We start from the raw sequence: 56618 nt of genomic DNA, 5'->3' as shown, positions 1-56618 counted from the left end.
ACAGGTGCCGTTGCAAGAAATACAGTTTATTTTGCGAGCAGCCGAGCTAAACAAAGTCTTAGCCACTACCGGTTTAAGCGGCGATTATGGCTTAGGTTTAGGTGCAAGCCTTCAAAAACAGATAGAAACTGGTTTACTCAGCGATGATTTATTAGCACGCTCGATGCGCTTAGGCGCTGCTGCCTCAGACGCACGCATGGGCGGAGCTCAGCAAGCAGCAATGAGCAATTCTGGTAGTGGTAATCAAGGTATATCTGCGACCATGCCGATAGTGGCGTTCGCTGAAATTAAACAATTAGATAACGAGACTTTTGTTAGAGCTTTAATGCTAAGCCATCTGGTGGCTATTTATGTTAAGTCTAAGCAAAATAAACTATCTGCATTGTGCGCGGCCACAACGGCGGCCATGGGGGCAACCGCCGCATTAACTTGGTTAATGGAGGGCGATTTAGCTGCCATCAACCGCGCTATTAATTCAATGATTGGTGATATATCAGGGGTATTTTGTGATGGTGCGAAAGCAGGTTGTGCAATGAAAGTGTCAACCGGTGCCAGTAGTGCTGTTAAATCCGCTATCTTAGCGGTTTCTGGCGGGGCGGTGTCATCACAACAAGGCATCGTGTTCGCGTCGGCTGACGACAGTATCGAGCACCTTGGTGTGATGTCTAAAACGGCAATGCTGTCCACTGATGACGCGATTATAGAGACAATGCGAGAAAAACAGGCATAGCGCCAAATACACAGTTGGATAAGCTAAGCAATGGCTTTAGGCTTTGCTTAGCTCAATGCGGGTTTAATGGGCAAAAACATCACTTAGGGTATCAATCGCCAACTGTACTTTTTCTTTATCATTTGGATTAATTTTGTTTACTAGGCTCAACTCAAAGGGATAACAAAAGGTATCGGGTTTTATACGGCGGATTTGTTGACTGTCTAGGTAGGGCTTCACCTCGCTGAGTGGTAAATAACCAATATACGCACCCGACAAAATTAGTGCTAGACGGCTGTCAAACTGATAGCCTTTGGCACCAAAATTTAGTTGCTGTAGTTGTGCTCTACCTTTTGGGTTTAGCTCAATACCAGGGTGAATAGCTGAGTATTTAATGAGTACTTGTTGATCAATCTGCTCGTCATTCATCGTATACAAACCACACTGGTTGCTGGCACAAAGATAAATTGACTCAGCAAATACCACTTGGCTAATTAAGCCATCAATTTGTCGATAGGCCGGATAAAAGCCAACATGGGCGGTGTTGTTGATTAAGGCAGATTCTATATTAGCGACAGATTCCATGTTTAAGGATATACATAGACTTGGGGCTTGTTGTTTTATCATGCTAATTGCCTCACCCAGACGGGCAATACTAAGCTGATCTAACAGATCAGAATACAATATCACCAATTCTCCACTAAGCGCCTTGCCTAAGTTATCCACCAGCGAGCCAAACTCTTGAATTGACGAAAATAGCTTCAAACAAGCTTGATAAACAATTTGGCCTCGCTCTGTTAAGGCAAAACCGCTACGTCCGCGTACGCAAAGTCGCAAGTTCATTCGACTCTCTAAGCTAGACATATGTACGCTAATGGTTGAACGGGTGATCCCCAATGCGTTTTCAGCCGCGGCGAAACCACCATGCTCAACCACCGCTTTAAATACCCTTAATAATCGAAGGTCATACTCGGTAAGTTGTTTACTATTTGTTGGGTCCAGCATTGTTTTATAAACTTCAAACTTTAGTTTTAATGTTTGATATTTAACCTTGTTTTAACTTGATGTTCAATGGACTTAGTCAGTTAATTGAATAACTCGCGGTTATCGAATTGAACGTATTATTAGTAAGCACAAGACCAACGGTTGATAAGGAAGCGCACCATCATGGAAATCATTAGCGATAAACAGCTACTCAAGACCCGTTCTTATATCAATGGCCAGTGGCTTAGCAGCTCTTCCCGCTTTACGGTGTTAAACCCCGCAAATGGAGAATTGGTTGCTCAGGTAGAAGATGCCGGTACAGATGGCGTAGAAGCGGCTATTGATGCAGCCAGCAAGGCCTTTAAATCGTGGTCAGCCAAATCGGCTAATGAGCGAGGAGGGTTGTTAAGGCGCTGGTATCAATTGATGTTAGAGCATCAGGATGACTTAGCGGCCATTTTAACCCTAGAGCAGGGTAAACCCCTAGCCGAAGCAAAAGGTGAGATTGCTTATGGTGCCGCTTTTTTAGATTGGTTTGCCGAAGAAGGTAAGCGCTGTTATGGCGACGTAATACCCGGACCCGCAGCAGATAAACGTATCATGGTGATTAAACAAGCTGTTGGTGTTGTTGCAGCCGTTACGCCATGGAACTTCCCTAATGCAATGATTGCCAGAAAGGCAGCAGCAGCCCTCGCCGCCGGTTGTACCTTTGTGGTTCGCCCCGCACAGCTCACCCCTTTGTCTGCACTCGCAATGGCAGAGCTCGCCGAGCGAGCCGGTATTCCTGCCGGGGTATTTAACGTTGTGGTTGGCGAAAACGCGCGCGCTATGGGTAAAGTGTTAACTGACAGCCCTAAAGTCGCCAAATTTACCTTTACCGGGTCTACCGCCGTAGGCAAGCAACTCATTGCCCAATGCGCTAGCACGGTAAAAAAAGTGTCTATGGAGCTGGGCGGTAACGCACCATTTATCGTGTTTGACGATGCTGACTTAGATGCTGCCGTACAGGGTGCCTTGGCATCAAAATACCGCAATGCTGGTCAAACCTGCGTGTGCGCAAATCGCTTCTTAGTACAAAAAAATGTTTACCAAGCTTTTAGTGAAAAGTTGGCTACAGCCTTAAGCAAGCTTAAAGTTGGCAATGGAATAGAAGACGGTGTTGTCATTGGCCCAATGATTAGTGAGCAAGCCAAACAAGCTGTAGACGCATTGGTGACGAGCTCGGTGAACGCGGGCGCTAAGGTGTTATGTGGGGGTGAAAACCATCCAGCTGGCAACCACTTTTACACGCCAACTATTTTAACCCATGTGACTAACGACATGCCTATTGCCGCTAATGAAATATTTGGCCCCGTCGCGCCTTTAATCATGTTTGAAACAGAACAGCAGGCCATTGATATTGCCAATGACACCGAATATGGCCTAGCCGCCTATTTCTATACGCGCGACATTGGTCGAGTATGGCGAATAGGCGAAGCATTAGAGTACGGCATGGTGGGAGTCAACGAAGGCATTATTTCAAATGCCGCCGCGCCATTTGGCGGCGTTAAACAATCTGGTAATGGTCGTGAAGGTTCGCACTACGGCTTAGATGATTATATGGAAATTAAATATTTGTGTTTAGGCGGCTTAAACGCTTAGCGGTGAAGGAGTATATGTAATGTCAAACCAAGAGCTACAACAAAGAAAACAAGCAGTGTTTGCCAGAGGTCAAGGAAACGTTTATCCGGTCTTTGTCGAAAAAGCGCTTAACGCCGAATTATGGGATGTAGAAGGCAATCGCTACATTGATTTTGGTACTGGAATAGCAGTATGTAATACCGGGCACAGTAACCCCGCGGTTGTCACTGCGGTTAAAGAACAACTAGATAAGTTTAGTCATACCTGTGTGATGGTTAATCCTTACGAAAGTGCCGTAGAGTTAGCCGAACAGTTAGTTAAATTAAGCCCAGGCGACAGCGCTAAGAAAGCGATGTTTGTGACCACTGGGGCTGAAGCCGTGGAAAACGCGGTAAAAATAGCGCGTGCCGCTACCGGTAGGCGAGGTGTTGTGGCCTTTAACGGTGGTTTTCATGGGCGTACCAACCTAACCATGGCTTTAACGGGTAAAATTACGCCCTATAAACACTTGTTTGGCCCTTTTGCCGGCGACATCTATCACGTGCCATTTCCAATGGAGATGCATGGCGTAACCACTGAACAAAGCCTTAAGGCTTTAAGTAACTTATTTAAAGTCGACATTGGGCCACAAGATGTTGCTGCAATCATTATCGAACCGATTCAGGGAGAAGGGGGCTTTTATCCCGCTCCGAAAGCCCTACTTCAAGCTTTACGGGCGCTCTGTGATGAACACGGTATCGTGCTGATCATTGATGAGATACAGACTGGTTTTGGACGCACCGGTAAAATGTTCAGCTGCGAGGACGCGGGTATTGAACCCGATCTGATAACAATGGCCAAGGGCATGGCCGGCGGTTTCCCTCTATCAGCGGTTGTCGGTAAAGCCGACATCATGGATGCACCATTGCCAGGCGGCTTAGGGGGCACATATGGCGGCTCACCGGTGGCCTGTGCCGCAGCATTAGCGGTTATTGATCAAATTGACAAACAACAGTTGCTGGGTAGAGCTGAACACATTGGCGCTAAATTTAATGATTGTTTAAGCCAATTGCGTAAAGCGTATCCTCAATTAATCGGCGATATTCGTATATCTGGCGCAATGATAGCGATGGAGCTAATTAGTGAAGGTCATTCAGAGAGCGCTAACACAGAATTAACTCAGCAGTTAATCGCTAAGGCGCCAGATTACGGTTTAGTGCTGCTGGCATGTGGTTTCTATGGCAACGTAATACGTTTTTTACCCGCCTTAACCATCGAAGACCCAATTCTTGACGAGGGGATAGAAAAATTTGTGGCCTTGTTTAAGGCCTTAGCCCGCTAAATACCTAGCGTGTTATGCACCCAAAAAATTTGTTTGTCGGTATAGCGAACCGTGTCGGTTCGCTTTTTTGTTTTTGCTTTATAGTAAACAAAGACTTAACCAGATCTATATTCTATGCCATGATTAAATGATAATGATCTTCTTGGCTGCGTATCACTTTCATTTTAGGCAGTTTTGTAGCCATAGTCGCGATTACGATTTGAAGGAACAAACATGGCTAACCCGCTTCCCAATAGCCCTCGCACTCTCTTGGTTTTACTTCGTTGGTTATTGTTACTGATCCCAATGGCCATCGCCGTGGGAACACTCAACGCCATGTTTTTGTGGTTACTGGACTACGCCAGTCATACTCGCGCTGCCAAGCCGTATTTACTCTATTTTCTTCCCTTTGCCGGTATTGCGGTCGTATTTGTTTATCGGCGTTTTGGTAAAAACGCCGAGTTAGGCAATAATTTAATCATTGATGAAATTCATCAGCCAGGCGCAGGGATCCCATTGCGAATGGCACCCTTGGTATTATTTTCCACCGTGGTCACCCATTTGTTTGGCGGTTCCGCCGGCCGAGAAGGCACAGCAGTGCAAATTGGCGGCGCCTGCAGCGCAGCTTACGGCAAATGGTTTAAGCTAAATGGCCGCGATTATCAAATACTACTAAGCGCAGGCGTAGCAGCGGGGTTCTCAGCCTTGTTTAGCACACCATTAGCCGCTACCATTTTTGCTTTAGAAGTATTAGCCCTTGGCCGAATTCGTTTCGACTCGGTCATACCAGCCCTATTTGCGGCAATTCTCGCCGACGTAGTGTGCACCGCTTGGGGGGCACCACATACTCAATACAAAATCGATTTTTTAGAGCATGTGATGCTATTTGAACATGTCATGCATGTAGATTTATGGCTGTTGGGTAAAGTATTACTGGCGTCGATTGCATTTGGCCTCACGGGTTTTCTGTTTGGCGAAGCGGTGTTCATGTTTAAGGACATCTTTAAGCATCTGTTTAAAAATCCCTACCTGATTGTGGTGATTGGCGCACTTATCGTTATCGGATTAGTGCACCTAATAGGACATCAAGATTATATCGGCCTAGGTGTTAACAGCTCTCGCGAGGGCGGAGTAAGTATCATCAGCGCCTTTAATGAAGGGGGGGCAGAATGGTACAGCTGGATGTTAAAGCTACTGCTTACTGCAATTACTTTGGCCGCAGGTTTTAAGGGTGGGGAAGTAACGCCTTTGTTCTTTATTGGCGCTACCTTAGGTAATACGTTAGCTTGGGTCATGGGCGCCCCGGTTGATCTGTTTGCCGCGCTTGGATTTATCGCGGTATTTGCCGCAGCAACCAACACTCCCTTGGCGTGTACCATTATGGGAGTAGAGCTTTTCGGTTCCGACCATTTGCTGTACTTCGCGGTAGCCTGTTTTGTAGCCTATTATTTTAGTGGCCATACGGGTATCTATTCATCACAGAGAATAGCGGTACCCAAGTCGGTTAATTTTGCAGCGCACGAAAAAACGCTCGGTGAGGTTAGGGCAACCCGCAACAAAATAGCGCGTTGGTTTAGAAGTCAGGTCAAATAAATGCAATTATTGACACCAGCTCGTATCTGTAGATTGATATTCGCTATCTGTTTAATCACTGGGTCGACTATTGTGTTGGCTTACCCAGGTACGCTAACAACCCGTTACGAAGATGAAGAACTAAAAGCCACTGTCACCTCGAATTCTGATCGACCTATTCGTTGTCAGCTGTCGGCAGGTCCAGATATTGTGTGGATGGAACTAGACGATAAACAAGAAAACTTTAAGTTTGCCAAGGGCTATAAAACCCATGACTTGAGTTTGTACTGCAAGCTGATAGACCAAAAAACCAAGGCAAAACCGTGGCGGCTCAACCCCTACAATACCCCTTTACCCGCCTGGAATATGGTGATTTTCCCCGACTAAACCATTAATTAATGCTTTACAGCTTAGGCCTTTTGGCGATAACAGCAACGTTTCTCCCTTGGGATAGAAAAATAGAAACTCTGGCATTGTAGGCAGTACAAGCCAGAGTTAATTGTTGATTACACCATTGGCTGTGGCTTATTGCTGTTGTAAATAACGCGTCACTGCATTGCTTCTACTTAAGGCATGGCTATTAAGCTCGTCGACGGCTTGATAGAAGTCGTTAGTACTCTCTAGAAATGAATAGCCTGTGCGCTCTGCGCTTGCATATGGTTCCAACAAGGCTGAATAGAAATCATATCTTGCTTGCATTTTAGTTGTCTCAAAGGCGTCGCTCATCACTTCTGTCAAATACTCGTTATAACGGGCTTTATACACCTCATCGTTATATATCTTGGCGATCAAAGGCCAGTCACTATCATCTAAGTCGAAAAAATCTAAACTCAGTGCGCCGCCCATTTTACCGTCTTGCAGAGCTTCGTTATTGTCCCAAGGTATCCAAGTGAGAGTAGCGCTATCAGGATCGTTATATAAATAAAAGTTATGCGGCATTAAGCCATAAGTATCCCAATTTTGAATAATGCCATTTACCGCCAAGTATTTAAGAAAACCGTCTACGTTAAACAACGTTTCTAAATTTGTCCGCCAAGTGTCTGGATCACTGTTTATGTTGTCATCATGCAACGCTTCAAACAAAGCCAAAATGTCTGACCAATCCTCATCATCTTCGTTAGTCTTTTTCTCAAAATCGTCTTGGTTGAAGGTACCGTATACAAAAGTGGCTCCATCGTCTTCTGGTTTGTATAGGTTGCCGTCATCGCTAGTAAACTGGGTATCGATAACGGTATCGTCAACTTCTTCTACTAGGGTATATAAGCCAAAGTATTCTGGTCCTTCACCATGGTCTATGTAAAGAGCATAAAAGGCAGTATGCGAGACAGCTAAGCCAGCATCGCTAAATACGTCGGCAGCGACCTTTTCTCGCATTAATGATTCATCATCATAGTTGTTTTTCAGACTCAGCTTTTTGAAACCAAAAAAACGTTGGTTATCGATTTGTGGGTATTCATCTTCAAACTCATCAAAATCTAACTTAAATGCTAGCTTCAATATTCCTTGCTCCCAGCTGGACTGTAGAGAAGAGTTACCTTTAAAACGAATTCCCACTCGATACCACTGAGTGTCGTTGTAATAAATATCTGCAGGAACAAAAATTGGGTTTTCATCACTGTCTATTAAGTTAGACTGACCATTGCTTTGGCCAAAACTTCCATAGGTCGCAGTCATATCATCTAACATATTTTGCCAGCGCGCTTCGGTAACCACAAAATCCAGGCGTTTTACTTGGCTATCATCAAACACTTCAGAAAAGTTGGGATCTACGTTTTTACTATGAGAGTCTTCTGTCCAGTCGGTCGCTTCGAAATCCGTATCGCTATATTCTTCAGATTCGCTTAGGTCTTCTGCAACGATACTATCGCCTCCACCACAGGCGCTTAAAAGGGGCACGGTTATAGAAGCCATCAGAATGATTGCAAGCAAGGGCACAACAACTTGCCGAGTAGAGCGCAAACAAAATGGTATGAACATTTAAATCTCCTTTATTGATGTTCGTTGCGTCAAGCATCGCCAACGCTGAACTCAATGGTATGAAATAAATGTGCAGACACGGTGCAGAAAGGGTGCAATGAAAAAGGGGTTAAGCTTACCTAAGTAGCGCTTGTTCAGGTTGGTCACAAGCGCTATGTATCAGTGATTTACTGCATTTACCATTACTGAGCGGGAGAAGCAGATTTATCATCGCGATTAAATAATCTCCATAACGTTATTTGGTCTGGAAACCCCGTTGGATTAAGCCCTACAGACGATTGAAACTTTTTAATCGAATTTTCGGCTTCATTGTTGAATTCACTATTTATATCGCCATGATAAAAACCTATGCTGGCCAATTCACTTAACATCCTTACAATAAGCTCTTCGTAAAGTAACACTTCTCTGTTTTCTGCATTTATCACTACTTTATTTGATGCTGTTTTAATACTCGTGAGTGATAATTGCTTTATTAGAGAATTGACTACCGAAAAAACAATTGCCTCGGGGTGTTTAACACAATGCTCATTGACTATCGAAGCGATAAGTTCGGTGCTCTCAAAGGAAGCTACATCATAAACGTCTAAAGCATATTGGTTACTGGCTGTAATGTACCCGTCCATCCACGCTGCAATAACATGATAAGCCGTCGACTTTGCTTTTCTTTCTGCTTGGTATAAGTTGCAACTAACAAGGCCCGCTCCTCTGACCCCAAAATGACCATTTATATCCGCGGCCTTTGCCATAAAAGCCGTGCCTAAATATAGGTTCATGCAAATCAGATAAAAAACAACGCTACCTTTTAACATATTAACTGCTCTCCAAGACGGCGCACTTTTCTATGCCTCACAAATAGTAAAGGTATCAAGCCACACACAAAAAGTAATATGCTAGTGGGTTCGGGCACACCAATAGTAAACGAAGCCGCTTTAATATCATTAAACCCAGAAAGTACAAACGAATTATCAACAATGGGTAACAGCAGTTTGTCTGTTGAAAACAATTCGTTACCAAAGCCTAAAATCTCGTTTAGGCTTATTGGACCAATTGACAACAGATCAATGCCGGCGACACTAACTCCAGCGCCAAGCTTAAATAAATCCATTGTGCCCGTTAAGCCTAGGTCAAGACCCAAAGAGTTAGTTAACATTGTATCTAACCAAAAAGTAGGGCTAAAGGTGGTACTTTTAAGTAAGGCAAAACTTGGCAGCATATCCCATTGGCCTTGCCAACTGCTGTGTAGCCCCTCTAATCCAGCAATCAGAATGGGATTACTAAACGCTAGATTCACCATTAATGTTGGGCTTAATTCGAAGTCTTGAGTAATCCCTAAATCTGGTCCAGCATCTATATCCAAGGCATCGAAACGAGCACCAATTTTGAATCCCGCTATATCTACTAAAGATAAACCTAAACCAAGCGGTGGAATACCATACATTGACGCTATGCCGTCAAGATCAATTCTCGCTTTAATAATGTCATCTCGCCCACTAGAAGTAATCATATTGCCAACCACTCCTCCACTGGTAGATATGTTAGGCAGTTGCGCTTCAATTGACGCGACTTCGACTTCAAGTTCGGGAGTTCCAGTGGGGGTAGTATCCACTATGGTTCCAAACGCGGTAGAAAGCTTAAAGCCAGGAGCAACAAAAGGCGCCGTTGCTATGGGCGTTAATGTGCCTTCTAGGGTTAGCGCTTGATTAAGTAGGCTAAGCTCAGCCAGCGGATCTGGTAATGGTGCGGGTAAATCAGGAAGAATTTTTAAACTGTTTGGGTCTAATACAATGATTTTTTGGTTTACATCAATGGTAGGTAGTTGTGCAGAGCCAGTCATGCATCCATTTGCAATCAAACAGGCTGTTCCCGTAACTGAGCCAGACAATTCTGCAATAGCACTAATGTAAGCTTCTGCTTCGGGCGATTGAGTACTTATCTCACCTCCTGCCAATTGACTATTTGGGTTTAAATTAAAAAACTCTTGTTCGGCTGGGTTGTTACTAGGCAAAACAGCAGAAGCGAGAAAGTTGGCACTGGCATCAACAGAACCACTATTAATCGTGTATCCAAATTCCAATCCCATCTTACCTGAAGTGGTGAAGTCTACTGTTGCTCCAGTCCGAGTGTCCAAAACGGCTACTATATTGTTTTTTTCCGGTTCGGAGGGACAAAACCACCCGAACGTACTTACACATGCTTTCCATGCCCACCAAGATGGGTTGGTTGCTACTGTGGTTTCTGAAATGCCACCAATTATGGTGCCATAGCCAACAGTACTATTGTTCCAAGTTTGGCCTAAGAAAAAACTATCTTCATAAACGAGAGCGTTTCCATTACCCCACATGCTTTGATCGTGAGTAGTAAAGTTTAATGGGTCTGTTTGATAAATGACGCTTGCATTAGCCCTATAAATAACTAAAAACGTCATTAAAAATATAAAGATTGGCATCTTCAGGTACTTTAAGCCGAAAATTATTAGATAGAGAGGATGAAGCAGTGAGGCATTTCGATGAATGGTCATTTTAAATTCCTTTAAACAGTAAAGGAAAATTACTAATTATTGTTTATATTTAGTAACGTTTAAGTGTTCCAACATTTACGCCATCATTGTTTTAAATTTATTGAGAGCGCTAAATTAACTCAACTGATATACAAGCATACTAGGTGCCAATAAATTAATGTTATAGTTATCAATGATGTTTTGGCGATAAATATAGGCGTTAATTTATTTGTGTAAAATTTTCTGACATAAATATCCACATGGCCTTGTTAAGTATCGATAATGTATATCTATTAAATAGTTATTATCATTCTCCTTAAGCTTTTTATAGCTATTCACCTCTCTCGTTTTTTATCAGCTTGTAAACTCCCTAAAGGCGCTCAGATTTTCTTGAGGATCGCTAATAACTTGCTTACGGCAAAAATAGATTGCATATGCCAATAACCAAGGGTATAAATAGCATATGCCACATATAGACAAGAGACAGTACTATGCCTAGACCTAAAATTAGACGTCATGTGTGTGGCCGAGCGGCCAACCAATGCTTTAAACCCAACGGCCTTCCTCTCAGTCAACTTGAAACAGTCACCTTACAAGAGGACGAATTTGAAGCGCTACGTTTAGTGGATTTACTGGGAATGCAACAACAACAGGCCGCGTTAGAAATGGGGGTTTCACGTCAAACCCTCGCCAACATACTAAAAGGGGCTAGGTACAAAGTCACTGACTGCCTAAGCCACGGAAAAGCACTAATTACCGGCAATGCCGACAAGGAGTAAGCCATGATCACAGCAATACCCGTAAACAACGATAAACTAGCCGGCCATTTTACTAAAGCAATGAGTTTCTCGTTTTATGATGGCGCAGGTGTTTTGTTAGCTAGTAGAGCAAACCCAAGTTTAAATGAAGGCTGCCACGGCAAAAAGCAAATACTAGATTTGTTTGACCGTTATAAAGTAGAACGAGTACTGATAAAAAACATAGGCGACAAAATGCTTAACAAGCTGTTAGCCAAAGACCTTATGGTGTTTCAAACCCAAGGACGATTAGCCAGCGTTGATGATTTATTTCAACCAGAGCAGGTCAGTTTACATCAGTTATGCCTAGCCACCGAGGGCAGACCTTCTGGTAACGCAAGCAAGCAACAAGCTTGTTGCCAAAAAAGTGGACTTCAAGGTAAACACACTGGTTGTTGTAAGCATTAATCAAGGTGCCCATCAACACTCACAGCATTAACCCACTACATACCCAATGCGTAGCATGCGGATCAACAGCTCAACAAGCTTCATCATTAGCCTTACGTTTTAAGCCTGAGGGTGAAGCCAGTGTGGTTGGTCACTTTGAAGTAGGGCTTAATCACCAAGGATATAATGGTTTACTTCATGGTGGCCTTATTTGTACGTTGCTTGACGCCAGTATGACCCATTGTCTTTTTCGCCATAAGGTCACTGCTTTAACCGCTGAACTTTCAACCCGCTTCATCAAACCGATAAAAGTAGGCCAGCAGTTACTGATAACGGCTAGGTTGTTAAGTCACCGTAGAGGCATTTACAAGCTAGAAGCTCATATTACCCATGATTTAGAGGTAGTAGCGCGTGCTGAAGCTAAGTTTGTCGCCAGTGAATTTTAAGCGGCTAGGTCATTTAGCGAGTAGCAATCTGTTACTAAGGCCTCCAATTGTAGAGAAGCTAACAACACTCTTGTTCTACTTTATACAACAGTGCGAGTGCTTTTTCATCGTTACATTGTTCAAAATACTCATACAAACAGTTGGTTTGATTACCAATAAAATGAAGATTGTCTTGAGCCAATTTTACTTGCTGTTGCCGCGCACGGGCAAAGTACTCACGCCATAAGGCTGCACCACCGTTGCTACTAAGCTGTTGTTCTAACATTTCAATCAACTTATCGGCATTACCATCACAGTTAATACCACAGAACGACACATAACGGTCGTTAGCTTGGTTATGGTCACTCATTTTGTCGCTCCTATTTTACATTTAGCTCGTCAAGGCTGATGAGCGTAAGGCGGGTATTGCAAACTTAATACCATGCCGACGGCTTACCATTGCTAGTTAATTGCAGAATGCAAAACAGATTTACTCAAACAACAAATAACGATAGAAACTCAGTGTAAGCTCATGTAAATAAATAGATTATATATAGTGGCTTAATAACTGCTTTCACAGCTTGACCAACATTAAATTGCAAGGAAAGGCGATGAGAAATCTACTCTATGTTTTAACGCTAACAGTAGCACTGTTCTACCCAAGCCTAAGCGCTGCCACACTCATTACCGATGAAGTGTATTTAAACTGTACGCAAAGTTCTGGTTCAGACCACCAATTGTGCGAAGGAAATGGTGCCTTAGCTGCCACCGTAAGTGATGCAGTTGAGTACGCCGACTACTTTAACTTTCAAAATTCTCTTAATATCGATGTGTTAGCAGATGCTATTAGGCTAAATTTTGAAAATGGCCCATATTGCGGCTGGTTTACCTGTAACGGACAAGGCTTTTTGAGTTTTGTACTGTCAGACCTTGATTGGATAGGCCAGCCAAATAACGTACTCACCCACATCGATGTTACCAGCAATATAAGCGGAGTAAAAACCAGTTTCACGCCCGACAGCGTATCTTTTGCCTTGCCAGAAACCGAAGTGACCAGTTCTATGTTCTTACAAATTGATCTTTTCAGCGACAGTATCCCTGCTAATACCAACGCAAGGTCTAGTGTCAATGTAAGCGAACCAGCAAGCGTTGCGGTGTTTTCTTTAGCTTTGCTTGGCTTAGTCACGAGAAGATTAAACAAAACTCATAGCTCAAAGAACAACTAGCCAATAAACAAGAGCGAGTTAACTCAACGATTACTCACGCACATTAATAAGATGATGAGGGTAATCCAACCATTTAAACGCCGAGTATCTAAGCGCTACTCGGCTTTATTTCAAGCTTTAACCGCATTGCTGGTTTGTTGGAACTATTTTTAGAAAATTAGCCCACTAACTCAATGTAAACCTGAAACACATTAAATCCTGTACTTATTGGTCTAAAAGCGCGCATTTCCATTGAGATAACGCGTTAATGTGCGCGGGGCCAATTCCACAACAGCCTCCAATGATGCTTGCCCCTGCGTCATACCAACGTTTGGCATAAACGAGATAATCATCAGGCGAGAGTTCGCGCATTGGCTGTAGTGAACTATTGGCTTCATGGTCGGTTTTAATCGGCATAAAGTTATTGGCATATACGCCAATTTCTACATCGCCATCTTGTGCCTCTATTACTTGTTTGGCGTCTTTAATGGCTTGCTCCATCACCTCTGGAATGGAGCAATTAAAGAGTATCGCCTTAGCGCCGGTTTGGCATACTCGCTTGGCTGCGCTACTGACAGATTCGCCTGAGCGTAGGCAGGCTTGGTTACTGACACGGTCATCTAAATTGAACGAGTAGTAGCAGCTTTTACCTGTGGTGCTCAATGCTGTTTGAATCACCTCAAACTCTTTTATACTAGAGATAGTTTCGGCTAGCCAAAGATCAACATAGGGCTGCTGGGCGGCAACTAAGCTGGCAACAATTAGCTTGGCTTTATCGGCATCGAATAAGTCAGGGCGATAGCTGCCAAATGGCGGGGGGATCGCGCCAGCAACACTTATAGGCCTATTGCTTGACGTAGCCTTCATACAAACATTATGGGCAATACTGGCTGCTAAAGTCGCTAGCCTCGCACCATCACTTTGATAAAGCGCGTCTCCTAAATGAAAAGGCACGCAGGCATAGCTATTTACAATGACTATTTCAGCACCCGCGTCGACAAAGTTTTGATGAGCTTGGCTGACGAACTCGGGCGCCTCTATTAGTGCTTGAGCACTCCACAGTGGCTGCGAAAAAGGAGCGCCAATATCTTGCAACTCGCGGCCCATGCCACCATCGAGTATGGTTAATTTGTGCATTTAATCTGTTCTCGACAACGTAATGAGTAGTAGATGTATGTGTGGCCAGAGTAGCAGAGTGGTATAGCGAACTCCATTTAAGTGATCCACTGCTTAGTACTCATTACTCTTGCTTTAAGCGGCCTACATTGTAGAGCCTACTCAGCAGTAAGCGAAGGATAAATCGCTTGATAAAAGTCACCATGCCATTGCAAAGCCGGATGACCATTTTTGATGTTGCTTTGGGCAAAGTGCAACATCGCTTGGTACAAATCATCTGAGCCAGGTTGCGCTGTGTTGATGTGGTGTTTTAGCTGTTGGTAAGCGCTGTTAGGTGGTATCGTCCACAGCGTTTTATCATGCGACATCTTCTTAAAAGACCAAGCAAAGTAACCGGCCAGATCTTGTTTGGCCCACGCAGTGATCTTTGCGATATTGGCATTATTGCTTTCGCCATACTCGCCAATTATGAGTGGAACATTTAACTTATTGGTAATAGCTTCTCGGCCAATCGTGTCTGCCGCGGGGCCGTAATGATGAAGCTGATACACCAACTTGTTGTCCCACTGTTCGGTGACCCCTGACGCTTGTTGCACCTTTGGGTCGGTCCAATCTAACTTCGTAAGGTCAGACCCCCACCAAGATCCTTGGGCAACAATGATGTGTTGAGTATCCACTTCTCTTATGGCGTTACGCAGAGTAATCAATGAGCTAAGCAACTCGAGTTCTCGACCGTGTTGCGGAACCGGTTCGTTAAGTAAGTCGTAGCCCCAAATTACCGGTTCGTCTTTGTAGCGCAGTGCAATATGTCGCCACACTTTAGCAGCAATTTCTATGTTTTCACTGTTATCCCAAAACCCCACCGAGTCTCGCGGTTGGCTGGCATTAGACTGTAGGTTATCAGCATGGGCGCCGGGGTTTTGGTAGCCGGGAGCAGCATGCATGTCTAACAATACGTAAATCCCATGTTTACCGGCTGATTGAATAAGACGATCGAAGTATTCAAAGCCGCGGTCTGTTAATTGACCATCTTGCCAAAACAGCCGGTAATGAAAGGGGACTCGTACTGAATTAAAGCCTAACTGTCTTAACGCTTTAAGGGCTTGATCGTCCACATAATGTAAACGCCATTGATGTTCAAATTCGCGCGCTTTAGCCTCGCTACCAAACACCGTTGTTAGAGAGTTAAACAGCTGAGTATGAGTGCGATATTGATAGTCGCCCATCATTAGGTAACCTTCCCACAGCAGCCAGTTTCCTAAATTTATGCCTTTCAGAAACAATGTTTGGCCATGTTCATCAACGATAGATGTGCCTTTAGTATCGACAAAGTTGGCCATAGCAGCAGTACTCAATAAACCGAATATAATAGCCATAACACAAGCCCTGAATTGGCGCGTAAATGATCTTGTATTGTGATGTTTATTGATTTGGTTATGCACGGCTGATTACTCTCAAACTAAAACGCGTTGTTTTTAAAAGCTAAGGTATTGTTAATGCGAGCAATAACAACTTAGCTTAATAAAAACAAGGGGAAGCCAACAAAATAGCAACCATGATCATGTTTAGCGGCTGTATGGTGACTTGGTCTGCTTACTGGTAGTAATCTAAAGCAATACAAACCGCCAAGAATAGTTGAGCGCGTTGATTTTAATACGTTTAGTATTGAGCTTAAGCCCCTCAAGCTGCGTATAAATAATCAAGCAATAAACTTACCTCCAATGAGGCCGACATGTATTGGGCTAAACCTAGCGAGTTACAAGTGGTGGTGTTACGACTGTGTTTGCTAATAAGCCTAATGGTGTTAGCAACAAACCACGCACAGGCCAATCAAACAGGCTTCTGGGATGAGCTCAAATCATCAAACCACCTTGTATTGCTGCGACATGCGATTGCCCCTGGTAACGGCGACCCTACACATTTTGATGTAAACGATTGTAGTACCCAACGTAACTTGTCGCCAGAAGGGCAACAGCAAGCCAGCGCTATTGGCGAGCAGTTTCGTCTACACGGCATAGATCGGGTAAGGGTATTTTCAAGCCAGTGGTGCCGCTGCCTAGACACTGCTCGCTTACTTAAATTTGGTGAGGTAAAGGAATTGCTGGCTTTAAACTCCTTTTACCGGCAATTTCAACGCCAAGAACAACAAACCCAAACGCTTAAAGAATGGTTAGCCCAGCAAAACTTAACGCTACCCACGGTGTTGGTAACCCATCAAGTTAATATCACTGCGCTAACCGGTGTGTACCCACAATCTGGGGAGTTAATACTGGTTAAACGACTTGAACATGGTGAGGTGCGAGTCGTAGCAAGAAAGCGGGTTAAACCTCGTTAATTTACTGCGCTCAGCGATTTTCGCTGATGAGCACAACACTAAAACACGGCAAACAAGGTCTTATAGTGGACGCATTTCTTAATTTACTTAACCAATATGGCACTATTGTGTACCTGATAGTGTTTGCCTATTGTGCACTTAAAAGTGGCTGGTTACCGTTGTTTGCTGGTTACGCTGCACATACCGGCGCACTAGAACTTGGAGCGGTGGCTATTGCAAGCTTTGCTGGCGGCTATTTAGGTGACGAGTTGCGTTTTTATCTGGCAAAAACCTATGGCGCAGGTTGGCTAGATAAACCCAATCAATTTGGTCAGCTATTTAAACGCGCGCGCCTACTTGCCGAGCGTTATGGCACCGCTTATATCTTTATTTATCGCTACCCCAAAGGGCTTAGAACTATTGGGGCCTTGCCACTAGGTTTAACCGATATGCCGTGGCGCAAGTTTTCTCTTCTCAATGCCAGCTCAGCCCTAATATGGGTGCTAGTTTTAGTTGGTGGCGGTTACTCGTTTGGTGCCACCTTTGACGCCATGGGCATGCAAAATCTAACGGCCTTGAGCGTGCTAATGCTAGGCGTATTTTTGGTAACACTTTACCAATTGTGGCGAACTGAACCGAAACCCGGCCCGCAAAAACAACCCTGAAGTTAAGTTATTACCAATAAATCACGGTTATAGGTATCGGCGGACAATATAGGCTGATCGCTTACAACTAAGTTGGATAATTATTGCTTGAAAGAGGCTGTTGGGCATTCGTGGTCTATCTTATTCCTGCCTCATTGTTTGTTAAGCAGGTAGTCCAGTCACACCTTCAAACCCGCCTTCATCTTTCGCAACACTCATCATTTCACTCAGTGCTTCTAATATATACATGACGAAAACTGAACGTTTAGGGCTTGCGCACTTTTCCACTGTGACTATATACAGACTCATTGGTTCTCAAGCTGCTTTTGTCAAAACGGTCTACAAAACTTGAACACTGACTATTGATAAAATTAAAAGAAAACCTCAAAGTAGACAATAAGTTAAAGAGAGAGCATGAACCGACTGGCAATTTTGCGCTAAGTCACACTTTCAGTGATAGGAAGCGTGCTCATTGAATGGGATAGGAAGCACGTGCTTCCTACTTAGCGTTATAAGGCAAGTATGAAGCTCACTGAACTTTCAGAGTCTGATTTATTATCATTTACTTTAGATCATCAAAACTTATATATAGAGTTTCTTCTCTTGGTCGGAGACGGACGGAAGTTTAAGGTGTTTGCTAATAATATTGATTCGAACCCAATCACCGTAAGTTTTATTGGCTTAAATATCAGAGCAAATTTAACAACGTCTGATAACGTTCCATACCTTGGTGAAATTGAGTCTATTTATGAATCGGATTCAGGTTTCTGTTTTGAAGGTGATATAGGGATTATCGAAGTTAAAGCAAATAGATACTGTGTTGAAAAAGCCTTATAACAAGGGTTTTCAAGTCGACAAATTACAGTTGGCTGTTGTTCGTGCCTCACACATTTTAGCCAACAGTAATTTTCCGTTTAAAAGGCGTTAACTGTACAAGAGAAGTTATCAAATCATGGAACGAGTAGAACCAACTATCGGTAATTTGGAATCGGTAGCAGACGCTCCGAAAGCAACGGAAGAGCTTAAACCCAAAGTCGTGAAGCCCGCTCTCGCTAGCAGAGGTGCGCGATATATGGCGCATGGCTTCGACCTTCTTTTTGCGGGTGTGCTGGGTGTAATTGTTATTGCCATAGCTCAACATTTGCAACTGGATCAAACGGTTCAAGATGCTTTCGTCGCTGCTGTTGCTTGTGGTTATTACCTGCTGTGCGATGCTCTTCCAAAGGGGCGTAGCCTTGGTAAATCGCTCTACAAAATATCGGTGATTAGCAAAAAAACTGGCGCTTACTGTACCCTTTATCAGTCCTTTTTAAGGAACATAACAATTCCTTTTTTGGCTATGATCGACATGCTTCTAATACTGGGCAAAAGCAAGCGAAGAATAGGTGACTACTTGGCAGGCACAGTGGTAGTCAAAGCAGCTAACAATGCAAGTCACTAACTTGTCGCTACGCTCCTCGGGGGCAAAGGCCACAGCCCGGCAAGCTGCTGGCCATTGCCCGTGCTTGCGGCGTTATAAGCTGGTGAACCTGTGAGTTACTTTTTTATTATTTTGGGCGGTTTGATAGTTGTTTATACTTTACTTGCCTATATTACAGGCCTTCCGCAACTGACAGAACTTATCCCCGTTTGCCTCGGTTCTGATCATCCGAGCAGGCAATTTTATAAAGTCGTTCCCAGCGATAAATCTGATCATGGGCCAAAGTATATCTTGGGTTTAGGCGTCGCTCTTTTGGTGGCGGGTCTTGGTATTAAATATTTACTATCGCACTAGGTGGCGCTTATAGCAAAGCCCCTGTAACGAGTAGAAAACTGATCAAACGTTATTGTCCGCCGGCAAAAGGGCTAATTTCAGGGTTTAGTTAGAGCTTGCCTAGCACAACGCTTATTGCTGGCGCAACGCTTAGAACAGTATTTTACTAATGGCCAATCACGTGCCCACTTTTTACGCCAATTAAACGGCCGCTGGCACACTAAACACAGCTTACTGGGAAGTTGAGACTTTTTCATAATCTACAGACAAACTGTATAAGTGCTGGCCCTAGGCAGAGTGTTACAGCACTCAAAGGGCTTACCAAACTATAAACGCTGACCAATCGCATTAGTCAGCCATGTTGGGCCAATCGGCCGCGTCGACCGAATCTAAAGATTGGCTGGTCACTGCTCCTTGCCATTTGGCAATGAACTCTCCGTGGGGATCATAACAAGCGGTTTGCTTAGTAATGTTAAAATGGCGTCCCCCTCTAGGGTCTACGCCTACACCAGCAATATACTGCCAATTGCCCCAGTTAGACGCTAGATCATGATCGATAAGCTGTTGCTGAAAATAAGCCGCACCATAACGCCAATCAATACCTAAGTCATGTACTAAACAGCTAGCAACAATTTGCCTACCTCTATTAGAGATAAAACCCGTTTGCATAAGTTGCTTGATACACGCATTTACTAAGGGGTAGGGAGTGTTACCGTTACACCACTTAGCAAAGCGCTCTGGGTAGAACGCGCTCAATGGTTTGTGTTGGCTTAAGCCCTTAAATGCATAAAGGCTCGCCCCTTGCCTTACGGCCAAGCAATGAAAATATTCTCGCCACAATAATTCAAATTTTATCCAGTAGGTAGATTCGTTCTTAATATGCTCACGCTCATATTTGTTAACGGCCGCCCAGATCTGTCTAGGTGACAAATTGCCATTGGCTAAATAGGGGCTCAACTTGGTAGAGCTTTGCCAGCCATCTAATTGGTTACGGGTTTGTTTATAAGTGCTAGGAGCCGCGCTACTAAAATAATCGTTTAAGTGGGCTAGCGCGGCTTGTTCTCCGGCTAAAAATACCTCTTGGCTGGCAACTGCCACTTCGCTTTTACTTGGGGTGGCTAAGCCAAGCAGTTCTTGCAGTTGCATTGCGCTGATAAACTCGCCCTGCAAATTAAACGGGGCGGGCAAATCACCTATCCATGTTTGGCAAGGTAAGGTGACCTCAGCGCGGCCTTTTTCCAGAGTATTACGAAACTTAGAAAAGCTTTCAAATTGTAGCGGGTTTTCAAACAGTGGGTATGCTTCAAGCAGGTTTTGACCAAACAAACTGTTATTCCATTCGCTAGCGATAAACTGTTGAGGCAAAAGCCGGTTTAGTGCGTGCAGGGTGTTAGATTCATACCAACCCACATGGTTAGCGCATGCCACTTGGTTGATGCCATGGCGAGTGACCCACTGGGGTATCAATTTAATTGGGTCGCCCTGACAAATATGCAGCGTATGACCTAATCTTGCCAGCTGCTGTTCTAAATCAAGCAGTGAGTGAACGATAAATCTAAGGCGGTGAGCCCCTAACAAACAATGCTGGAAGTTATTAGGTATTAACCAAGCGGGATCAAGCAAATAAATAAAAGCGATGCTTTGGTGGCGACTAATTAAGTCGCTTAGTACTAAATTGTCTTTAAGCCGTAAATCCTCACTAAACCAATACAAGGCTCTATTCTTGGGTAAGGCGTGCTTGGGCAAACGGGGCTCAGCCAAAATACTTACTCGGGTTGTTATTCATAAGTATTACTACGAGGTTTAGCTGGCTTAAGTTCAGCGGTTAAAGTAAATACCTTAAACAGAACGCTTCCACCTAGTGACTAGCAAACAGCATGGTTACTACCTTAAAAGGTAAGCCAGAAAGCCAGCGTTTATCGTTTAGCTATTGCTGGTTACACAAATTTGTAGAGCTTGACTAAATCAAGAAGCTAAAAGCCGCTAAATGTTCGGAACTAACAACAAAATAGCGCATACTGCAGCCATCATTACAATCAATATAGCAGTAACATCAAATATGAATTTGAATCAGCTCAGCCAACCTTTTTCACTGTCTAATGGCCAAGTGATTAAAAACCGTTTGTTCAAATCAGCAATGAGCGAGCAGCTAGGCGATAAGCAACATAACCCCACTTTTGGCTTAGCTACGCTATACAAACGTTGGGCTAAGGGCGGTATTGGCTTATCTGTTACCGGTAATGTAATGGTAGACAGGCAGGCGCTAGGTGAACCTAAAAACGTTGTGTTAGATGAACACAGTAACTTAGCCTTATTTAGTCAATGGGCCGAGGCGGGTAAGCAGAATGGCGCTCAGATTTGGATGCAACTTAACCACCCTGGTAAGCAAATCCCTAAGTTTTTATGTGAAGAGCCAGTGGCACCGTCTGCTATTGCTTTGGGGCGTGGATTAGAAAAAGGCTTTAATACGCCACGCGCACTCACTGAAACAGGCATCTATGAGATCATTAGTCAATTTGCTACCAGTGCCAAGCTAGCCAAACAGGCTGGGTTTACTGGGGTTCAAATTCATGGCGCGCATGGTTATTTGGTGAGCCAGTTTTTATCTTCTCGGCATAATCAAAGAAACGATCAATGGGGTGGCTCGCTCGAAAACCGCCTTCGCTTTGTAGTTGAAGTGTATCGGGCAATCCGTAAAGAAGTGGGAGATGATTTCCCAGTTGGCATTAAGCTAAACAGCGCTGATTTTATGCAAGGCGGCTTCACCGAAGAAGAGTCGATGCAGGTGGTGCAAACACTCAGTGATAAGGGGATTGATTTAATCGAAATATCGGGCGGTACTTACGAAAGCCCCTCGATGATGGGCGCAAAAAATAACAGCGAACCGCTAAAGGCCAGCACAATAAAACGCGAAGCCTATTTTATGGATTACATGGTAAAAGTTCGTAAATTGGTTAGCACACCGCTCGTAGTCACCGGTGGCTTTAGAACCGGGCCAGCTATGAACGAAGCGCTCAATACATCGGCGACAGACTTCATTGGCATTGCCCGTACTATGGCGGTTGACCCTGAGTTTCCTAATAAGTTAATTGGCAACCCAGACCATGGTATGCCGCTCACCGTGCCAACAACGGGTAAACCAGGCTTAGATAAAATGGCGATGGTAGGCTTGGTTTGGTATGAACACCAAATGTGGCGTATCGCTGCGGGTAAAAAAGCCGATCCTAAATTAAGTGCTCTTGGTGTGGTGGCTAAAACAATATTAAGTGCAGGCTGGCTGGCGTTTAAAAAGCGCCGAGCGTAAGCAGTAATACCCATAAAATAGCAGAACCTTGATTAATCAAGGTTCTGCCGAACTAATTTTGGTTATTTAAAAAGCTACGCGATGTTTTGTGGCAGCAATCCTCTTATGGGATCCTACTAAAATGAAAAGCGATACTATAGGTTGTGTTGGAGACTGAGTATCCGCTGCGATCAGGGTCCCGTACTTCAACTAAGGTCTCTATGCCTTGCTCTACGATAAGGCTTTGCGCTAAGTCTTTAGTTGATTGTCTCGGTATTTCGATTGTCTCAATAGGAGAGCTATCACCAGGTCGAGACACCGAAACCAAGATGGTTCGTACTCCTAGGTTTGGCTCGCCAGAACCAATTACTGGGTGGTAACCTTCAAGATATTCTATTTTTTCTAGCTTCATTGATTTTGGACAGGTTCTAATAAGTGCGGCTTTTTTGTCGTTGTCTACTAACTCTGGCACTGCAACATTGTCTGCGTCTGGTGATAGAAAACTAAATGCTCGTCGGTAAAAGGCGCGTTGTGGATCCATATAAACACTCGGACTTCCTGACGACCGACCAAAATCTAAGTATTGAAAAGAGTCTTCAAAGTTAAAAAATACCTCTATGGTTTTCGCGTTAATAAAGCCACCTACTGTTTGGGCTCTTATACTTATCTTATAAAGCCCTGTAGCGGGGAAAAACTGCCTATTTGTGGTTGCTAATTCGAAGCCACCTGTAGCTTCATCACCAATTAATACTTGGTTAACAGCCCTATCTCCGGCCTCGTTAAATTGCACTAAGTGAACGGAAACGGAGAGTAACTCGGCCTCTTCGCCAAAATTAGCAGACGTAGTCACTGCCCAATTACCCTCATAGTTGCAGTACGATGAACGACATATCCAATTTACATTACTCGTAAGATCGATATCTATAGTTTCAATACGTTCTGGTCTCGGTGGGCGTAAAAATGAAAAGGCTAAGATTGCTATACCAATGCCTATAATGGCTGCGAAAACAGCAATACCGATTGCAATTTCCATAATCAACTCCTTTTATTAAGTTGCGACTCACTAGCTAAAAAGTATAGGTACCAATGGTGCTCTCAGCAACACGCTAACTTATATATAAATAAAAGTAAGGTGACGGTTAAAGGGTTTTACTCTAAATACTACCGCTTTAACCTGAGTTTTTTACTATCACGGCGCTGATTATGCTGGGCAAAGAAATGAAAGGCTAGGGCATGTGGCAGTCTTTAACAGACTTAGGGTTTACGCCGCATTCGGGCTTAATAGCTGTGTTCTTAGTGCTGCATTGGCGCTTGCTCAATCGCATGGATAAACGTGTTTACAAGCTGGAACTGCAGCAAGAATTAACCAAAAAGTAATCATAGATTAAGGCGAGTAAAAAAGAAGCCACGTATCAAAGCGGCGCATCGAGCAGCAAGCTTAAGCCAGGTTATAAATACTCAAAAGGTGGCGGCATAGTTAAGGCGAAAGCTAAGGCCAAAACCACCAAAAAGAAACGCTCTACCAAGCGGAAAACCAGCCGCAAAAAAGCGTTTAAGTTGTTTAAATAAGAAGGCCCGCGTTAAGCGGGCTTTTTTATTGGGATGAAGAAACTACATTTAAAATACTGTTTATCTTTATATTTTATGCTAGCGTTCGATTTATCAACTAAAAAACAGGTTTACGTATGAAATATGGAACGAGTTTAATTCATTTAGATAACAAGTGGGACCTTGACGACTTTACTATCTTAACTAAAGAGTATCAGCAACTTTATGGGTTCTTCCATACTTTAATCCAAGTGGAAAATGGGGTGTTTGGCGAGCTAGAATTTGAACGAATGCCTTGGCTGGGCGGTGCTAGCGTTGTTCACTTCTTTAGTGCGATGGGTAAATATGTACACCCAATGCACAAGCCAACCGTAAAAGAAATTCAATACGCTTCACCCGGCTTCATAGAATTAGCGTTACTAATAGAACCGGCACAAGATATCGCATTATTGGTAGGCTCAATAGCTGGTTCTTTTACTACTGTGGCTGCAACTTACAATGTTATCCATAGGGAGTATCAAAAGCGCCAATTGACTCAGTTCAAAATGAAAGAGTTAGAAGCCGCTCAACAACATGATCAAATAGCTTTCGTCAAAAACTCGGTAGGTGAACTTCATCGTTCCCTAAATTTAAAACGTAAACAAGCTGAAGCTTTAGAAAAGCTTTCGAAGCATGACGAGTTGGTTCAACTAAAAATGTTACTTGCACTTTATCGACGCGCTAAGCCTATAGCTAAACTACAAGTAGATAACAAAGCAAACCTAAACCAAGAACGCAAACATGATGAGTAAACTTACAGTATTAGCAATATTTTGTTGTTTAGCTTTAGTCTTTGTCCCCACCGGCTTATACACTTATAAGTTTGGTATTGGGTTATGGAATAGCCATGAGGACTGGGCTCGAATGGGAGGCTTTTTTGGCGGGGTTGTGGGACCTCTAATTACTGGGTTTTCGCTGATTTTCTTAGGTTTACAACTCAAAGAACAACTGGTTCAACGCAAAATGGAGCTTATTGATAAGAAAAGCTCTCATTACGAAAAAGATATAAGCGCGTTAATTCCAAAGTTAGCTTTGTCATTAGAGAATGTGAAATTTAAAGGTGGTCTTAAATTTACAAACTTAAAATATGAAATACATGAAAAGGCGGGGGAATGCGAAAAAGCCAATCAATTAGTTGAAGAGTTCGTGGAATCGTTTTTTCAGATTTTCAATATTTGGGCTTCGATTGATAACAATTACCGAGAACTAGCAAGGATTGACTACCAAAGGTATAGGGCGCTTACATTTTATATACTTATTGAGTGTGAATTAGAGGATTTGTATCATCTAAATTTATTAACGAACAGATTTGAAAAAATAGAAGAAGTGCTTTGTACGCAGCTTTAGTTATGTTTAATACCATCAATCGTCTAAATAAGGTATATGTGAAATGAAATTCTTTTTTAAGTCGCTTGTTGTGATGATGTTACTGGTAGTTGGTTTTTTTTATTACATGGGTGGTGAAGAACCTAATGTCAGTGGTAGTACATATACAGCCACCAACTACAATGGGTTATATTCTATTCATTACTCTAGTAGTTCTAGCCTTTGTGGTGAAATCGGACTCCAGTTTAAGCTGTTACATCAAAATAATGGTTTAAGTAATTCAGCTAAGATGCATAAAAGTAATTGTAGAGATCTGGGTAATGGCAACCTAGAGGGTTATGTATTTCCTAAAGATAAGCCTAATCTAAGGGTGTTTTGGCAATATAGGAATGGAAAGGTTAATTACAAATAGCCTTGTAAGCGCCGGTGTATGCCGGCACCACAAGATTAGTTACTTAAAGGAGACAACCTTAGAATTAGATTGCTCCCCAACAACCCAATCGGGGACTTTTGCTGCTCTACGATTGTTTAACCAAGTGATTGATTTATATGGATACCAATTTAACATAATATACATTATGCGCCTTATGGGTGGCTTTTTAGCAATCTAGATAATTTTGCCTGTAAAATGCCGCGTAGAATTCACTTTTAGCCTAAATGGTCTAAGGGCTTATTTTCAGCCGATTGATGACGCTCAACTCTGCTTGTATGCAAATACTGAGATGTGGTGTCGATACTGTCGTGGCCGGCATCGGCTTGTACATGCGATAAAGGTCGGCCCACTAAATTTATGTCGTGCGAAATACCTGTGTGCCTAATGCTATGTGGTGTGAGCTGGCGCATTTCATTGGCGTCTTGTTCAAAGCCGTCTTTCTCAGCCAGCTTTGCTGCTTGCTCAATCACTGTGTAGATGTGTTCTCTTAATTGCCTAATACCTAAGTTAGCATTAAGTAAACCTGCGTCTCGGCCACGACCAGCAGCTCGGTGTCTTATAAACAGCGGCGTATTTTCATTCGGCGCTGGTAATGGCGTTAAGTTTAAACATTGTCTATAACGCTGTAACGCTGTTAGTAATTGTTTAGATACTGCAACGGTTCGCTTTTTCCCGCCTTTACTGCGTGGTATATGAAAACCCCAAACCGATGTTTTAGCGTCACGTTTAAATTGGCCCATAATCGGCGAAAAGCCAGGCCTAGCTGCCACTTCAGATATGCGTAAGTAGCAACTGTACATTAAGCTTACCAAAAATAAGATCCGCTCATTTTCTACAGGACTTTGTTTGGCTAGCAGTTGTGCAGCACTCATTACATAAGACCACTGCAAATCACTAAACGACTTTATATCTTCGTGGTCTTCGCCGCTGATCGTGTGTTGGCTACCTGTTTTGAATCGGCCATTTTTCATTAGCATCATGGCTGGGTTACGTTCCGTATATTCTTCATTGATTAGATATGAATAGAACGATGACAATATTGCTAACTTGGTTTTTAAGGCTTTATCGCTGATCCGGTAAGCTTGCTCAATACCGTCTATTTTCTTGCCTAAAAATGGACGCCATAATGGATTGGGTACTCGCGTCTCCAGCTGCTTATTGTTTATAAATTGGGCCACATTGCGATAAGCAATCAAGGGTTTAGGCGGATTACAGCAATAATCAATATACCTTGTCAGCACTCTGCGGTTGATATCACCTACAGAAATTTGTTCTTCTGCATAAGCCCAATGTAAAAATGTAGTGAGTTCACTACGATAGGTTTTGAAATTGTTTTCGCTAAATTTTTGCTCTAACAACCAATCTACGGCGAATTCGTAAACAAACCCGGCATCGTTAATCGTATTCACCGTGACACTGGCTAGAAACTGATTAACCACTGCATTGCCATCTTCTAAATGTTGCAAAGAATCAAAAAGCGGTAAGGCTGGCGGCAGTTCTAACATCAAATAAGCTCTTTAAAATCAATGAGGTAATCCAACGATTATACACTTAAAAGCAATTGCCGATAAATAGCATTATCGGCAATTGGTGCTGTTTTTCGCCGCCGTTTAAACTTTAAAAACTTTGTGAAATTTGCTTGGCAAGAACTGTTATAATTAGCCTTTAGCCAAGTACACAGGCTCCCTTTTAGTCAATTGCACAACTTGGTGTGATAGGAAACTCGATGAATTTAAAGAACGAAATCCAAGAAGTTAGTAACAAACTGGAAACCGCTAAGCGCAAGTTGAACGCCGCCCACGACCGTGGCGATAAGTTAATGATTCAACAGTTTACTAAATCCATTGAAATACTGACCAAAAAACAAAAAAGTATTAAACATCAGCACTCAAAACAATTGAGTCAAAAAGGCGGAGACGTTAAATCCCTTCCCTTTAATCGCGTACTCACTAAACAAGAACAAGCCGACATGGGCAAGCTTAAAAAATCTGTTAAAGGTTTAGTGGTCGTACACCCAATGACGGCTTTGGGTAGAGAAATGAACGTTAAAGAAGTAACTGGTTTCGCTCCCAAAGAATTCTAAGCCTTTAGGGCAACGCTACTACTACAAATAGCCTTGCCCTACTCCTTTCTAGTCTGCCACTAAGTTTGCTGGTACAAAACCAATATAACTTTGCCCATCTAACATTAGGCTATAACTTTGGTTACTCGATAAATTTGGGTAACGTTGCTCTACTCCGTTCGGATAACTTATTACGACATCTGCCTTGCTTATCTTACCTAAGGACACGGCTATCGGTAATCCATCATGTCGCGCAGTTTGTTGAGCGACTAATTGGCCGCCACTAAATACTGTTACCACTGCATCTACCGCATAAGGGTTTGGGCTTTTATAACGAGGATAAAGGTATAAGGTATTTTGTTTATTTGTTGAGCCATTGAGAAATACTTGAACACTTTTTGAGTCCGGCCCACCTACAATAAGGTCTTGGCGAAGGTCGTTATTGAGATCAGCTATAAATATCGGGTTTGAATCCCAGCCTTTAAAGTTAAGTACCTTAGTAAAAGCACCTTTCCCGTTATTCTCAAGCACCATTCCGTATTTTTTCCTGGGGTTAGAATAGACAATGTCTAGATCTTGGTCATTGTCAAAATCGACCGCGAAAATGCGCACCAAATAAGGTGCCCCAGCGTTAAGCGCTTTTTTTAAAATAGAGTTTTGTGCTTCAAATTTTCCATCGTTATTAAGAAATACATCCCCCTCGCCTTTACCCACGGCGATTATGTCTTGCTGGCCATCTGCGTTGAGATCACCAATAAAAATAGGTGTTGCGTGTTGGGGTAGATGTAACATTTCATTTGCCAAGCTATAATTTTTCTGCTGATTAGCCAAAAAATACCAGCCAAGGTGGTCACCGCCATACCCGCCGAAACCACTTACCACTACGTCTGCTAAGCCGTCATTATTAAGGTCAAGTGGGTTTACCGAAACTTGTAACTCAGGGGTGCGGTTGATGAAAAATTGTTGGCTTTGTGCCCTAAAAAACCTATTTTTTTTGTTGTTTGCTTTAAAGTCTTTTTCTATTTGCTGGTAAGGTTTTGCGAGCAATGGACTAACATCCGAGTTAAAGCTTTTATCTCGTTGAAATTGACCATCACTTGGCTGATAAATGAACGCCCCCTTCACACCCGCATCTAGATCTAAGTATCCATCATTATTTAGGTCGCTAACCGCTTTAGGATAAGACACTGGCGAAAACGAATCATCGCTTCTACCACTAACAAAATGACTTTCTTTATTTAAAAGGTAAGGTACTTTCTTTTCGTCAGAAAACGCTGCAATATCGAGCCAGCCATCGCCATCAAAATCAAAAAACCAAGGTTTATCGTCAGCGCCGGGAAGAAAGGTTTTACTACTGAGAGCGTCAAAGCGAAGCTGGCCTTTAGGAATAAGCTGATTGACTAAGATTTTACCACCTGGCGTACCGTGATGAGACAAATATAGGTCTACATCCCCGTCGTTATCAAAATCGAAACCACCTACCCCCCATGGCCACCAACCGTGAGACCCAAACTTACCTCCCTGTTGTTTTAGCTCAGTATCATGCCACTGCTCTACGATACTGTTGGCGTTAGTATCTACTTTAATAAATGTTAGGCTATGAACACTTAAGGTAAAACAGCTAGTAATTAGCATGCTTATAAGTTTGTAACCAGTAGCCGTTAAACTAGCGTTATTTTTCGTTTTCACCTTGCTACCCCATAAACAAAAAAGCCAGCTAGAAAGCCGGCTTTTATAAACGGTGATTACCGCTTAATTTAAGTCACCGTCTTGCCAGAATTTAGTACCTTTAATGGTAGCTTCTAAAGATAAACCCGATTCGGTTAATTGATAAATTTCAACATCGCCAATTGCGCCCTCTACCTCAGCAGAGCCGCCTTTATCTCCAGCTGTAGCCGAAGCATCCGCTTGTGCACCAAACAACCAGCCACTTTCTACAAATTTATCAAAGGCTTCACGGGTTTTGAAAAGCATCAGTGCTCTAAAATCTTTTACGCCCAAACCAAAACCTACACCGGCTTCACCCATTTTCATATACGTAGTTTTACCCGAAGCATTGTCTACTGCGATACCTGTACCACCGCCTGCGGATATAACAAATAGGTTTACCCCCACATTGCTAAATACTGCATAACCCACTGCTGAACTCATCTTATCGCTGATATTAGATTTTTCTTGTTTGAATTTGGCGATAGTCTCTTGAGCTGATTGATTATACTCGGCGCGCTCTTCAGCCACGTTTGCATAACTAAGGTTAGTTAGCAAAAATAGACTAGCGCAAAACCCGGTCACTAGTTTGTTCATTATTTGGTCCTTATAACATAGAGTAAAAGTCTACACTGTCGCCGTCTGCCGACGGAAGCGTTACGGTTATCGTTGTTGTATTTTCTTTGTCACTGGTTTGCATGCTTACTTCACCTTTTTGCGCTTGGGTTAATAAGCTTACTGAATAGGTGCCTAGGCCTGTGCCGCTATCTTTGCCAGAGGTGACGTATTTTTCCCAAAAGTTTTCTCGTATACTTTCAGGTACTGCTCCGACATTTTGCGTTGCTACTATTACCTTCCCTTCTGTCGCACTGACAGCCACTGATACACGGCTACGATTTGGAGCTGCTTCACAGGCATTTTTTAGCAAATTGAAGAATAAAGAATAACTCAGTGATTGGTCGCCCATTACAAGTACTTCGTTAGCGGGGTCTTCTTCCTCTGGCTCTAAATACATCATTAATTGTTTGCTGCTAAATGTATTTCGTACCACCGTTAGCATCTTTTTTAGCATTTGATGAGCTGAAAATGGTTTTGCTTTAAGCTCAAAACGACCTTGCTCAATTTTATATAGCTCGGTAGACAAGTTAATCATGTTTAACAACTGCATGGACAACTCATCAATCATGCCAAGGTTTTCAGCGCCTTTTTCTGATATTTTGCGGTCATTTTTAAGCTGTTCAGCTAACGCAATTATGCCGGCGATAGGCCCTTTTAAATCGTGCCTAAGTAATTGGTCTACGCTATTTTTAAGCTGTTCTTTTTCAAGCAAGTTGTCAAAGTCTGACTGTAGGTGCTTATGCAAATTGACGTAACGCAGCAAATTGCGAACTCTAAGTTTGAGTAAATCTGGCTGAATCGGTTTGGTGATGTAATCAACAGCGCCACTAGAAAGCCCTTTGGTTTGATCGGTAATTTCGGTTAAGGCAGTAACAAATATGACTGGCAGGTGTTCAGAGCTAGGGTGCTGGCGGAGCTTTTCTAATACCTCAAAGCCATCCATTTCAGGCATCATCACATCTAATAACACTAAATCCGGAGGAGAGTCAGATTGACAAATCTCTATCGCTTTTCGGCCTTCTTTGGTGAGTAATACGCGATAGTCGTCGCGTAATAAGCCACCCAGTAAGGTGAGGTTATCTGCGGTATCGTCCACGACTAAGATCGTGTTTTTACGGGTTTTATCAGGTTTAGTAATAGGCTCTGCGATATCTTGAATGACAGGTTCTTCGATAGCGACTGGTTCTGTTGGTTTATTGCGATTTCTAACATCACCCTTGGCCGCTTGTTGTAGCCTTTTTTGTAATAAAGCCGTAGTAAAAGGCTTAATGATTAAATCTGAGACACCTTCGCTAATCGCTTCGGATACTCTATCTCGTTCGGCTTCAGCGGTAATCATGATAAATGGAATGTGTCGCCAAGACTCTGACTCGCGAACTTTCTTCAAAAATTGGATGCCACTTAATACCGGCATATTCCAGTCAGATAAAATTAAGTCGACATGACGCTTTTTTAATACGTTTAGCGCTTGAGCGCCATTTTCAGCCTGAATCACGTTACCAACACCAAAACGGCGTAGTTGTTCATAAGTGATTTTTCTTATTGGTGCCATGTCGTCGACGACAAGTACCGTGAATTTACCTAGTTGCATTTTTTTTACGATTCCTTCGCTTATGTATTGGTTAATTAAAGGACTCTTTAAATTTATCTTTTACTTCCAGTATTTCAGGCAACGCGGCAACAAATAACGGCACTAATTTTGGGTCGAAATGACTACCAGCTTCGCTTTCTAAAAGAGCAATGGCCTTTTCGACTGTCCAAGCGTTTTTATAAGGGCGCTCTGAGGTTAAAGCATCAAACACGTCTGCAATGGCAACAATTCGACCTACAATGGGTATGTCTTCGCCCGCCAAACCATTAGGGTAGCCGCTCCCATTCCACTTTTCATGGTGAGTTAACGCCACAACTCGGGCTAAATCTAGTAATTCGGAGCTGTCGCCTTCACCAAGAATTTCTCCACCGATAACTGAATGGCTTTGCATAATGTCCCATTCTTCTGCGTCTAACTTTCCGGGTTTTTGCAATACTCTATCGGGGATGCCAATTTTTCCTATGTCATGCATAGGCGCGGCATTCATCAGTATGTCGGCATCGGCTTCACTCATACCAGCAGCCAAGGCTAATATTTTTGAGTAGTAACTCATGCGAATAACGTGCATACCCGTTTCGTTATCTTTGTATTCAGCGGCTCGCCCTAGCCGTTGAATAATTTGTAAACGGGTGGTGTTTATTACCTCTGTTTGTTGCTTAACCTTTATGTCTAATTCTCTATTTTGGTTATATAAGGCCAAGTGGGTTTTTACTCTGACTTTAACTACCGGCGGACTGACAGGCTTTGTAATGTAATCGACGGCACCGAGTTCAAGGCCCCTAATCTCATCGGCGGGACTAATTTTCGCGGTAACAAAGATAACCGGTATGTGGCGGGTTGTTAGATCTTCTTTTAATCGCTTACATACTTCATATCCATCTATACCCGGCATCATAATATCTAATAGGATAAGGTCTGGCTTGTTGACTTTGGCGGCGATTTTTAAAGCCATGTCTCCGTTTCTCGCCACTTGTAGCTTGTAGTTATCCCGTAAAATGCCTGCCAGTACGTCAATATTCTCAGGTGTATCGTCAACAATAAGAATTGTGGCTCTATTTTCCATTTGACATCTTTTCCTTGATCCACGATTAGCCCTAATACCAATTAAAACTATAGTCACTAAATCAACAATTTAGAAACAAAGATACGTTTTTTTTGGCACTATCTTTATAAAAACTTGCTTGGTGTGAATAACATGTAAGCCCCATGAATAGGCCTTCATATCAAAATTTTTGGCTGAAACTCTACATTCACGGTTACAAATGAAACGTAGCGGTTACGCAGATGTAAATTTTCCAGCCATAATTGATCTAGATCAATGCGGTTTATGGATTGGAAACAATTTGTTAATTAATTAGCGGGGATATGCAAATAACCCGTTTTTCAATCTGTTATTTAACGAATCGATCAAGTATGATCGCGGCGTTAGCATTGTCAAAACCGACAATAAAAGTTGAATTAACTTTGATAGCGTTAACATTCGTTTCATGTTGTTAATGCAACTGCATTTAACTCGCTTTAACCAATAATAATAGCAACGGAAGCATCTATTTATGAACCAAGCAGCTAGCGCAGAGACTGATTACAACTACACAGTTGTACGCCAGTTCACTGTAATGACCATTGTTTGGGGTATAGTAGGAATGAGTGTTGGGGTGTTAATTGCTGCGCAATTAATCTGGCCAGCGCTTAACTTCGATACTCCTTGGCTAACATATAGCCGATTACGCCCCCTTCATACTAACGCCGTGATTTTTGCATTTGGCACAAGTGCATTAATGGCCTGTTCTTTTTATGTAGTACAGCGTACCTGTCAAACCCGATTATTTGGTGGCCCCTTAGCCTCCTTTGTATTCTGGGGTTGGAATTTGATTATCGTCTCAGCAGCGATAACATTGCCTATGGGTTTCACTACTTCTAAAGAGTACGCAGAACTAGAATGGCCAATTGGGATTGCAATCGCAATTGTATGGGTGGCTTATGGAATAGTTTTCTTTGGCACCTTAGTCAAAAGAAAAACGTCGCATATTTATGTTGCTAACTGGTTCTTTGGTGCATTCATTATCACCGTTGCTGTATTACACATCGTGAACAATGCAGCCATTCCACTAACGATGACTAAGTCTTACTCAATCTATGCTGGTGCAGTTGATGCAATGGTACAGTGGTGGTACGGCCATAACGCGGTTGGCTTTTTACTTACTGCTGGCTTCTTGGGTATGATGTACTACTTCGTACCAAAGCAAGCGGGTCGCCCGGTATACAGTTACCGTTTGTCGATTGTGCATTTTTGGGCATTAGTCTCTATTTATATTTGGGCTGGTCCTCACCACCTTCATTACACTGCCCTGCCTGACTGGGCACAGTCTTTAGGCATGGTGATGTCGCTCATTTTGTTCGCTCCTTCTTGGGGTGGCATGATTAACGGTATTATGACGTTGTCTGGTGCATGGCATAAATTGCGCTACGACCCCATTTTGCGTTTCTTAATTGTTTCATTGTCGTTCTACGGTATGTCTACCTTTGAAGGCCCAATGATGGCGATTAAAACAGTAAATGCTCTGTCTCACTACACCGACTGGACTGTTGGCCATGTGCATTCTGGCGCATTAGGTTGGGTTGCAATGGTGTCTATTGGCAGTATCTACCACTTGATCCCGGTGCTGTTTGGCCAAGGCCGTATGTACAGCACTAAGCTTATTAACACTCACTTCTGGCTTGCAACAATTGGTGTTGTTTTATACATCGTTGCCATGTGGATTTCAGGTGTTATGCAAGGTTTGATGTGGCGCGCGGTGAACGAAGACGGCACACTGACTTATTCGTTTGTTGAGTCTTTACAAGCTTCTTACCCATTCTACTTCGTTCGCTTTATCGGTGGCGTATTCTTCCTAACTGGCATGTTTGTTATGGCGTACAACGCTTATAAAACAATCGCTGCCGAGAAAGGTTCTTTAAAAGCCATTGAGCAGGTATAGGAGGCATAACATGAAACATGAATTAATCGAAAAAAATGTTGGCTTACTCGCCATCTTCATCGTTATAGCAATTAGCTTTGGTGGTTTGGTTCAAATCACCCCGCTAATCTTCCAACCTGAAACCACTGAACCGGTAGACGGTTTAGTGCCTTACACTGCATTACAGATGGAAGGCCGCGATATCTATATTCGTGAAGGTTGTAGTAACTGTCATAGCCAAATGATTCGACCATTCCGTGCTGAAACTGAGCGTTATGGCCATTACTCTGTTGCGGGTGAAAGTGTTTGGGAACATCCATTCTTATGGGGGTCTAAGCGTACCGGACCTGACTTGGCCCGCGTTGGCCAACGTTATTCAGATGAGTGGCACCGTGTTCACCTGATAAACCCTCGAGATGTTGTACCTGAATCTAACATGCCTGGCTTCCCTTGGTTAAGTGAGAATCTCGTTGATGGTTCACTTACTGGCAAAAAGTTAGCGTTATTCAAAAACCACTTCGGCGTACCTTACACCGATGCTGACGTTGAAGGTGCTGCTGCAGCTGTTGAAGGTAAAACTGAAATGGATGCACTTATTGCTTATCTACAAGTGTTAGGTACAGCACTGAAATAAGGAGTTAGTTATGGACTTTGGTACATTCAGTGGCCTATACACTGCATTCTTGATGGCAATATTTATCGGCATTTTTGCTTGGGCCTACAGTAAGAACCGCAAAAAGGATTTCGATGAGGCTGCTAACTTGGTATTTGCCGACGAGCCTAAAGCTAGCCCTACAAAGGACTTTGAAGGAGCACAGAAAAAATGACTACATTTTGGAGCGTGTGGATCACTGTTATAACGCTAGGAAGCATTGCTGGTTGCTTTTGGTTATTACGAGTATGCACAAAAAACAACACCGGCATTAAAGAAGGTGAATCGATGGGCCACAGCTTTGATGGAATCGAGGAATTAAATAATCCTCTTCCTAAGTGGTGGTCTTATATGTTTGTGATGACAATTGTGTTCTCGCTAATCTACTTGGCCGCTTACCCAGGTTTAGGTAACTGGAAAGGCTTCCTTGGCTGGAAAAGTGCTGAGCAAGACATCAAAACTATCGCCGAAGGTGAAGCGCGCCTTGCCGCTAAAGACCCTGCCCTCGCAAGTCAATATGACCGCGAACGTGCAGCGGCTGACGCTAGATTTGGTGAGGTGTTTAACCAAGTTGCTTATAACGAAGCGGGCGAGTATCGCACTGTAGAAGAGCTATCTGAGGACCCCGCTGCCATCAAGATTGGCCAGCGTCTTTACTTGCAAAACTGTTCACAGTGCCATGGCTCATCAGCGCGCGGCGGTAAAGGTTTCCCTAACCTGACCGACAACGATTGGTTGTACGGCGGCACCGGTGAAGCCATTAAGGCAAGTTTAATGCACGGACGTCAAGGTCAAATGCCGGCTTGGGAAGCAGTGTTAGGCGACGATGGTATTAAAGAAGTTACCCAATATGTACTGAGCTTATCTGGCCGAAAAGTAAATGATGTTGATGCAGCCATTGGTAAAACTAAGTTTGCCGTATGTGCAGCTTGTCATGGCGCAGATGGCAAAGGCAATCAAGCTGTTGGCGCACCTGACCTAACTAATGGTATTTGGTTGTACGGCGGTTCACGACGTGCAATTGAAGACACGCTACGTTATGGTCGCAATGGTGTAATGCCTGCTTGGAAAGATATTTTAGGTGAAGATAAGATCCAATTAATTTCAGCCTATGTATATCAGCTTTCTAAGACAAAATAGTCTTAAAAATATATGAAAAGCGACGCCTATGCGTCGCTTTTTTTTGTTATATTGAAGCCTCTTTTTCTATCGGAATTAAGTTGTTATGGAACAAGCTTGGTATAAACAATTTTGGCCTTGGTTTTTGATCGCTTTACCTATGGCCGCCGTAGTAGCGAGCCTATTCACTTTCTATATCGCGGCTACAACTAACAACGACATGGTGGTTGAGTCTTATTACAAAAAGGGTAAGGCCATCAATGCTGATTTATCCCTCGTTGAAACCGCTAAAAGCTTAGGTATAACCGCTTCTTTAGCCCAATCTGAACAGGGTTTAGTGCTATCCATGGCGCTACCCAAGGGAGCGGAAAACCAACCTTTAAAAATAGAATTAGCGCATAAGACACTCGCCAAAAATGACCGAAGTTATGTAGTGACCGCCGATGCAAAGGGACTGTATCGTTTTGGTGATGACCTAAACGAAAATGGTCGCTGGTTTATTCGTATTAGTCCAATGGATGGAAGCTGGCGTTTACAAGAAGATTTACAACTACCGTTATACAACGTTGAAGAGATAGATGGTAAGTAACCGTACAGTTTGTTTTCATTGTAATGAACAGATCCCCAGTGGCTTTGTTTTAGACGTTACTATTTTGGGGCAAGCTCAGGCCATGTGTTGTCAAGGCTGTGCTGCCGTGGCAAAAACCATTATCGATAGTGGCTTAGATGATTATTATAAGCACAGAACCGCAGCCGCACCCAGCGCCCAAGACTTGGTGCCAGACGAACTACTCAAAATGCTTGAGTACGATGATGACAACGTACAATTAGAGTTTGTTGCCCAATCAGAAGGCAACAAAGAAGTGCTTCTTTCAATAGAAGGCATTAGTTGCGCGGCTTGTGCTTGGCTCATTGAAAAACAATTAAGTCATATAGGCGGAGTAAACAAGATTCACGTGAACTCTACCACCCAACGCGCCACACTCAACTGGAACGATCAGCAAACTAAACTTAGCCAGTTGTTAAGCGAAGTGCAAAAGCTAGGTTATAAAGCCACCCCTTTTCAAACAGACAAACAAGAAGAGCTAGATAGAAAGCTATACCGAAGCCATCTTCTTAAGCTGGGAGTTGCTGGCCTAGCGACAATGCAAGTGATGATGTTTGCTATTGCCCTATATGGCGATCTGTTTGATGAAATGGAAGTCATCTATCGCGATTACTTTCGTTGGGTTAGTTTGATTATGGCTACCCCTGTTTTACTGTTTTCTGCCCAGCCATTCTATTTTGGTGCCTACCGTAGCTTAAAAGCTAAAACCTTAAATATGGATGTGCCGGTATCTATCGCCCTGCTAGGTGCCTATTCGGCTTCGTTATATGCCACAGTAAAAGGAACCGGTGAAGTCTACTTCGAATCGGTTTCCATGTTCACCTTTCTACTGTTACTTGGCCGTTTATTGGAGTTAAGAGCGAGGCGCAAAGCCAGTGAAACCAGCTCTAATATGCTGAAGCTGGTACCTAAATTAGCGCAACGCCTTGAAGAAGACGGCCGCCAAACAAAAATCGCAGCGAGTCAGCTAAAAGAAGGCGACGTGATTGTTATTTTGCCAGGAGAAACTGCGCCAGCCGACGGCCAAGTATGTTTTGGTGAAAGCGACTTTGATGAGTCTTCTCTCACCGGAGAATCTCTGCCGGTAAAAAAACTATTCGCCGACACCGTATTTGCTGGCACCATCAATCATGAACAAACCATTCATTTGTCTGTACAGGCTGTGTCACAGAATACCTTTATAGCCAATATTCTCCGCCTCCAAGAACAAGCGCAAAGTGAAAAACCCAAAATAGCGACTATTGCCGACCACATTGCCCGTTACTTTGTGTTTGGTTTATTGCTAATAGCAGCGCTCACTTATGGCTTTTGGCACTACTATTCTCCAGAAGACGCTTTTTGGATCACCCTGGCGGTATTGGTTGCTACCTGCCCTTGCGCCTTGTCGTTAGCGACACCCGCAGCCCTCACTGCAGCCACCCATAATTTGTCAAAAAATGGCTTATTGGTTAAACGTGGGCACGTCTTAGAAAGCTTAGCCAAATTATCAGCCGTTATTTCGGACAAAACGGGTACGCTTACTGAAGGTAAGCTACAGATAAATAGCGTAACCACCATGGGCAATGATAGCGAACAACAAATATTGAACTTTGCTGCTGCATTAGAGCGTCAAAGCTCACATCCTATCGCCCAAGCATTTGCCAAATTCCGACTTAATAATGCCAGTGAAATTAAACACCATACTGGTTTAGGGTTAGAAGGCCGTATCAATGGCAACCATTTTTTATTAGGAAAGGCTTCTTTCTGCCAACAAGCCGCCGTTGAACAACCCGGTATGCTTGAATTGGTCATGCTGAAAAATGAGCAGTTGGTGGCACGTATATATCTATCTGATACGCTTAAATCCGATGCCAAACAATTCGCTGATGGACTAGCACAACGCAACATAAGCCTGTCGATGCTTACTGGAGACGATTCAGCTCAAGTGCCCTTCATTGCCGAACAATTAAATATTACTGAAGTAATCAGCGGCGCACTGCCGCAAGATAAACTCGCCGCGTTAAAACGTAAAGTACAAGGCAACCCCCATATCGTGATGTTGGGTGACGGTGTAAACGACGGACCTGTTTTAGCGGCAGCCCCCTTATCGATAGCCATGGGCTTAGGCACCGATATAGCCAAATCTAGCGCCGATGCAGTATTGCTCGGCAGTAAACTTTCCACCTTGTTAGCAGCGATAGATTTAGCCAAGCTTACCCGTAAAATTATCGCCCAAAACTTGGCGTGGGCATTAGGGTATAATGCCCTTATTCTACCTTTAGCCGTTGCCGGCATCGTTACCCCATATATGGCTGCAATCGGTATGTCTTTGTCTTCACTTGCGGTATTAACCAACTCACTAAGGTTAAACAAACAATGAGTATTATTTTTGTGTTGATCCCGATAGCCCTTGTTTTTGTCAGTATCGGCATTGGTATCTTTTTTTGGGCCGTAAAAAGTGAACAGTTCGAAGATTTAGATCGCCAAGGCGTGAATATCTTATTTGACGACAAAGATAATCTTAAAAAAGAAAAACAGACCGGCGATGATCAATCCTGATTTAATTACCGCCTTTATTACAGGCTTACTAGGTGCTACCCACTGCATTGCTATGTGTGGCGGCATAGCCTGTATATTAGGCAGCCGAGTAGAAAATAATAGCTCAAAACTGTTAGTTAGCATTGGCTTTAACTTAGGGCGCATTGTTAGCTATGCACTGGCTGGTGCATTTGTCGCAGGCTCCTTTCAAGCCATTAGCCAACTACACGGCTCTTTTAAACCGCTAAGCATACTGCAATGGATTGCAGCACTAATGTTAATTTTGTTAGGTATTCATCTTACGCGTTGGTTTGCCGTTTTGTCTCCAGTAGAACACTTAGGTAAAGGTATTTGGAGTAAGGTACAACCACACGCCAGCAAAGTGCTTTCAATAAAACACCCATTAGCGAGTATTCCTTTAGGCATGCTTTGGGGATGGCTTCCTTGTGGTTTGGTCTACTCCAACCTTACCCTCGCTGCCAGCCAAGCAAATTGGCTTAGTGGCGGCGCCGTCATGTTCAGTTTTGGGCTAGGTACATTTAGCATAATGTTATTGACTGTTTTGTTCGGACACAAACTTACCCAGCTATTAAGCAATCGACCGCTACAGATTATTTCGGGACTCAGCGTAATTAGTTTAGGCATCTATCAAGTTGTTACAATGTTGTAGCAAAAACTCTAGAAAGTTTCTGACATAAAGAGTAGAATTGCCTCGAACTCCTATAGCATAGTTTGAGTATGAGCATTAACCTAAAAGCTAGTCAAAGAATCCAAACCGGTGGCTGTGAAATCCACTGTCAAGATTGTAGTATCGCACAACTGTGTATTCCGTTTTCGTTAAACGAAACTGAGTTAGATAAGCTTGATAGCATTATTGAGCGCAAGAAACCTATCCAGAAAGGTGAAGAAATATTTGCTGCCGGTGACAAGCTAAAAAGCTTGTACGCGATTCGTTCTGGTACCATAAAATCATACACCATTACTGAGCAAGGCGATGAACAAATTACTGGCTTTCACTTGGCTGGCGATTTAGTGGGTTTTGATGCAATTAACAATCAAATACACCCAAGTTTCGCTCAAGCGCTTGAAACTTCAATGGTTTGCGAAATTCCTTTCGACACCATGGACGAGTTATCGGCCACTATGCCTAAGTTGCGCAGACAAATGATGCGCTTGATGAGTAACGAAATTGTCGCTGACCAAGAAATGATTTTGTTATTAAGTAAGAAAAATGCCGAAGAACGTTTAGCCGCCTTCATTTATGGCTTATCACAACGTTTTTCCGAGCGAGGTTTCTCACCTCGTGAGTTTAGGTTAACCATGACACGTGGTGACATTGGTAATTATCTCGGTTTAACCGTAGAAACTATCTCACGTTTATTAGGTCGCTTTCAAAAAGCCGACATGATAGCGGTTAAAGGTAAGTACATTTCTATTACTGATCGCGAAAGCCTTCGTGTTCTAGCTGGCGCCAAAGCTAGCTAAGTATCTAATTACACTGACCTGATTTGTATCAATCGAAGATATAAAACTAGGTCAGTGTTAACTGTGTCGAGTTTATTTCCTCAAAATTGAGCTAAAGTTAAGTGGCTATTCCAGACAAATTCTAGGAGCTGCTTTATGATTAAGTATCGCAATATTTTAGTGGTGATAGACCCCCTTCACGACACCCAGGCGGCTTTGTCTCGCGCTGTTTTTTTGGCCCAGAAAGAAGACAACGCGAAAATCAAAGCGCTACTTACTATTTACGACTTTTCTTATGAAATGACATCGATGTTGTCAGGTGAAGAACGAGAAGCTATGCGCTCAGGCGTTATAGAAGAGCGCAGTGTATGGCTACGAGATGTTATTGCTGATGTTGACCATCACGGCATAGAAATCGAGTGTAAGGTGATTTGGAACAATCGCCTGTATGAAAGTGTCATAGAAGAGGTACTTGATTTTGGTCATGACCTTGTTGTTAAGGCCACTCACCCTCACCCTACTTTACAATCTATCATTTTTACCCCTAATGACTGGCATATTCTACGCAAGTGTCCCACTCCCGTATTAATGGTTAAAGAGCACGATTGGCCAACTGAGGGGAAAATAGTAGCGGCTATTCACGCTGGCGCTGAAGACGAAGAGCATCATAAGTTAAATGTAAGAATCGCTGAAGAAGCTAAGGACCTTTGCCAGCTATTAGGTGCAACGCCCCACGTGGTAACTGCGTACCCTGCTGCGCCTGTTAACATTGCTATAGAGTTACCCGACTTTGACCCGCTTAAGTACAATAAAAACGTGATGGAATTTCATAAACAAGCCTTAGACAAGTTTGTATCAGAACACTTTGAATCACCGGTCACTAGCCATCTAGAAGAAGGCTTACCCGATGACGTTATTCCAGAAATCGCCAATGATATTGATGCTGAAATTGTAATATTAGGCACCTCTGGTCGAAGTGGCTTTAGTGCTGCTTTAATCGGCAACACCGCTGAGCACGTGATTGACCAACTCGATTGCGACCTCTTAGCTTTAAAACCACAAAACTTTGTGAGTCCATTTCAAAAGTAGCCAAGCACAGTTAAGCTTTAATTAGTTGCTTCGAGTTAGCGGGGATATATAATAGCCCCGCTTTTTTATTGGGAACTCGATATGTCTGTCACAGCTAAACAACAATACAACCACAACAAACTGCAAAAAAGAATACGCCGTCATGTAGGTCAAGCCATTGCAGATTACAACATGATTGAGGACGGCGACCGAATCATGGTGTGTTTGTCAGGTGGCAAAGACAGTTATGCGATGCTAGATATTTTGCTAAACCTTAAAGCGCACGCCCCAATAAAGTTTGATTTAATAGCGGTTAACTTAGATCAAAAACAACCCGGATTCCCTGAAAACATTTTGCCAGAGTACCTAGCTGGTTTAGGCATTGAATATAAAATTGTCGAAGAAGACACCTATTCGATCGTAAAAGATAAGATCCCTGAGGGTAAAACCACCTGTTCTTTGTGCTCGCGCTTACGTCGCGGTATTTTATACCGTACGGCAACCGAATTAGGCGCTACCAAAATCGCCCTTGGACACCACCGCGACGATATTTTGGAAACCTTATTTCTAAACATGTTCCATGGCGGAAAGCTTAAAACGATGCCTGCTAAGTTAGTCAGTGACGATGGCAAACATGTCGTTATTCGTCCTATGGCATATTGCAAAGAAAGCGATATGGAAAAATACGCCGAGCTGAAGCAGTTTCCAATTATTCCATGTAACTTATGTGGCTCGCAGGAAAACCTGCAACGCCAAGCCATTAAGAAAATGTTGAATGATTGGGAAAAACGCTTCCCAGGTCGAGTTGAGTCTATGTTTAGTGCGGTACAAAATGTAGTACCGTCACATCTACTTGACCATCAGTTATTCGACTTTAAGTCTATAGATCGCGACAGCGGTATTATTAATGGTGGTGATATTGGCTTTGATGCACCTGAACTTGAAGAACAACCGACACAACAAACGTCGGTAGGCATTGTGCAAATAGTTGAGCTTTAGCGTTAAGAGGCCGAAACACTTATAGTGGTCGGCCAAAGCGAGCTATTTACTCGCATCATTTGTTGCAGCTCTTCCACATACGCTTGGCCTCTTTCTGAATAGCTAGTGAGGTGACTGGCTAGTTTTATAGCATCTAATTGACCTGTTTTTCTGGCCAATTGGCGGCTAATTTGAAAGTCTCGATAAGCGGGGTGACTATTTAGATTTTGCATATAAGCGTTTACCGACTGATAAACATTATCAAACTTACGAACTTCATGATGAGCGCCATCTATTCTGCTCAAAGGGACTAAGCCACAGCCTTTTTGGTAACACCATTGACCAAACAAATTGTTTCCTTCTCGAGCAAAACGAGATGTTCCCCAGGCCGACTCATTCGCCGCTTGCGCTAACACAAGCGCCGGGGGAATAACATCAACCCGCGCTTCGAGTTGCTTAAGCTTTTCAGTGGCATCTAATTTAGCTTCAACTCTGTATTGAGCAGCTAAGCCATTAAGTTGCTCAATCTGTTTATCGGAGAGCTTGCCTTTGGTCGATTGAGTTTTGATGGCGAACAATTGGGATCGTTGATCGAGTATTTGTTGATTACTGGCTTCTATGAGTGGCAAGATAAAATCGGTAAACAACTGCTTTTTTTGTTTTACGTCAGCGACTTCATTCAGTGCCGGTAAAGGTATTGCCGTTAACGCTTCATCTGGTTGTGTCGGCGCTTGTTCACAAGCCAAAAGAAGGCTGGCTAACCAGCCCGATATTAATAGTTTTTTCAAGTAGTCGCTCTTATTGCTGAAGTCAGTTCGTGTATGAAATTAGGCACGATTTCACTTGCTGGGCCATAGTATCGTTCGGCAAACTCGCTTTGCATCTCTGACGGCTCTAAATTTAGCTCAATAGTACGCGCATCATGACTGGCCGCTTCGTGAACAAATCCGCCAGCTGGGAAAACATGACCAGACGTGCCAATAGCGATAAATATATCACAGTGGTTTAGCTGATGGTAAATCTTATCAAGCCCTATCGGCATCTCTCCAAACCAAACAACATGAGGCCTTAAACGTGCAGGGAACTGGCAACAGGTACATAAAATGTCGCCGCCAAGCTCGCCTTTCCATTCGGTTGTTTGATTTGACACCGGGCAGCGCGCCTTAAGTAACTCGCCATGCATGTGTAATACGTTCTTACTGCCGGCTCGTTCATGCAGATTATCAATGTTTTGAGTAATCAACAGCAATTCGATATCGTCATGTTGCTCTAGTTCAGCTAAGGCGTAATGCGCAGCGTTTGGCGCAACATGACTACTTTGTAGCTGTTCGCGGCGTAAATTATAAAACTGATCAACAAAATCAGGGGCGCGTTGATAAGCCTCTGGCGTGGCTACGTCTTCTACGCGGTGTTTTTCCCATAAGCCATCCGAATCGCGAAAAGTTTTGATTCCAGATTCAGCAGAAACACCTGCCCCTGTTAAAACCACCACATTTTTTTTTGTATTCATCATCTATTGACCTACGTGTCGAATAAGCAACTGCAAATATATTATATCGCCGAGCAATGCCCCATCAGACTTAAGTTGTAATGTGACCTCGATACACATAAGAATACTAACCATTAACATAGTAGCAAGTGTTTTTCTCGAAGCATTTATAAATATTTAGTTACTTCTACCATGATTATCATTAAATCCATTCTATTTGCGATACATCTCGCTTTTACAATATTTAATTTAACTATATCAGTAGATTAAGGGAAGCTATGCTAATCTTGATCTAACGCAATAAAAAATGGAATTTTTGGCAGCACAAAATGGTTGCTACTATATTCAATTATATTGAATAATTTTGCGAAGCTGGTGAGTTATTCGGCATTCCTATATGTTTACGGTGTTACAATAATGTTGACACCAAATATTCGAATGTTTATGTTGTATCTGGCTCTGGTTATAACTCGTGTAAACACAACGGTTAAACAAACCACAACATATGACAAACTGTACAGGGAAGAAAACATGTTAAAAAACACGCATATTAAAGCTGCAGTAGCTGCTGTAGCCCTTGCATTTGCTGCCAGCGCTAACGCGGCTGATGGCACTTTAGAAGACGTAAAAAGTAAAGGTTTCTTACAATGTGGTGTTAGTACTGGCCTACCAGGTTTCTCAAACCCAGATGCCGACGGTAATTGGCAAGGCCTAGATGTAGACGTATGTCGCGCAGTAGCCGCAGCGGTACTTGGCGATGCGTCAAAAGTTAAATACACGCCACTAACTGCTAAAGAACGTTTTACCGCACTTCAGTCTGGTGAAATCGATATTCTTTCTCGTAACACTACTTGGACGCTAACTCGTGATAGCTCACTCGGTTTAAACTTCGCCGGTGTTAACTACTACGACGGTCAAGGCTTCATGGTGAGTAAAGAGCTAGGCGTGTCTACAGCTAAAGAACTAGATGGCGCAGCTGTTTGTATTCAATCTGGTACAACTACCGAGTTAAACTTAGCGGATTACTTCCGTGAGCACGGCATGAAGTACACGCCTGTAGTATTTGATACTTCAGACCAAACAGTAAAAGGCTTCGAAGCGGGTCGTTGTGACGTACTCACTTCAGACCAATCACAACTGTACGCGCTACGCATTAAATTAGCTAAGCCAGACAGCGCGATGGTATTACCAGAAATCATCTCTAAAGAACCTTTAGGTCCAGTGGTTCGTCAAGGTGATGACCAATGGTTAAACGTTGTTAAATGGGCTCTATTTGCCATGATCAACGCTGAAGAATATGGTCTATCGTCTGCGAACGCTGACGACATGCTTAAATCAACTAACCCTAATATTCGCCGTATCCTTGGTCTAGAAGGACCAAAAGGTAAAGGTTTGGGTCTAGATGACAAATGGGGCTACAACATCGTTAAGCAAGTAGGTAGCTACGGTGAGTCATTTGAGAAAAACGTGGGTACTTCTTCTCCGTTAGGTATCGCACGTGGTGTGAATGCTTTATGGAAAGACGGTGGTTTCCAATACGCTCCACCAATTCGTTAATACCATTATCAACATATAGAGCAGGCTAGCCCTGCTCTCTTTTCGTTTAACTCCCACACTAGGTTGATTTATATGGCTGCTCATCCTTCTTCAAAGGATAACTCAGCAAACAATCTACGTAAGATCTGGTTTGATCCCAACGTAAGAGCGCTAGTTTTCCAAATTCTCGTTGTTATTGGTGTAATAGGTTTCTTTTACTACATCATCAGTAACGCTCTTTTCAATCTTGAGCAACGTGGCATTACCACCGGGTTCGGTTTTTTAAACCAAACTGCAGGCTTTGGTATCATTCAAACTTTGGTTGAATATGATGAAAGCCACACCTTTGGCGACACCTTTATAGTTGGTTTGCTAAATACGCTTCTTATTTCTGCTCTTGGTATCTTTTTTGCCACCATTTTGGGTTTCATAATGGGGGTTGCCCGTTTATCTTCAAACTGGTTAATATCAAAAGTTGCAACTGTTTATATTGAAACGCTACGTAATATTCCTTTATTACTACAGATTTTCTTTTGGTACTTCGCGGTATTACGCGCCTTACCAAGCCCTAAGCAAAGCTTAAATATAGGCGAAGCTGTATTTTTAAACGTTCGCGGTTTGTATATGCCGAGTCCCGTTTTTGAAGCTGGCTCAACGCCGTTTGTCGTTAGCATACTATTGACAATAGTGGGTTGTATCGTGATGGCTGTTTGGGCGAGTAAACGCCAAATGCGCACCGGCCAGCCGTTCCCAACTTTCTTCGCATCATTGGGTTTAATTATTGTTGTTCCTGCGATCGTGTTTTTCGCTAGCGGATCACCGATTGGTTTAGATTACCCGGCACTGAAAGGCTTTAACTTCCGCGGTGGTATGGTGGTTATCCCCGAACTCGCGGCTTTGTTAGTGGCGTTAAGTTTCTATACGGCGGCGTTTATTGCTGAGATTGTACGCTCGGGTATTCTGGCTGTAAGCAAAGGCCAAAGCGAAGCAGCAGAATCGCTAGGTCTAAGCAAAACCCAAGCGCTAAAGTTGGTGGTTATCCCACAAGCGATGAGGGTGATTATTCCACCGCTCACCAGTCAGTACCTAAATTTAGCGAAAAACTCTTCATTAGCGACTGCGATTGGTTACCCAGATTTGGTATCCGTATTTATGGGGACAACCCTAAACCAAACCGGGCAAGCGATTGAAGTTATTGCGTTGACCATGGCGGTTTACCTCACCATTAGTCTTACTACATCGATACTAATGAACTTATACAACAAGAAAATGGCTTTAGTGGAGCGTTAATATGTCAGTACATGAATTTAAACCTGACCAAACGCCGCCAGATCTCAGTGTAGGTCTTGTAGGTTGGTTCAAAAAAAACCTGTTCTCTAATTGGCAAAACACCCTATTCACTTTTTTGATTTTGTACATTATTGTTCCGCCGCTGATTGCATCCGTTCAATGGCTATTCTTGAACGCCGATTGGATTGGTACCAGCAGAGATGCATGTACCAGTGATGGCGCGTGTTGGGTGTTTGTTGCAGACCGATTTTCGCAACTTATCTATGGTTTTTACCCCTCTGCCGAACGCTGGCGGGTAAATGTTGTATTCGTAACGTTCTTACTGCTTATTGCAGGCCTAATTTACGAGCGCACTCCTCATAAACCAAAGTTGGCTATCTTCACTTTGCTTATCTACCCAATTATTGTGTTTTTCTTACTATTAGGTGATTCATTCGGTCTTCCTAAAGTTGAAACACATCAATGGGGTGGCTTAATGCTTACCTTAGTATTGGCCATTGTAGGCATCGTTGCTGCACTACCAATTGGTATCTTACTCGCCCTTGGTCGCCGCTCTCACATGCCTATTGTGCGTAGCTTCTGTACCATTTACATTGAGTTTTGGCGAGCAGTACCATTAATCACCGTGTTATTTATGGCTTCGGTAATGCTACCGCTGTTTGTTGGATCAGAAATCGACTTCAACAAGTTAGCGAGGGCAATGATTGGCATTATTATGTTCCAGTCAGCCTATATGGCAGAAGTGATACGGGGCGGCTTGCAAGCCATTCCTAAAGGCCAATATGAAGCAGGCGAAGCATTAAGTCTTAGCTATTGGCAATCTATGGGCTTAATCATTCTTCCTCAGGCATTAAAAATCACCATTCCTTCGATTGTGAATACCTTTATTGCCCTGTTTAAAGATACCAGTTTGGTTTTGGTCATTGGCCTATTCGATTTGTTAGCCATTGGACAATCGGCACTCGCCGACCCCGCATGGCTCGGCTTTTCAACAGAAATGTACGTATTTATCGCTTTTGTATTTTGGGTGTTCTGTTTCGGTATGTCTCGGTATTCGATCTACCTTGAGAAGAAACTACACACAGGACATTAATAAGGAATTTTAATATGACAGCTCAAAACAGCCCTGAAGTAGTGATTCAACTAAAAGGGATGAATAAATGGTACGGTGAGTTTCACGTACTAAAAGATTTAGATCTCACTGTAACCAAAGGTGAAAAGATTGTTATTTGTGGCCCTTCAGGGTCCGGAAAATCAACAATGATTCGCTGTATTAACCGCTTAGAAGAACACCAAAAAGGTGACATCATCGTAAACGGTACCGAGTTACTCAGTGATCTTAAAAGCATTGAAACGGTAAGAAGTGATGTAGGTATGTGTTTCCAGCACTTTAACCTGTTTCCTCACCTAACGGTTTTACAAAACTGCTGTTTAGCCCCTATTTGGGTTAAAAAACTCCCTCAAGCGGAAGCAGAAGCCACCGCGATGAAGTACTTAGAGCGGGTAAAGATCCCAGAACAAGCAGACAAGTATCCTGGGCAATTATCAGGCGGCCAACAGCAGCGTGTGGCGATAGCACGCAGCTTATGTATGAACCCTTCAATTATGTTGTTTGACGAGCCAACCTCAGCACTAGACCCAGAAATGGTAAGAGAAGTGCTAGATGTTATGGTTGAATTAGCCGACGAAGGTATGACCATGCTTTGTGTTACTCATGAAATGGGTTTTGCAAAACAAGTCGCGGACCGTGTGATCTTTATGGATAGAGGCGAAATCATTGAAGAAAATGTACCTGTCGAGTTTTTCGAAAACCCTCAATCTGATCGTACAAAGCTGTTCTTAAGCCAAATTTTGAACCACTAACATTAAACAGCAGATATAAAAAAGGAAGCCAATTGGCTTCCTTTTTTTATTACATTAATACTATTTTGGTTCGGCGTTCTCTACCCTACTCTTGAGCTTTTGCCCAGGACGGAAGGTGACTACTCGACGCGCAGAGATGGGGATGTCTTCACCCGTTTTTGGATTACGACCAGGGCGTTGATTTTTCTCCCTTAGGTCAAAATTCCCAAAACCTGAAATTTTGACTTGTTCCCCACTTTCCAAAGCAACCCGAATTTCTTCAAAAAAAGCTTCTACCACTTCTTTAGACTCACGTTTACTGAAGCCTAAATTTTCAAACAAATTTTCTGCCAGGTCAGCTTTAGTTAATGCCATAACTAGTCCCTCAAGGATGCGTCAAACTCTGAACGTAACACCTCTACAATGTTATCAACTGTAGCGGCAATCTCTTTTTCTTCAAGGGTTCGGCTTTGTTCTTGCAGCGTTAAGCTAATCGCAATGCTTTGCATATCGTCTGCAATGCCTTTCCCTTTGTATACATCGAATAAGTTTACGCCAACTAATTGATTTCCGCCAACTTTCTTAATGCAATTTATTAAATCAGCTGCATTTACCTGCTGAGACACTAATAATGCTAGGTCTCGGCGGTTAGCAGGAAACTTAGAAACGGGTTTAGCATCCGGTAATGTGCGTTGGGTAATGGCGTTTAATTTTAACTCGAACACAAACACTTTACCGCTCAAGCCAAAGGCTTTTAGGTGTTGAGGATGCAAGGCTCCCACAAAACCAATTGATTGACCGTTTAGTAAGATTTCTGCAGCTTGACCGGGGTGCAAAGCGGGGTTGCTTGCAGCAACAAAACTAAACTGTTGGTCATGCGCAGTAAGTTGTAACAACGCCTCTACATCACCCTTCACATCAAAGAAGTCTACTTCACGTTCAGCAGAGTTCCAGGCTTCTTGATTAGCATTACCGCTAATCACACCGGCTAACATAGCCGTTTGCTCCACACCATTTTCTGCACTTGCGTCCGGTACAAAACGTAAACCAGATTCAAATACCCGTACACGTGGCTGCTGGCGTTTTTGGTTATATGAAACCGTATCGAGCAAACCGGTCCATAAACTTAAACGCATGGCTGACATCTCGATAGAAATAGGATGTGGCAATACCATCGCTTCTGCGTTGGGGTGTAACAGCTGTTGGCGTTTAGGGTCTACAAAGCTATAAGTAATCGCTTCTTGGTAGCCTTTAGCGCAAAGTAACTGTCGGAACTTAGTGGCTGGCAACTCAACTTCTTTGTGTTGGCTCATCACTAATGATGCAGTTGGCGAAACATTAGGAATGTTGTTGTAACCATAGATACGAGCAACTTCTTCGATTAAGTCTTCTTCGATGGCCATATCAAAACGATAACTTGGCGCAACCGCCTGCCAACCGTCATCCGTTTCGCTCACTTGCATACCTAAGCGCGTTAAGATATCGGTAACTTGTTCTTGAGTGAACGAGTAGCCAACGACCTTTTCTAAACGAGCATGACGAAGCTTGATGCTTGATGCTGCTGGTAGTTTGCTTTGGTCGCCAGCTTCAACAACCGGGCCGACTTCACCACCACAAATCTCTACTAACAATTGAGTAGCGCGTTCAATGGCTTGGCTTTGCAATTGATAATCTACGCCACGCTCATAGCGGTGTGAAGAGTCGGTATGCAAACCGTATTGACGAGCACGTCCGGTAATCGCCAATTTGCTGAAAAAGGCACACTCTAAAAAGATGTCTTGGCTATCTTGGTTAACACCGGTGTGTTGGCCACCAAAAATACCCGCCATAGCAATCGGACCGCTTTGGTCACAAATAGCTAAGGTGTTAGCTTTAAGCTCAACTTCGTTACCATCAAGGAGTACCAACTTTTCGCCGTCTTTGGCTAAACGCACGTCAATAGAGCCAGTTAATTTGGCTAAATCAAAAGCATGCATCGGTTGACCTTGTTCGATAAGAACGTAGTTAGTCACATCGACCACAGGATCAATAGAGCGAATACCACTGCGGCGTAAGCGTTCTTGCATCCACAATGGTGTAGCGGCATTAACGTTTACCCCTTTAATAACCCGCCCTAAATAACGAGGACATTGTTCGGTGGCTTCAACATTTACGCTAAAGGTATCCTCAATGGTAACCGCGGCGTTTTGCCATTGCGGCTCAGCTACGTCCATTTGATTTAATACGCCCACTTCACGCGCTAAGCCGCGAAGGCTTAAACAATCGGCACGGTTAGGCGTTAGGTCTACTTCAATGCTCACGTCATCTAACTGCAGATAATCTCGTAAGTCAGTACCAATCGGCGCATCGCTAGGAAGCTCCATGATACCGTCAGACTCATCGCTAATACCTAACTCGCTGTAGGCACATAACATACCGTGGGACGGTTGGCCGCGAAGTTTGGCTTTCTTAATTTTAAAGTCACCAGGCAACACCGCACCGACAGTGGCTACGGCTACTTTTAAACCTTGTTTACAGTTAGGGGCACCACAAACAATGTCTAACAGCTCATCGCCACCTACGTTGATTTTGGTGACGCGAAGTTTATCTGCATCTGGGTGCTGGGCGCATTCTACAACCTCGCCAATGACTACGCCATTGAAGCTATCAGCTACCGCGTCTACACCATCAACCTCTAGGCCAGCCATGGTAATTTGCTCAGCTAACTCGTCGCGTGAAATGCTTGGGTTAACCCACTCTCTTAGCCAGGATTCACTAAATTTCATGTTAATTAACCCTTAATTAAATTGTTTTAGGAAACGTAAATCGTTTTCGAAGAATGAACGTAAATCGTTTACGCCGTAACGCAACATAGTTAAACGCTCTACACCCATACCAAAAGCGAAACCGGTGTATTCTTCAGGGTCAATATTTACCGCGCGCAGTACATTGGGGTGAACCATGCCACAACCCAATACTTCCAACCAACCGTTCTTACCAAGTACATCAACTTCTGCTGACGTCTCGGTAAAGGGGAAATATGAAGGGCGGAAACGTACCTGCAGGTCATCTTCAAAGAAGTTTTGCAGAAAGTCATACAACACGCCTTTCAGTTCGGTAAAGTTAACGTTTTTATCAACCATTAAGCCCTCGACCTGGTGAAACATCGGGGTATGGGTTTGGTCGTAGTCATTACGATAAACACGGCCTGGAGAGATAATTCTAATCGGTGGCTTCTCGTTTTCCATGGTACGAATTTGTACCCCAGATGTTTGAGTGCGTAACACCAAGTTAGGATTAAAATAAAAGGTATCGTGGTCGGCGCGAGCGGGATGATGCTCAGGAATATTTAGCGCATCAAAGTTATGGAAACCATCTTCAATTTCTGGCCCAGACTTCACTTGGAAACCTAATTCACCAAAAAATGTTTGAATTCGTTCAATAGTTCGAGTTACTGGGTGTAAGCCCCCTAACTCGTCGCCACGACCAGGTAAAGTTACATCAACAGTTTCTGCCGCTAACTTAGCGTTTAATTCTTGTTGTACTAGTAATTCACGTTTTTCATTTAACGCGTCTTGGATAACTTGTTTGGCTTGGTTAATGAGTTGCCCAGCTTGAGGACGTTCTTCTGGCGATAATTTGCCAAGTCCTTGTAGCTGTTTAGTCATTAATCCTTTTTTACCTAAGTATTCCACGCGAACGGCATCAAGTTCGTTGATTGCTGAAGCCGCATTAATGTGAGTCTTAGCCTGATTGATTAGCGCATCAAGATCTAGCATGATTTCCTCATATTCCGCCAAGGGAAAGGCTGATTTTTTTGTTTTAAATAAGACCGGAAATAGTACTTTAATGAACTGCTTATAGCTAGACTTGTTCCCGGAAAAAGGCAACTTGTAATGGTATTTTTTGCAATAAAAAAGGGAGCCGAAGCTCCCTTTTACAAACTTTGATAAAACTTATAAAGCAGCTTTTGCTTTTTCTACCAATACTGTAAATGCTGCTTTATCAAAAACAGCAATATCAGCTAGGATCTTACGATCGATTTCGATAGATGCTTTTTTAAGTCCGTCAATGAAACGGCTGTAAGACAAACCATTTTGACGTGAAGCAGCATTAATACGTGCAATCCATAACTGACGGAATTGACGTTTACGCTGACGACGGTCACGGTAAGCGTATTGACCCGCTTTGATTACCGCTTGAAAGGCTACGCGATAAACACGTGAACGTGCTCCGTAATAACCTTTGGCTTGTTTTAAGACTTTCTTATGACGTGCACGTGCTTGTACACCGCGTTTAACTCTGGCCATTCTTAATTTCCTCTAAACTTATGCGTACGGTAACATGCGAGCAATTGATGCAATATCAGATGCAGCAATCATTCCCTTCGGACGAAGGTGACGTTTTACCTTAGTACGGCGCTTAGTCAGGATGTGACGAAGACCAGCTTGTTTGTATTTAAAACCACCAGAAGCAGTTTTTCTAAAGCGCTTCGCAGCACCTTTGTTTGATTTCATTTTTGGCATTTACATGCACTCCGCATTGCGAGATTAACAACATATAACTAAAGGCGAACAAAAACAGCTTACTGGTTAAAGTAAGCTGCTCGTTACTTGGATGCCTCAGTTACTTCTTTTTAGGGCCTAACACCATCACAGCTTGGCGACCTTCCATTTTTGGAAAAGCTTCCACAACTGCTATTTCTGCTAAATCGCCTTTAATGCGGTTTAGTAGATCAAAGCCTAAGCTTTGGTGTGCCATTTCACGACCACGGAACCGCAGCGTTACTTTAGCTTTGTTACCCTCTTCTAGAAAACGAACCAGGTTGCGTAGTTTTACCTGATAGTCGCCTTCGTCAGTTCCAGGTCGGAATTTAATTTCCTTAACCTGAATCTGTTTTTGCTTCTTCTTCTGTTCTTTTACAGATTTACTCTTTTCGTAAATGAACTTACCGTAGTCCATGACCCGACAAACAGGTGGTTCAGCATTGGGACTAATTTCAACTAAATCAACGCCAGATTCGCCAGCTATGTTTAGCGCTTCATTCAAACTAACAATGCCAATGGCTTCGCCATCTAAGCCTGTAAGGCGTACTTCTTGCGCTTGAATTTCTTCATTTATCTTATGTGCTCTTGCAGCTTGTTGCTGACCACGTCTTCCGGTTTTTATAATTTATACCTCAATACAATTATTGTCACGATTGGCAATCTCTTGCTTAACTTGCTCGACAAAGTCGTCTACGGCAAATTTTCCAAGATCGTCACCCTTACGAGTTCTAACCGCAACCTCATTACTGTCGACTTCTTTATCGCCGACGACGAGTAAGTAAGGAATACGCTTTAGAGTATGTTCGCGGATTTTAAAGCCTATCTTCTCATTTCTCAAGTCCGCAATGGCTCTAATACCCTGTTTATTTAATTTTTTTACAACTTTATGGGCAAAATCAGCTTGTTTGTCAGTAATATTCATAACCACGACTTGTCTTGGTGCTAACCAAGTTGGGAAAAAGCCTGAGTACTCTTCGGTTAAAATACCGATGAAGCGCTCTAAAGAACCCAAAATTGCGCGGTGAATCATCACTGGCACATGGCGTTCGTTGTCTTCACCAACAAATGAAGCGGCTAAACGACCCGGCATAGAAAAATCTAGCTGTACTGTACCACATTGCCATGCGCGATCGAGACAATCGTGTAAAGTAAACTCAATTTTAGGTCCATAAAAGGCACCTTCACCTGGCAAGTAGGAGAATTCAATACCTTTAGAGCTTAACGCGTCTGCCAATGCTTTCTCAGATTTATCCCAAGTTTCATCATCACCTACTCGCTGTTCGGGGCGAGTTGACAATTTCACTTCAATTTCTTCAAAGCCAAAAGTTTTGTAGGTTTCATACACCATATCGATACATGAGGCGACTTCGTCTTGAATCTGGTTATCGGTACAGAAAATGTGTGCATCATCTTGAGTGAAGCCACGTACCCGCATTAAGCCATGTAAAGAACCCGATGGTTCGTTACGGTGACAAGAACCAAACTCGGCCATACGTAACGGTAAGTCACGGTAAGACTTCAAACCTTGGTTAAAGATTTGAATGTGGCCCGGACAGTTCATCGGTTTAACCGCATATTCGCGATTTTCAGATTGAGTGGTAAACATCGCGTCTGAGTATTTATCCCAGTGTCCTGATTTTTCCCACAGACTGCGGTCCATGATTTGTGGCGCTTTAACTTCTTGGTATTCGTACTTAGTTAACTGCTCACGCACGTAGCTTTCTAACTGACGGAAGATTGTCCAACCAGAATCATGCCAGAACACCATACCTGGTGCTTCTTCTTGCATGTGGTAAAGGTCTAATTGCTTACCAATTTTGCGGTGGTCGCGCTTAGCGGCTTCTTCAAGGCGTTTTAAATAAGCAGCGAGTTGCTTTTTATCTGCCCAAGCGGTGCCATATACCCGTTGTAACATTTTGTTTTTGTTGTCGCCGCGCCAGTAGGCACCTGCCACTTTCATTAGTTTAAAGTGATGACAAAACTTCATGTTAGGTACGTGTGGGCCACGACACATGTCGATGTATTCTTCGTGGTGATACAAACCAGGCGTTGCACTTGGGTCAATGCCTTCTATGATTTCTAGTTTGTAAGGTTCTTGGCGCTCTTCAAATACCGCTTTAGCTTCTGCTAGAGGAACGGTTTTCTTAATCACGTCGTAATTGGTTTTAGCCAATGCCTTCATCTTCTTCTCAAGATTATCGATGTCTTCTTGAGTTAATGAATGGTCTAAATCGATATCGTAATAAAAGCCGTTATCAATGGTAGGTCCGATAGCCATTTTTGTGTCAGGCCACATTTGCTTAATTGCATGGCCTAATAAGTGTGCACAAGAGTGACGAATGATTTCTATACCATCTTCGTCTTTCGCCGTAATAATGGCGACTTGTGCGTCCTCAGAAATGATTTCGCATGCATCAACACGTTGGCCGTTTACACGACCAGCAATACAAGCTTTTGCTAAGCCTGGGCCGATATCTGCGGCGATATCCATTGTTGATACAGGGTTTTCGAATTGACGTTGGCTACCGTCAGGAAGAGTAATAACTGGCATATTTATCCTTACACATACAGTGGTGATGCCTACTAAACATCACATGTTTCAGTCGATAAAGCAGTGCAATTTACTGCACTAAAAAGAGGGGCATATTAAAGGTCTGAACAGATAA

The 56618-nt window shown here is 43.1% G+C and carries 60 protein-coding genes (1 of these 60 running past the window's edge); 35 read left to right on the top strand and 25 right to left on the bottom strand.

The genetic code is table 11. The features are described from left to right. On the top strand, nt 1-730 hold the 3' portion of the coding sequence (locus M0C34_RS10115) for an L-cysteine desulfidase family protein (protein ID WP_248715491.1). 551 nt of this gene lie to the left of the window's left edge; 730 of the gene's 1281 nt are visible here — the last part of the coding sequence; its start codon lies off the left edge, out of view; it ends in the stop codon at nt 728-730. A 63-nt stretch (nt 731-793) separates the two neighbouring features. On the opposite strand, the gene M0C34_RS10110 is transcribed toward M0C34_RS10115, so the two are convergent. Beyond that, entirely contained in the window at nt 794-1714 is a 921-nt protein-coding gene (locus M0C34_RS10110) for a LysR family transcriptional regulator (protein WP_248715490.1), read from the bottom strand. A 162-nt stretch (nt 1715-1876) separates the two neighbouring features. Here M0C34_RS10110 and M0C34_RS10105 point away from each other — a divergent pair, with 162 nt between their 5' ends. The 4 genes from M0C34_RS10105 to M0C34_RS10090 all read left to right on the top strand — a co-directional run bounded on the left by M0C34_RS10105 (nt 1877) and on the right by M0C34_RS10090 (nt 6572). Next, on the top strand, nt 1877-3334 hold the full coding sequence (locus M0C34_RS10105; RefSeq protein ID WP_248715489.1) for an NAD-dependent succinate-semialdehyde dehydrogenase: 1458 nt from the start codon (nt 1877-1879) through the stop codon (nt 3332-3334). Between the two features lie 19 nt (nt 3335-3353). Continuing rightward, nucleotides 3354-4634, top strand: a complete 1281-nt coding sequence (gabT, locus tag M0C34_RS10100; RefSeq protein WP_248715488.1) for a 4-aminobutyrate--2-oxoglutarate transaminase — start codon at nt 3354-3356, stop codon at nt 4632-4634. A gap of 213 nt (nt 4635-4847) precedes the next feature. Continuing rightward, nucleotides 4848-6206, top strand: coding sequence for a voltage-gated chloride channel family protein (locus M0C34_RS10095; protein ID WP_248715487.1), 1359 nt, complete (start codon nt 4848-4850; stop codon nt 6204-6206). Beyond that, nucleotides 6207-6572 carry a hypothetical protein gene (locus M0C34_RS10090; protein WP_248715486.1) on the top strand — a complete coding sequence of 122 codons (366 nt, stop codon included), beginning with the start codon at nt 6207-6209 and terminating at the stop codon, nt 6570-6572. It begins immediately after the preceding gene. Nucleotides 6573-6710: 138 nt separating this feature from the next. Here M0C34_RS10090 and M0C34_RS10085 read toward each other — a convergent pair whose 3' ends face one another. The 3 genes from M0C34_RS10085 to M0C34_RS10075 form a co-directional block, all read right to left on the bottom strand. Beyond that, entirely contained in the window at nt 6711-8162 is a 1452-nt protein-coding gene (locus M0C34_RS10085; protein ID WP_248715485.1) for a CotH kinase family protein, read from the bottom strand. A 182-nt stretch (nt 8163-8344) separates the two neighbouring features. After that, on the bottom strand, nt 8345-8971 hold the full coding sequence (locus M0C34_RS10080; protein ID WP_248715484.1) for a peptidoglycan-binding domain-containing protein: 627 nt from the start codon (nt 8969-8971) through the stop codon (nt 8345-8347). Then, nucleotides 8965-10290 (bottom strand): hypothetical protein, encoded by a 1326-nt coding sequence (locus tag M0C34_RS10075; protein WP_248715483.1) that lies wholly within the window; start codon nt 10288-10290, stop codon nt 8965-8967. The genes M0C34_RS10080 and M0C34_RS10075 overlap by 7 nt, the downstream gene beginning before the upstream one ends. A gap of 860 nt (nt 10291-11150) precedes the next feature. On the opposite strand from M0C34_RS10075, the gene M0C34_RS10070 reads away from it, so the two are divergent. From M0C34_RS10070 to M0C34_RS10060, 3 genes are read left to right on the top strand one after another with little or no spacing between them, the layout of a single operon-like run. Further along, complete coding sequence (locus tag M0C34_RS10070; RefSeq protein ID WP_248715482.1) at nt 11151-11438, top strand: DUF134 domain-containing protein; 288 nt, start codon at nt 11151-11153, stop codon at nt 11436-11438. 3 nt (nt 11439-11441) lie between these two features. After that, a complete protein-coding gene (locus M0C34_RS10065; RefSeq protein ID WP_248715481.1) occupies nt 11442-11864 on the top strand; it encodes a NifB/NifX family molybdenum-iron cluster-binding protein in 423 nt (140 codons plus the stop codon). A 5-nt stretch (nt 11865-11869) separates the two neighbouring features. Next, complete coding sequence (locus M0C34_RS10060) at nt 11870-12289, top strand: PaaI family thioesterase (RefSeq protein ID WP_248715480.1); 420 nt, start codon at nt 11870-11872, stop codon at nt 12287-12289. A 58-nt stretch (nt 12290-12347) separates the two neighbouring features. On the opposite strand, the gene cowN is transcribed toward M0C34_RS10060, so the two are convergent. Next, nucleotides 12348-12638 (bottom strand): N(2)-fixation sustaining protein CowN, encoded by a 291-nt coding sequence (gene cowN, locus M0C34_RS10055; RefSeq protein WP_248715479.1) that lies wholly within the window; start codon nt 12636-12638, stop codon nt 12348-12350. 241 nt (nt 12639-12879) lie between these two features. Between cowN and M0C34_RS10050 the strand changes: the two genes are divergently transcribed. Further along, nucleotides 12880-13494 (top strand): hypothetical protein, encoded by a 615-nt coding sequence (locus M0C34_RS10050; protein ID WP_248715478.1) that lies wholly within the window; start codon nt 12880-12882, stop codon nt 13492-13494. A 204-nt stretch (nt 13495-13698) separates the two neighbouring features. Here M0C34_RS10050 and M0C34_RS10045 read toward each other — a convergent pair whose 3' ends face one another. Further along, entirely contained in the window at nt 13699-14610 is a 912-nt protein-coding gene (locus M0C34_RS10045; protein ID WP_248715477.1) for a homocysteine S-methyltransferase family protein, read from the bottom strand. Between the two features lie 137 nt (nt 14611-14747). Further along, on the bottom strand, nt 14748-15965 hold the full coding sequence (locus tag M0C34_RS10040) for a glycoside hydrolase family 5 protein (protein ID WP_248715476.1): 1218 nt from the start codon (nt 15963-15965) through the stop codon (nt 14748-14750). 356 nt (nt 15966-16321) lie between these two features. Here M0C34_RS10040 and M0C34_RS10035 point away from each other — a divergent pair, with 356 nt between their 5' ends. Together M0C34_RS10035 and M0C34_RS10030 are read left to right on the top strand one after the other, a co-directional pair. Next, nucleotides 16322-16924, top strand: coding sequence for a histidine phosphatase family protein (locus M0C34_RS10035; RefSeq protein ID WP_248715475.1), 603 nt, complete (start codon nt 16322-16324; stop codon nt 16922-16924). A gap of 26 nt (nt 16925-16950) precedes the next feature. Beyond that, nucleotides 16951-17568, top strand: coding sequence for a DedA family protein (locus M0C34_RS10030; protein ID WP_248715474.1), 618 nt, complete (start codon nt 16951-16953; stop codon nt 17566-17568). A 141-nt stretch (nt 17569-17709) separates the two neighbouring features. Here the strand turns inward: M0C34_RS10030 and M0C34_RS10025 are convergent, their stop codons facing one another. After that, nucleotides 17710-17856, bottom strand: coding sequence for a hypothetical protein (locus M0C34_RS10025; protein WP_248715473.1), 147 nt, complete (start codon nt 17854-17856; stop codon nt 17710-17712). A 213-nt stretch (nt 17857-18069) separates the two neighbouring features. On the opposite strand from M0C34_RS10025, the gene M0C34_RS10020 reads away from it, so the two are divergent. The 3 genes from M0C34_RS10020 to M0C34_RS10010 all read left to right on the top strand — a co-directional run bounded on the left by M0C34_RS10020 (nt 18070) and on the right by M0C34_RS10010 (nt 19321). After that, nucleotides 18070-18384: a hypothetical protein gene (locus tag M0C34_RS10020; RefSeq protein ID WP_248715472.1), complete on the top strand. Its 315-nt coding sequence runs from the start codon at nt 18070-18072 to the stop codon at nt 18382-18384. A 115-nt stretch (nt 18385-18499) separates the two neighbouring features. After that, complete coding sequence (locus tag M0C34_RS10015; protein WP_248715471.1) at nt 18500-18988, top strand: RDD family protein; 489 nt, start codon at nt 18500-18502, stop codon at nt 18986-18988. Nucleotides 18989-19078: 90 nt separating this feature from the next. After that, nucleotides 19079-19321 carry a hypothetical protein gene (locus tag M0C34_RS10010; RefSeq protein WP_248715470.1) on the top strand — a complete coding sequence of 81 codons (243 nt, stop codon included), beginning with the start codon at nt 19079-19081 and terminating at the stop codon, nt 19319-19321. A gap of 77 nt (nt 19322-19398) precedes the next feature. Here the strand turns inward: M0C34_RS10010 and M0C34_RS10005 are convergent, their stop codons facing one another. Continuing rightward, complete coding sequence (locus M0C34_RS10005) at nt 19399-19557, bottom strand: DUF2256 domain-containing protein (protein ID WP_248715469.1); 159 nt, start codon at nt 19555-19557, stop codon at nt 19399-19401. Nucleotides 19558-19648: 91 nt separating this feature from the next. Beyond that, entirely contained in the window at nt 19649-21061 is a 1413-nt protein-coding gene (locus M0C34_RS10000; RefSeq protein ID WP_248715468.1) for a DASH family cryptochrome, read from the bottom strand. 298 nt (nt 21062-21359) lie between these two features. Here M0C34_RS10000 and M0C34_RS09995 point away from each other — a divergent pair, with 298 nt between their 5' ends. Beyond that, entirely contained in the window at nt 21360-22604 is a 1245-nt protein-coding gene (locus M0C34_RS09995; protein WP_248715467.1) for an NADH:flavin oxidoreductase/NADH oxidase family protein, read from the top strand. A 103-nt stretch (nt 22605-22707) separates the two neighbouring features. Here M0C34_RS09995 and M0C34_RS09990 read toward each other — a convergent pair whose 3' ends face one another. Continuing rightward, nucleotides 22708-23616: a hypothetical protein gene (locus tag M0C34_RS09990; protein WP_248715466.1), complete on the bottom strand. Its 909-nt coding sequence runs from the start codon at nt 23614-23616 to the stop codon at nt 22708-22710. 200 nt (nt 23617-23816) lie between these two features. Between M0C34_RS09990 and M0C34_RS09985 the strand changes: the two genes are divergently transcribed. From M0C34_RS09985 to M0C34_RS09970, 4 genes are all read left to right on the top strand, one after another. Continuing rightward, nucleotides 23817-23960: a hypothetical protein gene (locus M0C34_RS09985; RefSeq protein WP_248715465.1), complete on the top strand. Its 144-nt coding sequence runs from the start codon at nt 23817-23819 to the stop codon at nt 23958-23960. A 308-nt stretch (nt 23961-24268) separates the two neighbouring features. Next, nucleotides 24269-24922 carry a hypothetical protein gene (locus tag M0C34_RS09980; RefSeq protein WP_248715464.1) on the top strand — a complete coding sequence of 218 codons (654 nt, stop codon included), beginning with the start codon at nt 24269-24271 and terminating at the stop codon, nt 24920-24922. Beyond that, complete coding sequence (locus tag M0C34_RS09975; RefSeq protein WP_248715463.1) at nt 24912-25517, top strand: hypothetical protein; 606 nt, start codon at nt 24912-24914, stop codon at nt 25515-25517. Before M0C34_RS09980 ends, M0C34_RS09975 begins: the two co-directional genes overlap by 11 nt. A gap of 43 nt (nt 25518-25560) precedes the next feature. After that, complete coding sequence (locus M0C34_RS09970) at nt 25561-25908, top strand: hypothetical protein (RefSeq protein ID WP_248715462.1); 348 nt, start codon at nt 25561-25563, stop codon at nt 25906-25908. A gap of 236 nt (nt 25909-26144) precedes the next feature. Here the strand turns inward: M0C34_RS09970 and M0C34_RS09965 are convergent, their stop codons facing one another. Next, entirely contained in the window at nt 26145-27434 is a 1290-nt protein-coding gene (locus M0C34_RS09965) for a tyrosine-type recombinase/integrase (protein ID WP_248715461.1), read from the bottom strand. Between the two features lie 221 nt (nt 27435-27655). On the opposite strand from M0C34_RS09965, the gene M0C34_RS09960 reads away from it, so the two are divergent. Further along, nucleotides 27656-28012, top strand: coding sequence for a YibL family ribosome-associated protein (locus M0C34_RS09960; protein ID WP_248715460.1), 357 nt, complete (start codon nt 27656-27658; stop codon nt 28010-28012). 48 nt (nt 28013-28060) lie between these two features. Here the strand turns inward: M0C34_RS09960 and M0C34_RS09955 are convergent, their stop codons facing one another. The 4 genes from M0C34_RS09955 to M0C34_RS09940 form a co-directional block, all read right to left on the bottom strand. Continuing rightward, a complete protein-coding gene (locus M0C34_RS09955; RefSeq protein ID WP_248715459.1) occupies nt 28061-29680 on the bottom strand; it encodes an FG-GAP repeat domain-containing protein in 1620 nt (539 codons plus the stop codon). A gap of 63 nt (nt 29681-29743) precedes the next feature. Next, nucleotides 29744-30295: a lipid-binding SYLF domain-containing protein gene (locus M0C34_RS09950; protein WP_248715458.1), complete on the bottom strand. Its 552-nt coding sequence runs from the start codon at nt 30293-30295 to the stop codon at nt 29744-29746. Between the two features lie 10 nt (nt 30296-30305). Next, nucleotides 30306-31907, bottom strand: coding sequence for an ATP-binding response regulator (locus M0C34_RS09945; RefSeq protein ID WP_248715457.1), 1602 nt, complete (start codon nt 31905-31907; stop codon nt 30306-30308). A 31-nt stretch (nt 31908-31938) separates the two neighbouring features. Continuing rightward, nucleotides 31939-32970 (bottom strand): HD-GYP domain-containing protein, encoded by a 1032-nt coding sequence (locus M0C34_RS09940; RefSeq protein ID WP_248715456.1) that lies wholly within the window; start codon nt 32968-32970, stop codon nt 31939-31941. A gap of 490 nt (nt 32971-33460) precedes the next feature. Between M0C34_RS09940 and ccoN the strand changes: the two genes are divergently transcribed. From ccoN to ttcA, 11 genes are all read left to right on the top strand, one after another. After that, complete coding sequence (ccoN, locus tag M0C34_RS09935; RefSeq protein WP_248715455.1) at nt 33461-34885, top strand: cytochrome-c oxidase, cbb3-type subunit I; 1425 nt, start codon at nt 33461-33463, stop codon at nt 34883-34885. 10 nt (nt 34886-34895) lie between these two features. Beyond that, the gene (ccoO, locus tag M0C34_RS09930) at nt 34896-35498 is read left to right on the top strand and encodes a cytochrome-c oxidase, cbb3-type subunit II (RefSeq protein WP_248715454.1); all 603 of its coding nucleotides are present in this window, start codon (nt 34896-34898) and stop codon (nt 35496-35498) included. Nucleotides 35499-35508: 10 nt separating this feature from the next. Further along, nucleotides 35509-35691, top strand: a complete 183-nt coding sequence (locus M0C34_RS09925) for a cbb3-type cytochrome oxidase subunit 3 (RefSeq protein WP_248715453.1) — start codon at nt 35509-35511, stop codon at nt 35689-35691. Then, a complete protein-coding gene (ccoP, locus tag M0C34_RS09920; protein ID WP_248715452.1) occupies nt 35688-36656 on the top strand; it encodes a cytochrome-c oxidase, cbb3-type subunit III in 969 nt (322 codons plus the stop codon). The genes M0C34_RS09925 and ccoP overlap by 4 nt, the downstream gene beginning before the upstream one ends. A gap of 85 nt (nt 36657-36741) precedes the next feature. After that, a complete protein-coding gene (locus tag M0C34_RS09915) occupies nt 36742-37224 on the top strand; it encodes a FixH family protein (protein ID WP_248715451.1) in 483 nt (160 codons plus the stop codon). Next, nucleotides 37214-39601: a heavy metal translocating P-type ATPase gene (locus M0C34_RS09910; protein ID WP_248715450.1), complete on the top strand. Its 2388-nt coding sequence runs from the start codon at nt 37214-37216 to the stop codon at nt 39599-39601. The genes M0C34_RS09915 and M0C34_RS09910 overlap by 11 nt, the downstream gene beginning before the upstream one ends. After that, a complete protein-coding gene (gene ccoS, locus M0C34_RS09905; RefSeq protein ID WP_248715449.1) occupies nt 39598-39780 on the top strand; it encodes a cbb3-type cytochrome oxidase assembly protein CcoS in 183 nt (60 codons plus the stop codon). Before M0C34_RS09910 ends, ccoS begins: the two co-directional genes overlap by 4 nt. Next, complete coding sequence (locus tag M0C34_RS09900) at nt 39767-40429, top strand: sulfite exporter TauE/SafE family protein (RefSeq protein WP_248715448.1); 663 nt, start codon at nt 39767-39769, stop codon at nt 40427-40429. Before ccoS ends, M0C34_RS09900 begins: the two co-directional genes overlap by 14 nt. A gap of 68 nt (nt 40430-40497) precedes the next feature. Then, nucleotides 40498-41244 carry an FNR family transcription factor gene (locus M0C34_RS09895; protein ID WP_248715447.1) on the top strand — a complete coding sequence of 249 codons (747 nt, stop codon included), beginning with the start codon at nt 40498-40500 and terminating at the stop codon, nt 41242-41244. Between the two features lie 135 nt (nt 41245-41379). Continuing rightward, complete coding sequence (gene uspE / locus M0C34_RS09890) at nt 41380-42312, top strand: universal stress protein UspE (protein WP_248715446.1); 933 nt, start codon at nt 41380-41382, stop codon at nt 42310-42312. Between the two features lie 81 nt (nt 42313-42393). Beyond that, complete coding sequence (gene ttcA / locus M0C34_RS09885; RefSeq protein WP_248715445.1) at nt 42394-43290, top strand: tRNA 2-thiocytidine(32) synthetase TtcA; 897 nt, start codon at nt 42394-42396, stop codon at nt 43288-43290. A 2-nt stretch (nt 43291-43292) separates the two neighbouring features. Here ttcA and M0C34_RS09880 read toward each other — a convergent pair whose 3' ends face one another. Both M0C34_RS09880 and cobB read right to left on the bottom strand, forming a co-directional pair. Beyond that, nucleotides 43293-44057: a glucosaminidase domain-containing protein gene (locus M0C34_RS09880; RefSeq protein WP_248715444.1), complete on the bottom strand. Its 765-nt coding sequence runs from the start codon at nt 44055-44057 to the stop codon at nt 43293-43295. After that, a complete protein-coding gene (cobB, locus tag M0C34_RS09875) occupies nt 44054-44782 on the bottom strand; it encodes a Sir2 family NAD+-dependent deacetylase (RefSeq protein WP_248715443.1) in 729 nt (242 codons plus the stop codon). The genes M0C34_RS09880 and cobB overlap by 4 nt, the downstream gene beginning before the upstream one ends. A gap of 507 nt (nt 44783-45289) precedes the next feature. Between cobB and M0C34_RS09870 the strand changes: the two genes are divergently transcribed. From M0C34_RS09870 to M0C34_RS09855, 4 genes are all read left to right on the top strand, one after another. Continuing rightward, nucleotides 45290-46315 carry an amino acid ABC transporter substrate-binding protein gene (locus M0C34_RS09870; protein ID WP_248715442.1) on the top strand — a complete coding sequence of 342 codons (1026 nt, stop codon included), beginning with the start codon at nt 45290-45292 and terminating at the stop codon, nt 46313-46315. A 72-nt stretch (nt 46316-46387) separates the two neighbouring features. Then, entirely contained in the window at nt 46388-47584 is a 1197-nt protein-coding gene (locus tag M0C34_RS09865; RefSeq protein ID WP_248715441.1) for an amino acid ABC transporter permease, read from the top strand. Between the two features lies 1 nt (nt 47585). Further along, a complete protein-coding gene (locus M0C34_RS09860; RefSeq protein WP_248715440.1) occupies nt 47586-48677 on the top strand; it encodes an amino acid ABC transporter permease in 1092 nt (363 codons plus the stop codon). A 14-nt stretch (nt 48678-48691) separates the two neighbouring features. Continuing rightward, nucleotides 48692-49447 carry an amino acid ABC transporter ATP-binding protein gene (locus M0C34_RS09855; protein WP_455905858.1) on the top strand — a complete coding sequence of 252 codons (756 nt, stop codon included), beginning with the start codon at nt 48692-48694 and terminating at the stop codon, nt 49445-49447. A gap of 60 nt (nt 49448-49507) precedes the next feature. On the opposite strand, the gene ihfA is transcribed toward M0C34_RS09855, so the two are convergent. The 7 genes from ihfA to thrS all read right to left on the bottom strand — a co-directional run bounded on the left by ihfA (nt 49508) and on the right by thrS (nt 56503). Then, nucleotides 49508-49801, bottom strand: coding sequence for an integration host factor subunit alpha (gene ihfA, locus M0C34_RS09850; RefSeq protein WP_016401503.1), 294 nt, complete (start codon nt 49799-49801; stop codon nt 49508-49510). A 2-nt stretch (nt 49802-49803) separates the two neighbouring features. Next, on the bottom strand, nt 49804-52191 hold the full coding sequence (gene pheT / locus M0C34_RS09845; RefSeq protein ID WP_248715439.1) for a phenylalanine--tRNA ligase subunit beta: 2388 nt from the start codon (nt 52189-52191) through the stop codon (nt 49804-49806). Between the two features lie 12 nt (nt 52192-52203). Continuing rightward, a complete protein-coding gene (gene pheS / locus M0C34_RS09840) occupies nt 52204-53184 on the bottom strand; it encodes a phenylalanine--tRNA ligase subunit alpha (RefSeq protein WP_248715438.1) in 981 nt (326 codons plus the stop codon). Nucleotides 53185-53361: 177 nt separating this feature from the next. Continuing rightward, on the bottom strand, nt 53362-53715 hold the full coding sequence (rplT, locus tag M0C34_RS09835; RefSeq protein ID WP_016401506.1) for a 50S ribosomal protein L20: 354 nt from the start codon (nt 53713-53715) through the stop codon (nt 53362-53364). 18 nt (nt 53716-53733) lie between these two features. Further along, nucleotides 53734-53931, bottom strand: coding sequence for a 50S ribosomal protein L35 (gene rpmI / locus M0C34_RS09830; protein WP_248715437.1), 198 nt, complete (start codon nt 53929-53931; stop codon nt 53734-53736). Nucleotides 53932-54031: 100 nt separating this feature from the next. Continuing rightward, nucleotides 54032-54574, bottom strand: coding sequence for a translation initiation factor IF-3 (infC, locus tag M0C34_RS09825; RefSeq protein WP_248715624.1), 543 nt, complete (start codon nt 54572-54574; stop codon nt 54032-54034). Nucleotides 54575-54577: 3 nt separating this feature from the next. Next, nucleotides 54578-56503: a threonine--tRNA ligase gene (gene thrS, locus M0C34_RS09820; protein WP_248715436.1), complete on the bottom strand. Its 1926-nt coding sequence runs from the start codon at nt 56501-56503 to the stop codon at nt 54578-54580. Nucleotides 56504-56618: the final 115 nt, after the last annotated feature.

The sequence above is a fragment of the Agarivorans sp. TSD2052 genome (genome assembly GCF_023238625.1).
Classification (GTDB): domain Bacteria; phylum Pseudomonadota; class Gammaproteobacteria; order Enterobacterales; family Celerinatantimonadaceae; genus Agarivorans.
This window is presented reverse-complemented; position numbering and strand designations above follow the sequence as displayed.

What these genes read in the sequence shown, in the direction of transcription:
- M0C34_RS10110 (WP_248715490.1), bottom strand. Translation starts at nt 1,714, where the DNA reads ATGCTGGACCCAACAAATAGTAAACAACTTACCGAGTATGACCTTCGA.
- M0C34_RS10105 (WP_248715489.1), top strand. Translation starts at nt 1,877, where the DNA reads ATGGAAATCATTAGCGATAAACAGCTACTCAAGACCCGTTCTTATATC.
- gabT (WP_248715488.1), top strand. Translation starts at nt 3,354, where the DNA reads ATGTCAAACCAAGAGCTACAACAAAGAAAACAAGCAGTGTTTGCCAGA.
- M0C34_RS10095 (WP_248715487.1), top strand. Translation starts at nt 4,848, where the DNA reads ATGGCTAACCCGCTTCCCAATAGCCCTCGCACTCTCTTGGTTTTACTT.
- M0C34_RS10090 (WP_248715486.1), top strand. Translation starts at nt 6,207, where the DNA reads ATGCAATTATTGACACCAGCTCGTATCTGTAGATTGATATTCGCTATC.
- M0C34_RS10085 (WP_248715485.1), bottom strand. Translation starts at nt 8,162, where the DNA reads ATGTTCATACCATTTTGTTTGCGCTCTACTCGGCAAGTTGTTGTGCCC.
- M0C34_RS10080 (WP_248715484.1), bottom strand. Translation starts at nt 8,971, where the DNA reads ATGTTAAAAGGTAGCGTTGTTTTTTATCTGATTTGCATGAACCTATAT.
- M0C34_RS10070 (WP_248715482.1), top strand. Translation starts at nt 11,151, where the DNA reads ATGCCTAGACCTAAAATTAGACGTCATGTGTGTGGCCGAGCGGCCAAC.
- M0C34_RS10065 (WP_248715481.1), top strand. Translation starts at nt 11,442, where the DNA reads ATGATCACAGCAATACCCGTAAACAACGATAAACTAGCCGGCCATTTT.
- cowN (WP_248715479.1), bottom strand. Translation starts at nt 12,638, where the DNA reads ATGAGTGACCATAACCAAGCTAACGACCGTTATGTGTCGTTCTGTGGT.
- M0C34_RS10050 (WP_248715478.1), top strand. Translation starts at nt 12,880, where the DNA reads ATGAGAAATCTACTCTATGTTTTAACGCTAACAGTAGCACTGTTCTAC.
- M0C34_RS10045 (WP_248715477.1), bottom strand. Translation starts at nt 14,610, where the DNA reads ATGCACAAATTAACCATACTCGATGGTGGCATGGGCCGCGAGTTGCAA.
- M0C34_RS10040 (WP_248715476.1), bottom strand. Translation starts at nt 15,965, where the DNA reads ATGGCTATTATATTCGGTTTATTGAGTACTGCTGCTATGGCCAACTTT.
- M0C34_RS10035 (WP_248715475.1), top strand. Translation starts at nt 16,322, where the DNA reads ATGTATTGGGCTAAACCTAGCGAGTTACAAGTGGTGGTGTTACGACTG.
- M0C34_RS10030 (WP_248715474.1), top strand. Translation starts at nt 16,951, where the DNA reads ATGAGCACAACACTAAAACACGGCAAACAAGGTCTTATAGTGGACGCA.
- M0C34_RS10025 (WP_248715473.1), bottom strand. Translation starts at nt 17,856, where the DNA reads ATGAGTCTGTATATAGTCACAGTGGAAAAGTGCGCAAGCCCTAAACGT.
- M0C34_RS10020 (WP_248715472.1), top strand. Translation starts at nt 18,070, where the DNA reads ATGAAGCTCACTGAACTTTCAGAGTCTGATTTATTATCATTTACTTTA.
- M0C34_RS10015 (WP_248715471.1), top strand. Translation starts at nt 18,500, where the DNA reads ATGGAACGAGTAGAACCAACTATCGGTAATTTGGAATCGGTAGCAGAC.
- M0C34_RS10005 (WP_248715469.1), bottom strand. Translation starts at nt 19,557, where the DNA reads ATGAAAAAGTCTCAACTTCCCAGTAAGCTGTGTTTAGTGTGCCAGCGG.
- M0C34_RS09995 (WP_248715467.1), top strand. Translation starts at nt 21,360, where the DNA reads ATGAATTTGAATCAGCTCAGCCAACCTTTTTCACTGTCTAATGGCCAA.
- M0C34_RS09990 (WP_248715466.1), bottom strand. Translation starts at nt 23,616, where the DNA reads ATGGAAATTGCAATCGGTATTGCTGTTTTCGCAGCCATTATAGGCATT.
- M0C34_RS09985 (WP_248715465.1), top strand. Translation starts at nt 23,817, where the DNA reads ATGTGGCAGTCTTTAACAGACTTAGGGTTTACGCCGCATTCGGGCTTA.
- M0C34_RS09980 (WP_248715464.1), top strand. Translation starts at nt 24,269, where the DNA reads ATGAAATATGGAACGAGTTTAATTCATTTAGATAACAAGTGGGACCTT.
- M0C34_RS09975 (WP_248715463.1), top strand. Translation starts at nt 24,912, where the DNA reads ATGATGAGTAAACTTACAGTATTAGCAATATTTTGTTGTTTAGCTTTA.
- M0C34_RS09970 (WP_248715462.1), top strand. Translation starts at nt 25,561, where the DNA reads ATGAAATTCTTTTTTAAGTCGCTTGTTGTGATGATGTTACTGGTAGTT.
- M0C34_RS09965 (WP_248715461.1), bottom strand. Translation starts at nt 27,434, where the DNA reads ATGTTAGAACTGCCGCCAGCCTTACCGCTTTTTGATTCTTTGCAACAT.
- M0C34_RS09960 (WP_248715460.1), top strand. Translation starts at nt 27,656, where the DNA reads ATGAATTTAAAGAACGAAATCCAAGAAGTTAGTAACAAACTGGAAACC.
- M0C34_RS09950 (WP_248715458.1), bottom strand. Translation starts at nt 30,295, where the DNA reads ATGAACAAACTAGTGACCGGGTTTTGCGCTAGTCTATTTTTGCTAACT.
- M0C34_RS09945 (WP_248715457.1), bottom strand. Translation starts at nt 31,907, where the DNA reads ATGCAACTAGGTAAATTCACGGTACTTGTCGTCGACGACATGGCACCA.
- M0C34_RS09940 (WP_248715456.1), bottom strand. Translation starts at nt 32,970, where the DNA reads ATGGAAAATAGAGCCACAATTCTTATTGTTGACGATACACCTGAGAAT.
- ccoN (WP_248715455.1), top strand. Translation starts at nt 33,461, where the DNA reads ATGAACCAAGCAGCTAGCGCAGAGACTGATTACAACTACACAGTTGTA.
- ccoO (WP_248715454.1), top strand. Translation starts at nt 34,896, where the DNA reads ATGAAACATGAATTAATCGAAAAAAATGTTGGCTTACTCGCCATCTTC.
- M0C34_RS09925 (WP_248715453.1), top strand. Translation starts at nt 35,509, where the DNA reads ATGGACTTTGGTACATTCAGTGGCCTATACACTGCATTCTTGATGGCA.
- ccoP (WP_248715452.1), top strand. Translation starts at nt 35,688, where the DNA reads ATGACTACATTTTGGAGCGTGTGGATCACTGTTATAACGCTAGGAAGC.
- M0C34_RS09915 (WP_248715451.1), top strand. Translation starts at nt 36,742, where the DNA reads ATGGAACAAGCTTGGTATAAACAATTTTGGCCTTGGTTTTTGATCGCT.
- M0C34_RS09910 (WP_248715450.1), top strand. Translation starts at nt 37,214, where the DNA reads ATGGTAAGTAACCGTACAGTTTGTTTTCATTGTAATGAACAGATCCCC.
- ccoS (WP_248715449.1), top strand. Translation starts at nt 39,598, where the DNA reads ATGAGTATTATTTTTGTGTTGATCCCGATAGCCCTTGTTTTTGTCAGT.
- M0C34_RS09900 (WP_248715448.1), top strand. Translation starts at nt 39,767, where the DNA reads ATGATCAATCCTGATTTAATTACCGCCTTTATTACAGGCTTACTAGGT.
- M0C34_RS09895 (WP_248715447.1), top strand. Translation starts at nt 40,498, where the DNA reads ATGAGCATTAACCTAAAAGCTAGTCAAAGAATCCAAACCGGTGGCTGT.
- uspE (WP_248715446.1), top strand. Translation starts at nt 41,380, where the DNA reads ATGATTAAGTATCGCAATATTTTAGTGGTGATAGACCCCCTTCACGAC.
- ttcA (WP_248715445.1), top strand. Translation starts at nt 42,394, where the DNA reads ATGTCTGTCACAGCTAAACAACAATACAACCACAACAAACTGCAAAAA.
- cobB (WP_248715443.1), bottom strand. Translation starts at nt 44,782, where the DNA reads ATGATGAATACAAAAAAAAATGTGGTGGTTTTAACAGGGGCAGGTGTT.
- M0C34_RS09870 (WP_248715442.1), top strand. Translation starts at nt 45,290, where the DNA reads ATGTTAAAAAACACGCATATTAAAGCTGCAGTAGCTGCTGTAGCCCTT.
- M0C34_RS09865 (WP_248715441.1), top strand. Translation starts at nt 46,388, where the DNA reads ATGGCTGCTCATCCTTCTTCAAAGGATAACTCAGCAAACAATCTACGT.
- M0C34_RS09860 (WP_248715440.1), top strand. Translation starts at nt 47,586, where the DNA reads ATGTCAGTACATGAATTTAAACCTGACCAAACGCCGCCAGATCTCAGT.
- M0C34_RS09855 (WP_455905858.1), top strand. Translation starts at nt 48,692, where the DNA reads ATGACAGCTCAAAACAGCCCTGAAGTAGTGATTCAACTAAAAGGGATG.
- ihfA (WP_016401503.1), bottom strand. Translation starts at nt 49,801, where the DNA reads ATGGCATTAACTAAAGCTGACCTGGCAGAAAATTTGTTTGAAAATTTA.
- pheT (WP_248715439.1), bottom strand. Translation starts at nt 52,191, where the DNA reads ATGAAATTTAGTGAATCCTGGCTAAGAGAGTGGGTTAACCCAAGCATT.
- pheS (WP_248715438.1), bottom strand. Translation starts at nt 53,184, where the DNA reads ATGCTAGATCTTGATGCGCTAATCAATCAGGCTAAGACTCACATTAAT.
- rplT (WP_016401506.1), bottom strand. Translation starts at nt 53,715, where the DNA reads ATGGCCAGAGTTAAACGCGGTGTACAAGCACGTGCACGTCATAAGAAA.
- rpmI (WP_248715437.1), bottom strand. Translation starts at nt 53,931, where the DNA reads ATGCCAAAAATGAAATCAAACAAAGGTGCTGCGAAGCGCTTTAGAAAA.
- thrS (WP_248715436.1), bottom strand. Translation starts at nt 56,503, where the DNA reads ATGCCAGTTATTACTCTTCCTGACGGTAGCCAACGTCAATTCGAAAAC.